Origin of the sequence: Streptomyces aurantiacus JA 4570, assembly GCF_000414115.1 — a bacterium.
GTDB classification, from domain to species: Bacteria; Actinomycetota; Actinomycetes; order Streptomycetales; family Streptomycetaceae; genus Streptomyces; species Streptomyces aurantiacus_A.
The window spans coordinates 1-57,671 of sequence record NZ_AOPZ01000337.1 but is presented as its reverse complement, the minus strand read 5'-3'; the positions used below and the strand labels follow the sequence as shown (position 1 = coordinate 57,671).

Here is a 57,671-nt window from a genome sequence, read left to right as displayed (position 1 = left end):
GGTGGCGGTGCCGACGGTGGAGCGCGGGTCGGCGCCCATCCGCTGCTGGTCGACGGTGATCACGGTTGTCAGGCCGTCGAGGACGTCGACCTCGGGGCGGGCGAGGTTCGGCATGAAGCCCTGCACGAAGCTGCTGTACGTCTCGTTGATCAGCCGCTGCGACTCCGCGGCGATCGTGTCGAACACCAGCGAGCTCTTGCCCGAGCCGGAGACACCGGTGAACACCGTGAGCCGGCGCTTGGGGATCTCGATGCTGACGTCCTTGAGGTTGTTCTCGCGCGCGCCGTGCACACGGATCAGATCGTGGCTGTCGGCGGCGTGCGGCGCAGGCGACCGCGGGTCCGTCTGTCTTGCCTTGCTCATCGTTTCTCCATCTGTCGGGCGAAGCCGCCCTGCGTCCCGGCGGGGCCGCCCTGTCTCCTGGGCGGCCCCGCCGTCGCGGCGTCCGCCGCCGTCGCCTGGCTGAGTGCTGGCTGGCTGGATTCTCCACCAGCTGGGAGCGGTACGTCCGGCTGTCCTCAAGTCGAGCCGGTGGCACCGTCGCGCCCCGGCCGGACGGCCGGGGCGGCGGTCGCGGGTGCCGGGGGGCTCACTTCACCTGCTGGATGCGGATCACGTTGCCCGCGGGGTCGCGCACGGCGCAGTCGCGGATGCCGTACGGCTGGTCGGTCGGCTCCTGGACGACCTCGACGATGTCGGCGCCCTGGAGGGTCTCGAAGGTGGCCTCGACGTCGGCGGTGGCCAGGACGATGCCGCCGTAGGTGCCCTTGGCCATCATCTCGGCGATGACCTGGCGCTCGTCGTCGGTGATGCCGGGGTCGGCGGCCGGCGGGGTCAGGACGATGGAGGTGCCGGGCTGTTCGGCGGGACCGACCGTGATCCAGCGCATCCCCGCGTACCCGACGTCCTTGCGGACCTCGAAGCCGAGGACGTCGCGGTAGAAGGCCAGGGATGCCTCCGGATCGTTGTGCGGGAGGAAGCTCGCGTGAAGGGTGATGTCCATGCCCGTCACGCTAGTCGCGGCCCCTGGACCGTGCTTCTTGATTCCTGACCGGTCGGGTCACCTGCTTCGCCACGCACGCGGGGATGCCCGCCGTCGCGCTCGCCGCCTGGCGTCGGTAGGCGCTGGGAGGCATGCCGACCAGCTCGGTGAAGCGCGTGCTGAAGGTGCCGAGCGACGAGCAGCCGACCTCGAAACAGACCTCGGTGACGCTCAGGTCACCGCGGCGCAGCAGCGTCATCGCGCGCTCGATGCGCCGCGTCATCAGATAGCTGTACGGCGACTCGCCGTACGCGGCCCGGAACTCGCGGCTGAGGTGCCCGGCCGACATGTGCGCGCCACGGGCGAGCGCCTCGACGTCCAGCGGCCGGGCGTACTCCCGGTCGATCCGGTCGCGGACGCGGCGCAGTCGCACGAGGTCGCGCAGCCGCTGCTCCGGATCGGGTCTGCTGGTCACATACGAGATCGTACGCTCCGGGTTCAAAGACAGGCTCTCAGCTCGGCGTACAGCTCCGGTCCCGTCCAGGTGCGCGGCGTGGACTCCGCCGCGTGCACGAGGGCGGCGAGGCGCGCGTTCGCGGGGGCGCGGCCACCGTGGGCGGTGGCGAGGGCGACGATCTCGCCCTGCAGTGAGTCGATCTCCGTGGGACGGCCGCGCCGCAGGTCCTCCCACATCGAGGAGCGCGCGTGGGCGTCGATCCGGAGGGACGCCCCCGCCACCCGGCGGAAGACCGCGTCGGGCAGCCCCAGCACGTACGGGGTGAGACCGGGCGAGATGGGGCCGAGGCGGGCGGGAGTGGCCCCGGCGGCGCGGTAGGCGGCGAGGGCCTCGCGCTGGCACAGGGCGAGGCAGCGCCGGTAGGCGCGCAGGCCGAGCTGGTCGCGCAGCGGCAGCCCGGAGAGGGCGTTGACCGCGTTGTTCAGGTTCATCAGCAGCTTGGCGTGCTGCACCGCGGCCATGTCGGCGCGGGCCTCGACGGCCAGGCCCGCCTCGCGGAAGGCGGCGAAGAGCGTGTCGTCGGGCTCGGCCATGAGCCTGCCCGGCATGCCCTGGTGCACGGTGCCCGGCGCGGACTGCACGACGTTGTACGGCACCATTCCGGCCAGCACGGTGTGGCCGGGGAGCGCGGCGCGCAGGGTGGACGGGTTGTGCAGCCCGTTCTGGAAGCTGACCACGACGCGGTGCGGGGCGAGATGGGCAGCGAGGTCCTTGGCGGCGGCCTCAGTGCCGATGGTCTTCACGGTGACCAGCACATAGTCGGCGTCGGCCGCGGCTTCCGGGCCGGTGGCGAGCGTCAGCCGGTCCGGCGTGAGGTGGACGGGCTGCCGGGCGGAGCTGCTGAGGGTGAGTCCCCTCTCGCGCAGCACATCCATGGCGGCGGTCCTGCCGATGAACGCCACGTCGTACCCGGCGGCGACGAGGTGGCCGCCGAGGTGGATGAGGTGGCCGCCGAGGTGACAGCCGATGCTGCCGGCGCCGAGGACGGCGAAGCGGGGCTTGGGCATGGGGACTCCTGCGATCGGGCGGGGCGGGCGGGGTCCAGCCTTGTCCAGGGGCACACCTGCTGGCCAGGCCCTGGTGACCGGTTCCTGTCTCCTGCCCACGGCGCCGGGCTCCCCGCCGAGCCCGTCGCGGGGTTTCTCCGACGCCTGCGAGATTTCGCCGGCCTCGCCTTCAGCGCTGTCCGGTGCGGCCGTCGTCGCGTGCCGCTCGGTAGCGCGTGATCAGGGCGGTGAGTTGTGAGTTGAAGCCTTCCGCGGCTTCGAGGGCGGCTTCCGGCAGGGGGTCGTCCGGTGCGTAGCCGAGGGCCGGGTGGCCTGCGAGGTGGGCGCACAGGGCGTCGAGGTGGTCCAGGTGGGCGGCGTCGCGTGCCTGCGCGGGGGTGAGGGAGCACAGCCACGCGTAGCGCGCGGCGGGGGCGTCGGGGCGGGGCGGCAGGGCGCGGCGCAGACTCTCGGCGCGCGCGGTCAGGGTGTTCCACACCGGCACGCGCAGGACTGCGACCAGGCCGCCGGGGTCGGCTTCCACGGTGGTGGTCATGTACTCACGCTCGCAGAGGGCACTGACATCGGGGCCCGGCGCGGGGCGGCGAGTCAGGTGAGTCAGCCGTCCGGGCCCGCCGGGTGGGGCAAGCGGGGGCATGGCTCCGGGCTCGCGCTCACGCCGGGCGCCGCGGGCTCACGAGCATGCGGATGTCGTCCTCCGCCCACAGCACGAACCGTTCGATCGGTGTCACCGTCTCGTGTCCTGGCGCGGGCCGGAACCGGAAGCGTTTGAGCAGGACGGCCAGGACCAGTTCGGCCTCGATCATGGCGAGCGCGGCGCCCTCGCAGCTCCGGGGGCCGAGCCCGAAGGGAATGTAGGCGAGCCTGGGACGCTTGGCGGTCTCCTCGGGGGTGAACCGCTCGGGTACGAACTTCTCCGGCTCGGGCCAGTACGCGGGATTCAGATGGACGGCCCAGAAGGGATAGAAGACCGTCGTCCCGGCCGGGATCTCGTAGTCGCCCAGGACGAGCGCCTCGGTCGTCTCGCGGGCGCCGTAAGGACCCGGCGGGTAGAGCCGCATGGACTCCTTGAGGGCCATGTCGAGGTACGTGAGTCGGCGGAGGTCGGCGTACTCGGGCGCCGGGCGCTCCCCGAGTACGCGGTCCAGCTCGGCGGCGACGCGGTCGGCCGCCTCGGGGTGGCGCCCCAGCAGGTGCAGCGTCCAGGAGACGGCCACCCCGGTGGTGTGGTGGGCGGCCAGCATGGTCACCATGACGGTGTCGCGGATCCGCGCGGGGCTCTCGCCGGCCTCGACGAGCGCCCCGATCAGATCGCTCTTGTCCGTGCGGCCGCCGGAGCGATGCGCCGCGACGACCCGGTCGACGGTCGCGCGCAGGAAGGCCAGGGCGTCCTCGGCGCGCCGCGCGCGGTCGTCCTGCGTGCCCGGGACCGGCACTTGGTAGAGCCGTCCCAGGTATTCGGTGAGTACGTCCTCGAACGCGCCGATGACTCGGTCCGGGTCCGCGAGGTCGCCGGCGCCCCCGAGGGCGTACTCGCTGATCATCCGCAGCGTCAGGGCGGTGAGGTCCTTCTGCAGCTCGACGGGTTCGCCCCCCGGCTCCGCGGGTCCGCCGTCGGCCCGCGTGGCCCAGTCGTCCGCGAGTGCCGTCGCCAGCTCGGTGAACCGCGCGAAGTGCCGTTCGTGGGAGGGGCGCCCGGCCAGCACGGAGAGGAGCACCCGCCGCCACGGCGTGTGTTCGTCGGCCGCGATCACCTGGAGGTTGCCTGCCTCGCAGAGCGGGGCCAGGAACTCGAACAGCCGCTCCGGCCGCTTGTCGATGTGCGCCGTCGCCTCCAGCAGCACGGGGTCGGCGACCGACACGGCCGTCTCGGCGCCCGGAAGCTGGAACCGCACGACGGGTCCGTACTCGGCGTGCAGCCGCAGTTGGTAGTGGTGCAGGCCGCCCGCCTCGGTGACGGCGCCCACGCCGCCGTCCGTGCGGGGCTCGGGGCCGGGGATCCGCATGTCACGTCTCCTGGAAGCCGGTTGGCGCCTCGGTCAAGAACACATCTTCGACTTCCGCGAGCCTCCCCCGGGAGCCTCGCCGCCATGCGCGGGGCGGACCGGCGGGGCGGTTGTCCGGCCCGGACGAGCGGCGTGAATGATCGAGGTCATGCTCCTCGAGTCCCTGTCCGTCGCCGCGCTCGTCGTGGTGCTCGTGTGCGCCGTCGTCCGTCCCTTCGGCCTGCCGGAGGCGGTCTTCGCGGTGCCCGCGGCGGGCCTCGTGATCGTCACCGGCGCGATCCCGCTGGAGGACGTGCGGGAGGAGGCGGCCCGGCTCGGGCCGGTGATCGGTTTCCTCGCCGCCGTCCTCGTACTCGCCAGACTCTGCGACGACGAGGGGCTCTTCCGGGCGTGCGGGACCTGGATGGCGCGCTGGGCCCGGCACCGGCCGCGGCGCCTGCTGGGGGCGGTCTTCGGCCTCGCATCAGTGGTCACCGCCGCCCTCAGTCTCGATGCCACGGTGGTCCTGCTGACGCCCGTCGTGTTCGCCACGGCCACCCGCATGGGCACCTCCGCCAAGCCCCACGCCTATGCCTGCGCGCACCTGTCGAACACGGCGTCCTTGCTGCTGCCGGTGTCGAACCTGACGAACCTGCTCGCCTTCACCGCCACCGGGCTGTCCTTTACGCGCTTCGCGCTGCTGATGCTGCTGCCGTGGCTGGCCGCCGTCGCCGTCGAGTACGTCGTGTTCCGGCGCTTCTTCGCCACCGAACTCGACGCTCCCACCGAGGACGACGGTGCCCGGGAGCCCGCGCAGTTCCCCCTGTTCCCCCTCGTGACCGTCGCCGCGACACTCGTGGGGTTCGCCGTGGCCTCCGCGGTCGGCCTCGATCCGGCGTGGGCCGCGGCGGCAGGCGCCGCCGTCATGGCCGGCCGCGCCCTCGTCCGGCGCCACACCACCCCGACCGCGATCGCCCGCTCCGCCGCCCTGCCGTTCCTGGCCTTCGTCCTGGCGCTCGGCATCGTCGTACGAGGCGTACTCGACAACGGTCTCGGTGACGCCCTCGGCCATGCCCTGCCCGACGGCGACTCGCTGCCCGCCCTCCTCGGCACCGCCGCGCTCGCCGCCGTCCTCGCGAACCTGATCAACAACCTGCCGGCCGTGCTCGCCCTCGCCCCGCTGGCCGCCCCCTCCGGGCCCGGGGCGGTGCTCGCGGTGCTCCTCGGCGTCAACATCGGCCCGAACCTCACGTACGCGGGATCCCTGGCCACCCTCCTGTGGCGGCGCATCACCCATCACCACGACCACGACGTGCAGCTCAAGGAGTTCACTCTCCTCGGCGTCCTCACCGTGCCCCTCGCGCTGTTCGTCTCGACTCTCGCGCTGTGGGTGTCGCTGGGGATCAGCGGCACCTGAGCGGGGAGGGCGGCGGCCCGCGCCCCTCGTCCTCACCGGGGGCAGGGGCTCCCCTGTTTCCTCGCGTCGTCGGCGAGGGCGATCGCCGTGTCCAGCCGGTCCCGGGTCTCCAGCAGGCCGCCGATCTGCCCGTCGATGCGGGCACGTTCGGCCCGCAGCCGTTCCAGGAGCTGGGGGGCCACTTCGTCGCTCTCGATGCACGGCAGCAGTTCCACGATGGTCCGGCTCGCAAGGCCGGCGGCGTACAACTGCTGGATGAGCCGGACCCGGTCGACGGCCGTGGCCGGGTAGTGGCGCTGGCCGCTGGGGCTGCGGTCGGCGGCGAGGAGGTTCTGTTCCTCGTAGTAGCGCAGCGCTCGTACGCTCACGCCAGTCGCAGCGGCGAGTTCACCGATTCGCATGCTCTTCCCCTCCGGAGCCAGTCCCTGGCGGCGGCCTTCCCGTCCCATCCTCGCAGCCCTGAGCTACTTGCCTCTGACGTCAACGTCAGGTTTTAGCGTGGCCGACGTACCGCCCCCATTCGTCGGCGCAACGCGAAGGACACCACTGTGACCAGTCTGTTCGACAGCTACCAGCTCGGGAACCTCACGCTCCCCAACCGCGTCGTCATGGCCCCCATGACGCGTGCCCGCGCGGCCGCCGACGGCGTCATCAATGAGAGTGCGGGAACGTACTACGCGCAGCGCGCCGGCGCCGGACTCATCGTCAGCGAGGGCGTACAGCCCAGCCTCACCGGTCAGTCCAACCCCAACACGCCCGGCCTGCACACCGATGAGCAGGTCGCCGCGTGGCAGCCGGTGACCGCCGCCGTCCACACCAACGGCGGCCGCATCTTCGCGCAGCTCATGCACGGCGGCCGCGTCGGCCACCCCGATGTCGCCGGTCACCATCCCGTCGCGCCCTCCGCGATCGCCCTCGACTCGCCCCTGTTCACCGGTCCGCGCGGCCGCCGGGCCGCCCCGGTCCCGCGTGCCCTGACCACCGCCGAAGTCCCAGGCGAGGTACGGGCCTTCGCCGACGCCGCCCGCCGGGCCGTCGACGCCGGATTCGACGGCGTCGAACTCCACGGGGCCAACGGCTACCTCATCCAGCAGTTCCTCTCCTCCAACACCAACCGGCGCACGGACGCGTACGGAGGATCCGTCACCGGCCGCATCCGCTTCGCCGTCGAGGCCGCGGAGGCGGCCGCCGACGCCATCGGAGCCGATCGCGTCGGCCTGCGCCTGTCCCCCGGCGGCCACGTCTGGGACATCGCCGAGGACGACGTCCCCCAGCACTACACGGCCCTCGTCGAGGCCCTGGCGCCCCTCGGGCTCGCCTACCTCCACGTCCTCGTCACCACCGAGGAGGACACCCTCGTCGCGCTGCGCAAGGCGTGGCCGGGCGCCTTCATCATCAACCCCGGCGGCCAGATCGGCCCGCAGGAGGGCGACCGGGCCCTGGGCGAGCACTGGCTCGCCCAGGGCGCCGACCTCATCAGCTACGGCCGCGCCTACCTCGCCAACCCCGACCTCGTCGAACGCTTCCGCACGGGATTGCCGCTGCACACCAGCGACCCCGACACGTGGTACCAGGGCGGCCTCACCGGATACACCACACACACCAGCTACCAGCACTGAGCCGTCGCCCGGCGGGGCGGTTCGGCGATCAGGACCAGGCGGGCAGGGGCAGCAGCCCGCCGGTCTCCAGGTACGTCTTGAGGTTGGCCAGCACCGCGGACCAGCCGCCCGCGGCCAGGCGCCGTTCGGCCTCGTCGCGCAGGTTCTCGTGGGTGACGGTGAGCTGGACGGTGCCGCCGTACGGCTTCAGGTCGAACGTGACCGTCGAGGGTCCCTCGGGTCGCTCGTCGTCCGGCCCCGCCCAGGTGACGACCAGGCGGTTGGGCGGTGCGGCCTCGACGACGGTGCCGACCACGTCGGCGAGGCCGCTGCCGTCGGTACGGCGGTGCTCCCAGGGGGAGCCGGGCTGCCAGTCCGAGATGTTGCTGTGTCCCCAGTAGCCGGCCGTGATGTCGGCGTCGGTCAGGGCCTCCCAGACCCTTTCCAGGGTGGCCTCGATGTAGGTGGTGTAGACGAATTCGGGCTTGGTGACGGGTGAGGCGTCCATGGCGCTTTCCGCTTTCCGTTTCACTGCGCCCAACGCCTCAAGGCGCGGGCGGTCGAATTTTCCGATCCACCGTTCCTGGATCTCATGGATCGGAACGGGGTTGAGGTAGTGGAGCTTTTCCCGGCCCCGCTTGACGGTGCTGACGAGGTTCGCGGCTTCCAGCAGCCCCAGGTGCTGGGTGGCCGCTTGGCGGGACATGCCCAGCCCGTCGCAGAGCCGGCCCAGGCTCTGGCCGTTGTCCTCCCGCAGGCGGTCCAGCAGGAGCCTGCGGGTCGCGTCGGACAGGGCCTTGAAGACCTGGTCCATGTCTTCGTTCACCCCTCCATTTAAGGCAAGCATTTACTTGCATGTCAACAGCGGGCATCCCGGCACGCAAGGTGTTCACCTGGTGACTCCCTGGGGGCGGGGCGGGCACCACCCGCGCATCTAGGACCCGGGCTGACCTAATCGATGCCTACGGTGCTGCGGACGGCGGGACACGCGCCGTCCCACAGCGAGAGAAGGATGGTCATGGCTGACAACAGCGCCCGCTCCGGCGCCACCCGCAACACCCTGGTCGGCACCATCGGCGGCCCCGCCATCTGGGCGCCGGACGGGCGGAGGCTGGCCGAGTTCTATGCCGCGGCCCTGGGTGCCGAAGTCGGGGACGGCTACCCCGACGAGGACGGCAACGAGGTCGCTTTCCCGGTTCCGGTGGGCGAGGCGACGTACTTCTTCTACACCGCCAAGTCGTACGTGGCCCCGGACTGGCCGGCGCAGGAGCTGCCCTTCCACTTGGATCTGGCCTTCGGGGACGTCGCGACGGCGGTGGACCGCCTGCTCGAACTGGGCGCGACCAAGCCGGAGTTCCAGCCCGGCGGGGAGCACTGGACCGTACTGCTCGACCCGTCGGGACAGCCGTTCTGCGTCAGTCAGGCGCGCTGAGCCACTCGGCGGGGCCGGACGGTAGAGTCGACCCCATGAAGCGATGATCCAGGCACACTCCTCGCCCTGACGCCGTCCGAGCCCGTGCTCCGGCGTCCGGGCGAGTGTGTCCGCGGCAGCAACGGGCGAATGTGCCCGGGGCAGCAACTCATCATCCGCTTCAGAACGATCGGACCCGTCAATGACCGACGACCTGTTCCTCGACCATGTCGCCGACCACCTCGCCGCCCTGCCCGCCGTGCACGCCGTCACCCTCGGCGGCTCGCGCGCCCAGGGCACCCACACTCCCGACAGCGACTGGGACTTGGCCCTCTACTACCGGGGCACGTTCGACCCGGACGACCTGCGTGCGCTCGGCTGGGGTGGCGAAGTCTCCGAGATCGGCGGCTGGGGCGGCGGCGTCTTCAACGGTGGCGGCTGGTTCTCCATCGACGGCCGGAGCGTCGACGTGCACTATCGCGACCTCGACGTGGTCGAACACGAACTCGCCGAAGCCCGGCAGGGCCGCTTCCGCTGGGAGCCGTTGATGTTCCACCTCGCGGGCATCCCCAGCTACCTGGTCGTGGGCGAACTGGCCGTCAACCAAGTGCTGCGCGGCAGCCTGCCCCGGCCCGAGTACCCCCAAGCACTGCGCGAGGCCGCTCCGCCCGTGTGGCGCGGCCGCGCGGCCATGACGATGCAGTACGCCAAGTCCTCGTACGCACCTCGCGGTCAGGCCACCGAGGCCGCGGGCGCCATCGCCACCGCCGCCCTGGAGACCGCGCACGCCGTGCTGGCCGCCCGCGGCGAATGGGTCACCAACGAGAAGCGCCTCCTGCGGCAGGCGGGGTTGCGCGATGTCGACGCCGTGATGGCGGAGCTGCGGCCGGAACCCGACGCCGTGGCACGCGCGATCACCGACGCGGAGACGTTGTTCGAGACGGCGGGCTGATCGGCGCAGGGCCCGACCGGGCCACGCCGGCTCAGCAAGCCCGTATGAAGCTCGCTGAACCGGCGCTGGCACGATGAGCGTCCATGAACGATCACGAGACGTTGCACGCCGAGGCCGCGCGGCTGGTCGAGGCGCGCTTCCCGCACGCACTGGGCGCCCTGCTCGGCGGCTCCGCGGCCCATGGGCGGGCCACCCCGACGAGCGATCTCGACGTGGCCATCCTCCTGCCGGACTCGGACACCAGCCGGCGGGAGGTGGTCCGCCACGATGGCCGCCTCGCCGAGCTGTTCCTCAACACCCTCGCGGACATACCGGAGTTCTTCGCGTGGGACAGGAACCGCCGCCGCGGCACCGTCCTCTTCCTGTACGACCAGGGCGTGTCCCTCGCCGACCCGTACGGTCATGTGGCCCGCACGCGGCGGCTGGCCCAGGAGGTGCTCGCCTCCGGGCCTCCCCCGCTCACCGTGGCGGAGCGGGAGCACGGCCGTTATGTCCTCACCTGCTTCATGGACGACCTGGTCGACACGCCGCCGGCCGACCGCTACGAGCAATTGTCACTGGCCGACCAGGTGGTGGGGAAGGCCGCCCACCTGCTCACCGCGCATCATCACGCCTGGACAGGCATCGGCAAGTGGCTGCCGCGCAGGCTGCTCGACGCCGACCCGGTACGGGGAAAGGCACTGCTGGACGGCCATCGGGCCGTGGCCGAGCGGGCCGAGCCCGCTCCGTTGGCGAGCGCGGTCGAGGAGGTGCTGGCTCTGCTCGGCGGGCCCTTGCGGGAGGGGTACTCGCACGGCTGGAGCCCGTGAGATCCGGAGCGCCATGCTCCGGTTCCTGTCTGCGGTTCAGCGGCTACGCGGCCCTCAGTCCTGAGCCAGCATCGGCAGCAGCACCGCCGCCGACCAGCTGAAGTTGGGCGAGTTCAGGGGCGCGCCGGTCAAGGGGTCGTAGTTCTCCATCACCGGGCTCCGGGCCGACAGCCCGTGTGCGGTGGTCAGGAGCCGGTCCGTCAGCGTCCTGGCCTGTGCCGTGTAGCCGTACCGCCGTAGTCCCGCCTGGGCGAAGTACGCCTGGTCGAGCCAGACCGGGCCGCGCCAGTAGCGCTGCGGGGCGAAGTGGGGCGAGCTCCGGGCGACGGTCGGGAAGGGGACGGGGGTGGCGAACTCGCCGGGGTCCGTGAGCTTGTCGCGTACGGCGGCGGCCTGCGCGGGCGATGCCGTGCCGGTCCACAGGGGGATCGCGCCCTCGATGCCCCGGCCCCGCGCGGTGAGCCGCTCGCCGCTGTCGAGCGCCGTGTCGTGGAACCAGCCGTCCTCCGCGGCGTACATCCGCTCGCGCACGGCCCGGTGCGTCGCCGCGGCCCTGCCCCGCCAGCGCCGCTCCCCCGCCGTGTCCCCCAACGCACCCGCGACGTCGGCGAGATGGCCCTGGTCGGCGGCGAGGTAGGCGTTGAGGTCGACGGACTCCTGGGTGAGCGAGTAGCCGGTCACCGTGCCGGAGGCGTCGCGGTTGGCGACGACGGAGGTGCCGAGGCCGGCGTCGAAGCGCGGCGCGTTGTCCATGCCGCTCTCCCAGGCGGCGGCGAGCCTGCGCTGCTCCGCGCTGTCGTTGGCCGGGTCGACCGTCGCTCCGTACTCCGCGAGCCCGTCGCGATCGTGATCGCGATTGCGGTACCACCAGGACTGGTACGCGGCGAGCTTCGGGTACATCTCGCGCAGGAAGGCCCGGTCGCCGCTGTGCCGGTAGACCTCCCACACCGCCCACGCGGCCAGCGGCGGTTTGCTGTTGCGTTCGTTCCAGTTGCCGCCGCCGTCGGCCGGGTTGTTGTAGAAGACGGCGTCGGGGATCATGCCGGCGTCCTGGGGGCGGGTCGCCGAGGTGGGCCGGATCTGGTGGTCGAACATGGCGCGGATCTGGGACTGCGCGAGCCGAGGGGCGAAGCGGGCCGTGCCCACGGCCTGTTTCCAGGTGTCCCAGGCCCAGACGCCGCCCGCGAACCACTTGTACGAGAGGGAGGGGCTGATCGCGTCGTGCCGGATCCGGCCCGCGGCGGAACGCCAGTTGGTGACCAGGGTTTCGAGCGACTTCACGGCAAGGCGGCGCCGGTCGGCCGGGACGCCACGGGTGACCGAGGCGACGTAGCCGCGCCAGCGCGCGTCCCCGGACGCCGCGATGGCAGCGGGGCGGGTGAGGGCGCGGCGCACGGAGGCGGCTTCGCGGGCACGCTCGGCCGCGGTGAAGGTGTAGCTCTCGGTCCAGTCCAGGGTGCGGGCCGCGCCGGGTGCGAGGGAGAGAGGAGCGGCGAGGTCGGTGCGGTAGGTGTCGCCCGTGACGGTCGTGCGGACCGGGGCGCGGTGGGTGACCTGGAAACGCTCGGTGCCGGCGGTGAGGTAGTCCCACTTCTCACGGACCCGGGCGAAGCCGACGGCGACGCCGCGGGGCGTGGCCCTCAGCGCGGGCGCGTCGCGCTCGGGTGCCGCCTCGGGGCGCAACAACGTGCCGGACCAGTCGGCGGCGAGGGTGCGCGGCGCGTGGCCGGTGTTGTGGATCCGGGCCCTCACGAGTGCGGTGCGGTCGGTGGCGAAGCGCAGTTCCAGGGTGAGGCGGAGGCCGTCGAGCCGGTACGTCTGGCGCAGCAGCCCGGGCAGCGAGGTGAGGCGCGGGGTGCCCCGGGCGGCGAGGTCGAGCGCCTTGCCCGCTTCGGTGAGCCGGATCCGGCTGAACGACTTGCTCAGCCACCACGGGTATTCCTGGGCGATGTGGAGCGGGCCGGTGAAGCCCCCGTACGTCGACGGGTCGCCCGCCGACGGCAGCGCGTAGGCGTGCCAGGCGCCGCGGTCGGCGAAGACGTTGACCGGGTTGAACTCGCCGGGCTGCGCGGACGCCGGCACGCCTTGGAGGTCGAGGACGTCGGCGTACGAGGAGGGGGTGCCGGTTGCGTACGAGGAAAGGTTGCCGTTCGCGTCCCCGTCCGGTGGCCGCGCGTCGGCGGCGGGAGCGAAGCCGACGGCCATGGTCAGGGCGAGGGCTACGGCGGTCAGGAGACGCGGGCGGGGACGCAACGTGAAGGGCTCCGGTCTGTGGGGTGCTGCGGGTCGGTGGCCGGGCCCGCGCCGTCAACGCACGCGGGCCCGGCGTCACTCAGTCTTCGGACCAAGGCTGAGACTCGGGCTCAGACTCCGGCCACGCTCTGGATCCAGGAGCGGTACGCCGTCACGTTCGTGTAAGCGGTCGTGGTCTGGCGGTCGCTGGTGGACGCGACGCCGACCTGGACGCCGCCCGCCATCATCGGGCCGCCCGAGTCGCCGCCCGCGGTGATGCCGTTGCCGCGCCGGGCGCAGATGGCGCGACCGCCGTAGGCGTCACTGCAGCCGCCGGTCACGACGACGTCGGCGACCTTCAGGAGCCGGGACTGGCAGTTGATCTCGGAACCGCACTGGGACGTCGCGCCCCAGCCGTACACCTGCACGGTCTGGCCCACCGACACGGAACCCGGCGAGCCGAGGCGCGAGTAGGTGGCCGACACGGAGCGGTCGAGCCTGACCAGGGAGAGGTCGGAGGACGCGTGGTTGTGGACGCTGACGCCGTTGGCCGTGGTGCCGCCCGTGGTCTGGTCGAGGCTGCCGATGCGGAACGAGAGCCCGCCGCCGCTGACGCAGTGCTTCGCGGTGAGGATCCAGGTCGGGGCGATGATCGTGGCGCTGCAGGTCTGCCGGCCGTTGGAGAAGAGCCGGGCCGCCCAGGGGGCGTTGCTGGCGTAGCCGCCGCCGATGATCGGCTGGGCCGAGGTGCCGTTCGCGGCAGCCGGGGCGTTCGCGCTGGGCGCCGTCTGGGCCGCTGCCGTGGGGGCGAGCCCCAGGACGGCGATGGCGGTGGCCGCGAGCGCGGGGACGAGTCTGGATCTGGATATTCGCACGGTCGTCTCCATTGTGTGGGGGTTGGAGCGTCCTGGATGAGGACTTGGCCGCCAGGCATCGCACGGGTATGCGGATCGCATGGGTGTGCGGTCGGAACGCGCGCGCGTCGGGCGGGTTGAACCCTGGCGCGTGCATGCCATATTCGGCTGGGGCGAATGTGGCAGAGGAGTAGTTGCCCACGCAAGGGGTTGGGACGTCGAACTCGGTTTCCCGGGCGGCGAGTTCGGCGGGCTCCGAATCAAGTTCGGGCTGCTCGGCCTGGCCGGTCCGGCCACCCGGCGGGGCGCGGCGTGAGGGCGGAGCACGTCATAGAGTGGCTCCCTTTGGCACCTATTGCCCCCGATATTGCCCCCGACCTCTCAGCCAGGAGCTCTTCTTGTCCGTACGTGACTTGTCCATACGTGTCTTGTCCATGCGTGCGCGTCCGACGCCGTCCGTGGTGACGACCCTGACGGCCGGGGTGGCCCTCATGGCCTGCCTCGCGGTTCCCGTCACGGCCCACGCGGCCGAGGGCGCCGGCCCCGCCACCGCCGCCCTCCCGACCGCGTCCCAGGGACCCGCCGCGACCGAGACCGTGGTGACGGAGGGGCAGGTCAAGGAAGCGGGGCCCGGCGGTGTCATCCGCTACCCCAGCGTCACCAGCTGCCTGACCGTGACCGTGCATCTGCGCTCGGGCGGCGGAGCGGTGGGCGCGCACGCGAGCCTCTTCCAAGTGCCGGGCGAACTGCGCTCCGACCAGATCCTGGGGCGGATCAAAAGCCTGGTGGGCCGGCGCTCGGTGACGTCCGTGGACGTCAGGGGCGCGGTCGGGGCCTGGCATCCGAGCTACTTCACCAAGGCGATCGAGAGCTACGGCGAGGGCGAGCAGGTCCCCGTGCCCGAGGGCCGGGACTTCGCCGGCCTGACGTCCGCCGTGGCACAGGGACTCGGAGTGCCGGGAAACACGGTGACCGTGAAGGACGTACCCGACGGGGACCAGGTCGTCGAGGTCCCGACGCCCGCGCCCCTGCCATGACGAGGTAGCCCCCGGCCCCGGACGGGGCCGGGGGCTACCACTGCCACTGCCACTGCCACTGCCGCCCGGAGGGTCAGCCCCCGTCCACCGCCTGGCGGTCCGTCAACGCCCGGGCCTTCGCGTTCTCGATGTGCCGCCGCATCTTCTTCGCGGCACCCTCCGCGTCTCCCGACGCCATCGCCTCGTACACGGCGGTGTGCTCCCGCGCCGGGGACTCGGCCTCGGAGGCGCCGAGTTCGGTGAACAGGCGGAAGCGCTGGACGTGACCGCCGAGGGAGCGGTACGCCGTCTCCAGGAACGGGTTGTCGCACTGGGCGGCGATGCGCAGGTGGAAGCGCTCGTCGGCGGCCCAGTACGGGCGCACCGATGCCGAGCGCGGCGCGGCCGCACAGCGCTTGAGCTCCTCGATGCTCTCCTTGAGCTCGTCCAGGAACTCCGGCGTGGTGCGGCGGGCCGCCTCGTGGACGACGGCCGGTTCCAGGACGAGGCGCGCGTCCATCAGCTTGATCAGCTCGCGCTCGGTGAAGAGCGGCGCGACCCGGTAGCCCTTGAGTGCCTCGCGGCGGACCAGGCCCGTGTGTTCGAGGCGGGCCAGGGCCTCGCGGAGCGGGGTCTGGCTGACGTCCAGCTCGCGGGAGAGGGCCCCGATGTTGAGGGACTGACCCGGTGACCACAGACCGTCCATGAACTGGCCGAGGAGTACCTCGTACATCTTGTCGGCCAGGGGTTGCCGGGCGGACGGGCGCGTCGTAGCCATCATGCCTCCTTCGGTGCCCGACCCTAGCGCAGCCGCTGCCCTCTCTTGATCACGTGTTCCCCCCCTCTTGATCACGGCCGAATCCTATACTATTTTGCTCATCGCTATAGTATAGCGATGGATCAAGGAGGATCCCGATGCGTGATGACAGCTCGCGCGTGGTGCTCGTGACCACGGCCTATCTCGACCCCGGCGGCGAGGTCGACCGGCTGCTGCGGGAGGCCGGTTTCCGTACGGTCTTCGCGCGGCCCTCGGACCGGCGCGCGACGGAGCGGTCCCTGGCCGCGGCCGTCGGCGACGCGGGGGCCGCGGGCATCGTGGCGGGGACCGACCCGTTCACGGCCGAGGTGATCGAGGCATCCCCCGCCCTGCGGGTGATAGCCCGCTGCGGCGCCGGATACGACAACGTCGACGTCGCGGCCGCCACCCGGCGCGGCGTCGCCGTCACCCACACCCCCGGCGCCAACCGGCAGTCGGTCGCCGAGCACGTGCTCGGGCTGATGGTGAGCTGCGCCCGGGGCATTCCGCAGAGCGTCGCCGACGTACGCGCGGGTGGCTGGTCGCAGCCCAGCGGGCGGGAGTTGGCGGGGGCGACCCTCGGAGTCGTCGGGCTCGGCTCGATCGGACGGACCGTCGCCCGCCTCGGACTCGCCCTCGGCATGCGCGTGGTCGGGCACGATCCGCACCTGGACACAGAGTTCCTCGACGAGACCGGAGTCACCGCGCTGCCGCTGGAGGGGGTGCTCGGCGAGGCCGACTTCGTGACGCTGCACCTCGCCCTCGACGCGTCGACCCGGCACCTGATCGACGCGGCCGCGCTGCGCCGGATGCGGCCCGGCGCGTATCTGATCAACACCGCGCGGGGCGGCATCGTCGACGAGGAGGCCCTCGCGGACGTGATCGCCGCGGGCGAACTCGCGGGCGCCGCCCTGGATGTGACGGAGCGTGAGCCGCTGCCGGCCGACTCCCGGCTGCGGGCGTTCGCCAACGTGCTGGTGACCGGGCACATCGCCGGTGCGACGGCGGAGGCCAGGTCGCGCTCCAGTCTGGCGGCGGCCCGCCAGGTCGTCGACGTCCTGTCCGGGCGGGCACCCGGGCATCTCGTCGATCCGGGGTGGGCGGCCGCGCGCGTGGAGGTGCGGTGATGGGGGCCGGGACCGACCGTGGCGGGCACGGCGTGCCCGCACCGTCCGCCGCACCGGTGAGCGCCCCGCGGGCCGCGCCGGTGGGCGCGCTGCGGGTCCCGGGCGGGCCGCTCCTCGCGGCCAACCTCAAGTGGCTCTTCACGGAGCTGGACTTCGAGCGGCGCTTCGACGCCGCGGCCGAGGCGGGCTTCGCCGGTGTCGAGTACGCGGATCCCTATCCGTACGCCCCGGCGCGGCTGCGGACGCTGCTGCGGGCCGCGGGGCTGCGGCAGGTGCTCATCAACTCGCCCGCCGGGCAGCCGGGTTCGCCGGAGCGCGCGGGGCTCGCCTGCCATCCGGGGCGAGCCGCGGACTTCCGCGCCGGGATCGAGCGCGGCCTCGAATACGCGACCGAGCTGGGCGCCGGGCTCCTGCACGTGCTGGCCGGGATCACGCCCCCGGACGTGAGCGCCGAGCGCGCCTTCGCGACGTACGTCACCAACATCGCCTGGGCCGTCGACCGCGCGCACGGCACCGGCGTACGCATCGTCGTCGAGGCACAGAACGAGCGGGACGCGCCCGGGTACTTCCTGCGCACCCAGGCCCGGGCGACGGCCGTCGTGGAGGCGGTCGGCCGCGACCGCGCCGGGCTGCTCCTGGACCTGTACCACGCCCAGGTCACCGAGGGCGATCTCGTCCGGACCCTGCGCTCCTGCCTGCCGTACGCCCTGCACCTGCAGATCGCCGATCCGCCCGACCGCACCGAGCCGGGCACCGGCGAGATCCGCTGGCCGCGTGTCCTCGGCGCCCTGCGCGATGCCGGGTACGAGGGCTGGATCGGGTGCGAGTACCGGCCGGCGCGCGGCACGGTGGCCGGGCTCGGCTGGGTCGCGGAGGTGACGGCATGAACACCGCCCCGCCGCGCCCCCGCGTCGCGCTGATCAGCGCCACCCCGGCGGCGATCGGCCCCGCCGTCGCCGGGCTCGCCGACGCCTTCCCGGACGCCGAGCCGTGGAATCTGCTGGACGACGCCCTGCTCACCGACGCCGACGCGCGAGGCGGGCTCACCCCGGGCCTCGCCGAGCGGATGCGGCGGCTCATCGCGTACGCCGTCGAGGGCGGCGCGCGGGGCGTGTTGCTCACGTGCTCGCTGTACGGGCCGGTGGTGGAGGGTGCCGACGCGGACGTCGGCGTCCCGGTCCTGGCGGCCGATTCCGCCGCCTTCGCCGCGGCACTGGCGGGCGGTCACCGGCGGGTTCTCGTGCTCGCCTCCTTCGAGGCGGCGTTGAGCGATTCGCTGGAGCGCTTCCGCGCCGCCGCACGGGCCGCGGGCTCCTCGGTGGAGGCCGTCGGCCGGGTGATCGCCCCGGGGGACGTCCCTCCGGATCCCGGCGACGCGGACGGCGTGCTCCTCGCCCAGTACTCGCTCGCGCCCCACGCCGACGCGCTGTCCGCGGCCCTGGGGCTGCCCGTCCACGCGGGACCGCTCGCGGCGGCTCGCGTGCTGCGCGCCGCCGTGGGAGACGCCCGGGGACCGGCGTCGCAAGGTGCCGCGGCCGAAGGAGGCGCACCGTGCTCGGAGTGATCGCCGACGATGTGACCGGGGCGACCGATGTGGCCCTGGCCCTGCGGAAGAGCGGACTGCGGACCGTCCTTTACTTCGGTGTGCCCGGCGAGGACGTGGAACCGCCGGGCGCGCACGAGGCGGTGGTCGTCGCGCTCAAGAGCCGGATGGCCACCCCCGCCGACGCGGTGGCGCAGTCCCTGGAGGCGCTGCGGCGGCTGCGCGGACACGGGGTGCGGCAGGTCTACTTCAAGTTCTGCTCGACCTTCGACTCCACCGCCGACGGGAACATCGGCCCGGTCCTGGACGCGCTCGCCGACGCCCTGGACGCGCCTGCCGTGCTCCTGACGCCCAGCTCACCGCAGCACGGCCGGACCCAGTACGCGGGTCATCTCTTCGTCGACGGCGTGCCGTTGGCCGAGTCGCCCATGCGGCACCATCCGGTGACGCCGATGACGGACTCGTCGCTGCCCCGGCTGCTGCGGGCGCAGACGGAGCGGCCGGTCGGGCTCGTGGAGTGGGACACCGTGCGCGCGGGCGCCGACGCGGTCCGCGCGGCCCTCGCCGACGCCACGGCCCGCGGAGTCCGCTATCTGCTGGCCGACGCGCTCGACGAGGACGACCTGCGCACCCTCGGCCGCGCCACCGCCGACGCGCCGCTGACCGCGGGTGCGGCCGGCCTTGCCGGAGGGCTCGCCCGCGCCGTTCCGGGCGGCGCCCCGGACGCGTACGACGATGACGATCCGCTGGACGCCTGGCCCGCCGCCGTCCTGTGCGGGAGCTGCTCGGCGCGCACGCTGGAGCAGTTGGACGCCCTGCGCGCCCTGGGCCGTCCGCTGCACCGGCTCGACCCCGTCGACGAGCCGGACCCGGCGGCGCTGGCCGGGCGCGCCCTCGACTGGTACGACGCGCTGCCGCCCGAGGCACCGCACGGGGCACCCGTGATCCACTCCTCCGTTCCGCCCGACGAACTGCGGGCCGTTCAGCGGGCGTTGGGTTCCGAGCGTGCCGCTGCCGTGCTGGAGGAAGCCACCGGCCGCATCGCCGCGGGACTCGTGGCACGCGGCGCCCGGCGCGTGATCGCCGCGGGCGGCGAGACGTCGGGCGCCGTGGTGGCCGCGCTCGGGGTCACCGGCGGCTGGATCGGCCGGGCCGCCGCGCCCGGCGTGCCCTCGATCCCCCCGCGTCGCCCTCCTGCTCAAGTCCGGGAACTTCGGCGGCGCCGACTTCCTCGCGACCGCCTCCGCCCCTCCCCCGGACCGCTCCCCCTCCCCGCACGGACGAACCCAAGGAGCCCGCTCATGACCGCGACCCACTCGGCAGAAGAACGCGCGAGCGCTGCCGCCTCCCACCCGGCCGCCCGCGCAGCCGTCGTCACCAGCGCCCGGGCCCTGGCCGCCCGTGCCCTCGTGCACGGCCGTACCGGCAACGTCTCGCTGCGCACCGGCGATGGCAGCGTCCTCATCACCCCCACCGGCGCCGATCTCGCGACGGTGCTCCCCCAGGACCTGTCCGTCATCGACGCCGACGGGGCGCACCTCGACGGGCCGCCGCCGTCGAAGGAGGCGTTCCTGCACGCGGCCGTGTTGCGCGCACGCCCCGACGCCCGGGCCGTCGTGCACACGCACTCGACGCACGCGGCCGCCGTGTCGTGTCTCGACGGCCTCGACGCGGACGACGCGCTGCCCGCGCTCACCGCCTACTACGCGATGCGCGTCGGACGGCTCCCGCTGCTGCCGTACTTCGCGCCCGGAGACGCCCAACTGGCCGATGTCGCCGAGGAGAAGGCCCGTACGCACGCGGCGCTGCTGCTGCGGCACCACGGGCCGGTCGTGGCGGCGCCCGGCCTCGACGCGGCGCTGGACGCCGTCGAGGAGCTGGAGCAGACAGCGCGGATCTTCCTGCTGCTGCGCGGCACGGACCACACCCCTCTGACCGAGGACCGGCGCGCGGCCCTCGCGCCCCAACTCCCCGGCGCTGTCGCTCTGTTCAGCGCGCTCGCCATCAAGAAGGCGTTGGACGACGTGGTTCTGGAGGCGTTCACCAGCACCACCGGCATCGGCGTCGAGGGCGTCTACGAACCCACGAACGTCCTCCTTGAGCAGATCGCGGGCGGCGCGCGGCCCGACGTCATGGTCGGGGTGACGGGCGGCCTGGAGAAGCTGGCCGCATCCGGCGTGCTCGACGCCTCCTCGCTGCGGCCGCTCGCGCGCGTCGGGATCGGCGTGGCCGTGCCGCCGGGCGCCCCCGCAGTGGACCTCTCCAGTACCCGCGCGCTGGTGCGGGCGCTGACGTCCGCGCGCTCGGTGGCGTACTCGCGTACGGGGGCGAGCGGTGTCGCGTTCGCGGCGCTCCTGGAGCGGCTCGGCATCGCGGAGGAGGTCAACTCCCGGGCCACGGTGGTCGAGAAGGGGTTCACCGCGCTCGCGGTGACGGACGGCCGGGCGGACCTGGCCGTGCAGCAGCTGAGCGAGCTGCGCTTCGTGCCCGAGGCCCGGGTGGTCGGGCCGTTCCCCGAAGAGGTCCAGCACTACACGGACCTGTCGGTCGCCCTGGGCGCGCACGCCGCGCGCGACCCCGAGGCCACCGCGCTCCTGCGGCACCTCACCGCCGCTCCCGCGCGCGAGGCGTACCGCGTGGCCGGTCTGGAAGACCCACGCCGATGAGCGCGATCCTCGCCCTGGTGGCGTTCATCGGGGTCATCATCGTGTGGAACGTGGCGTTCAAGCGGAACATCGGCGAGGCCATGATCCTGGGGTTCCTGGCGAGCGCGGCCTTCGGCGGCACGGACGCGCCGCGCGTGGCCTGGGAGAGCCTCGTCGAGGGCATGAAGTCGGAGATCACGTTCGCGGCGCTCGCGTTCGTCTTCGTGAGCGAACTGCTCACCCGTACGGGGCTCGTGCACCGGATGATCGACATCCTCAGCTCGCTCCTCGGCCGCCGCAAGGGCGGCTCCGCGTACGCGGCGACGGTCGCCTCCGGCCTGTTCGGCGCCGTCGCGCACAACGGCGCGGCGATCGTCGCCACCGTGGGTTCGCTGGCCATTCCGTGGATGAAGCGGTCGCGGGCCAGCGGCGAGACGGCCGCGCTCGTCCTGTCCGGAAACGCCGGGGTCGGCGCGACCTTCCCGTTCAGCGGGGCGTTCTTCGTGCTGCTCGCCGCGCCGACGGTGGTGCCCGTGCTCTCGTCGCACGACGTCGTCGGCACGCTGTTCGTCACCGGCGCGTGGATGGTGGCGATGCGGCTCGTCGTCGCGTACGGGATCGTGCGGTGGCGGGGCGTGGGCACGATGGCGGCCGACGACATCCGGCCCCTGCGGCAGTCGTTCGGCGCGGGCTGGACGTCGCTGCTCGTCCTCGCCGCCGTCGCCGTACCGGTCCTGCTGACGACGGGCCCGGGCAGCGACTGGGCGACCGACCGGCTCGACGGCCTCGACGCCACGGACGCCGTACCCCTGCTGGTGTGGCTCCCGGTGGTGATGCTGATCGCCGGGCTCCTGGTGGAACGGCGGGCGCTGCCGCACGGCGGGGGCGACTGGTGGCGGACGCTCGGCGAGATCGGGCCGAAGCTGGGTCTGGTGGGCGTGACGATGGTGTCCGCGTTCGCGGCCTCCGAGGTCCTGGCCCGGCTCGGCCTCGGCGAACAGCTGGCGCCGTACCTGAAGGACCTGCAGGGCGTGCCGCCCCTGGTGGCGGCCCTGGTCGTGGGCCTGATCCTCGTCATCGTGGCCGGCCCCCTCAACACCACCTCGACGCTCGCGGCGGTCGGGCCCGTCGCGTTCGCCGCGCTCACCGCCTCGGGCATCCCCGCGCACGTGGCCTTCGCGGCGGTCATCGTGTGGGCCTCCTCGGAGGGGTGCTCGCCCCCGGGCGCCGCCCCGCTGTACGTGGCCGCCGGCATCGCCGACATCAACCCGGCCCGCATCTTCCTGCCCGTAGCCCTCTATTACCTGCTGCCGACCTATCTGTTCGGCGTCCTGATCGCGGTGGGGGTGCTGTGGATCCCCGGCTGAGCGGGGCGGCCGTCCCCCCTGGAAGTGGAAGTTTCGCCCGGAGACAGAACTCGAGACAGAACTCGAGACAGAACCCGAGACAGAACCCGAGACAGAACCCGTCCGGAAACGGAGAACCGCCATGCACAACGTCGTGCCCACTTTCCTGCGTACGTTCCTGCTGGGCGCGACCCGCGTCCTTCTCGTCGCCTTCCTCCTCGGGGGCCTGACCGTCGTGGCCGGGCAGATCGTGGCCCTCGCGGCGGGCGACCGGCATCTGATGGAGCTGTTCGGCACGGATGTCACCGGGGTGGTGTGCATCGTCGCGGGCTGCGCGGGGATCTGTTCGTTCCTGCTTCTTTACGTACGGGACCGTTGAGTCCCCGCGGTGCGGCGGCGGGGCGGTGTTCGCCGCGCCGTGGTGTCCGTCCTCCCGCCGCGGGGCAGAGATCACTGCGGCACGAGGGCGACCCGTCGGGAGGACACAGTGGTCACGGACCGGCACGCGCACACGATGACGTACACCGACGCCGACGGCGCCCGGCACTACGAGAACGCGCTCGACCATCTGCTGTTCTTCCGCGAGGAGGTCGCGGCGGAGGCCCGAGCGGTGCTCGACGCCTCGCCCCGCTCCGCCATGGGGCACGTCTTCGGGGCCTACCTCGGCCTGTTGGGCACGGAGGAGCGGGACGCAGCCGAGGCGGCCACGGCGTTCGAGGCGTACCGCGCGGACGTGCACGCGGCCGAGCTGACCCCGCGTGAGCGCATGCACGTCGAGGCCGCGTCGCGCTGGCTCGACGGCGACATGCACGCGGCGGGCCGCGTCCTCGCCGAGCTCGTCGTGGCCCACCCCAAAGACGCTCTCGCCCTCGCCGTCGGCCATCAGATCGACTTCTTCACCGGCAACGCCGTGCTGCTGCGCGACCGCATCGGCGGCGCCCTGTCCGCCTGGGACACGGACGATCCGCACTACGGCCTGCTCCAGGGCATGTACGCGTTCGGCCTGGAAGAGGCCGGTCACTACACGCCGGCCGAGCACGCGGGCCTGGCCTCCGTCGAACGCAACGCGCGCGACGTCTGGGGCATCCACGCCGTCGTCCACGCCTACGAGATGCAGGGGCGGTACGAGGACGGCATCCGCTTTCTCGACGCCCGCGCGGACGACTGGTCGACGGACAACTACCTGCACGTGCACAACTGGTGGCACTACGCCCTGTACGTCATGGAGACCGGCCGCACGGACAAGGTCCTCGCGGTCTACGACACCGCCGTGCGCCACGACGGCTCGGCCGACGCCGCCATGGAACTCCTGGACGCCGCTTCCCTGCTCTGGCGGCTCCACCTCGCGGGCACCGACACCGGCGATCGCTGGGCCGACCTCGCCGACGCCTGGGCCCGGCGGAGCGACGGTGCCTACTACGCCTTCAACGACGTCCACGCCGTCATGGCCCACGTCGGGGCCGGCCGCGTGTCCGACGCCGAACGGCTCATCCGCGACAGGGAGGCATGGCTGCGGGACGCCGGTTCCGGCCGCCCGGGGCTCTCCAACGTACCGATGACCGCCGAGATCGGGCTCCCGGTGTGCCGGGCCCTGGTGGCCTACGGGCAGCGGCGCCACGCCGACGCGGTCGACCTGCTGCTTCCGCTGCGGCACCGTCTCCACACCTTCGGCGGCAGCCACGCCCAGCGGGACGCCGTACAGAAGACCCTGGTCGAGTCGGCACTGCACGCCGGCCGCCACGACCTCGCCCGCACGCTCCTGAGCGAACGCGTCAATCTGCGCCCCCGGTGCCCCTACGACCAGGACGCCTGGGCCCGGCTCGCGAAAGCCACCCGGGCCGTTCGCACCTCGCCGTCGCCCGGCTGACGTACGCGCCGCGTGTGAAACCGCCGCTCGGGGGCACTCGGGACGGCGGAGGTGGACAAGACATGGTTCCTTTGCTGATTGTTCTGCTGCTCGCGCTCGTGCTCTTCGGCGCGGGTTTCGCCGTCAAGTTCCTGTGGCTGGTCGCAGCCGTCCTCATCGTGGCGTGGCTGCTCGGCTTCGTCGTCCGCCCGGCCGGACACGGCGGGCGCAGGGGTCGTTGGTACCGCTGGTGATGCACCCCGGGTGACGCACCCGAGCGAATCGAAGCGTTTCACCGGCCGACGTGGCCGAGATCGAAGGAGTACAGATCCATGACCCAGCGGACGCACCACTCGAAGAGCCCGGCCATTCCCGAGGGCCTGCGCAAGCAGGCCGAGGAGACCAAGCAGGGACTCGGCCGGACGGTCGACGCGCTGGCGGCCGCGACGACCGACGTGAAGGCCAAGGCCGCCCACACCACGGACCAGGCCAAGGCGATGGCGAGTCAGGCCGGGGACATACTCCAGGAGCAGACGCCCGAACTGCTGAGGCAGAAGGCGGGTCAGGGCGCCGAGGCGGCGCGCAACAACCGCATGCTGCTGCTGGTCACCGCCGCCGGCGCGACCGCGCTGTGGCTGGTGCTCCGGCGCAAGGAGAAGTGAGCCTTGCGTGCGGCGAAGATCGCGTACAAGCCGGTCGGCCTGGCGCTGGGAGCCGTCAGCGGCATGCTGGCCGGCGCGCTGTTCCGGCAGGCGTGGAAGGGGCTCGGGCACGAGGAGGACGCACCCGACGCCACGGACGAGGACCGCACCTGGGGTGAAGTGCTGCTGGCCGCCACGCTCCAGGGTGCGATCTTCGCCGCGGTGAAGGCGGCGGTCGACCGCGGCGGGGCGGCCGCGACCCGCAGGATGACGGGCACGTGGCCCGGCTGACGGGAGAGTCGGCCCCACGCGACGGGTGGTGAGCCCGCCTCGACGTGCGGTCGGTTCGACACGGTGGGGAGGACGGCACGGCCGTCCTCCCCATCGCGCTGCCTGCTGCGGGGCGGAGCGTGCGTTACGGCATCCGGCCGAAGGTCCTGTTTGTCCCGGCGGACACAGGGGACGCGATCAACATGGTGCAAATCGGATACACGATGATGACCGAGCAGGCCGGGCCCCGGGAGCTCGTCGAGCATGTGGTCGGCGCCGAGGCGGCCGGGTTCGACTTCTCGGTGACCAGCGACCACTACTTTCCCTGGCTGCGCTCGCAGGGCCACTCCCCGTACGCCTGGAGCGTCCTGGGCGCCGCGGCGCAGGCCACCTCGCGCATCCCGCTGATGACGTACGTGACCTGTCCGACCTTCCGCTACCACCCGGCGGTGGTGGCCCAGAAGGCCGCGACGCTCCAGCTCCTCGCCGAGGGCAGGTTCCGGCTCGGCCTCGGGTCGGGCGAGAACCTCAACGAACACGTGGTGGGCCGCGGCTGGCCCGCCGTGGACGTACGCCACGAGATGTTCGAGGAGGCCGTAAGCATCATCCGGGCGCTCTTCGACGGCGGGCACGTCACGCACCACGGCAAGCACTACGACGTGGACTCGGCGCACCTGTGGGACCTGCCCGACGACCCGCCGCCCATCGGCATCGCGGTGTCCGGCGAACAGTCCTGCGCGCTCGCCGGACGCCTGGGCGACCTGGTGATCGCCACCGAGCCCAAGCAGGAACTGATCAGCGCGTTCGACCGCCACGGCGGCTCCGGGAAACCGCGGGTCGGACAGCTGCCCATCTGCTACGACACCGACCGCGACGCGGCCGTCGCGCGGGCGCACGACCAGTTCCGCTGGTTCGCCGGCGGCTGGAAGGTGAACGCCGAACTGCCCCATCCGGACTCCTTCGCCGGCGCCACCCAGTTCGTGACGCGCGAGGACGTCGCCGAGTCGATCCCCTGCGGGGACGACCCCGACGCCTTCGTCGCCGCCGTCCGGCCCTACGTCGAGGCCGGCTTCACGGAGGTCGCCCTGGTGCAGGTCGGGGGCGACACCCAGCACGCGTACCTGGAGTGGTCGGAGAAGACGCTGCTGCCCGCGCTGCGGGACGCCTTCGGCTGATCGGGTTCCGGACGGGGTGCGTTTCCCGCGTTCTCGGGTACCCGGGCTCTGTGCCGCGCGGGATCGCCGGTGCGGCACGACGCGATCAAACACGATCGAGCACGAAGAACAGATCAGGTCCGCGTCCGCGGACCAAGAGGAGGCACGCTGATGAGCACGGTCACGGAGACGGTGGACGTCGAGGTTCCCGCTCGCACTGCCTACAACCAGTGGACGCAGTTCGAGGAGTTCCCGCACTTCATGGAGGGTGTGGAGGAAGTCGTCCAGCTCGACGACCGGCGCAACCACTGGACCACGAAGATCGCCGGTGTCCGCAGGGAGTTCGACACCGAGATCGTGGACCAGCTCCCGGACGAGCGCATCGCCTGGCGCACCATCAGCGGCGACATCCGCCAGATGGGCATGGTCCGCTTCCAGCCGCTGGACGAGTCCCGCACGCGGGTGGAGCTGGTGATGGATGTCGAAGCCGGCGGGATGGCCGAGAAGGCCGCCGACTCCATGGGCATCATCGACCGCCGGGTGAAGGGCGACATGCAGCGGTTCAAGGACTACATCGAGCGCCGCGCGCGGGAGTCGGGGGCCTGGCGCGGCCGGATCAAGCCCGAGGACGTCTGAGGGCGCCCGAACTCGAGGGCCGCGCGGAGGCATGCTCCGCGCGGCCCTCAGCCGCTGCCCCCGGCCTCCGCGGTGCGGGGGCCGCCGACCGCGTAGGTGTCCTTGACCTTCACCTCGGTCACCCCTCGGCCTTCTGGGAAAACGGCCCGCCAGTCGCCGATGACGTGCAGTTCGTCGGTGCCCATCGCGCGGACGACCGTGAGGCCCTCGTCGTGTGCCTTGTACGCCTTCATCCAGAGGTTGGAGAACGCCTGGGAGCGGATGAGGTGCATCCCGCACGGGCCCGGCTCCGAAATCCGCTGCCCTGCCGCACAACCCGCTCGATAGCCTTCGCGGCATGTCTGAGCAGCCATTCGTCCCCGATAGCTTTGTCGTTCCACGGGCCCTCGCCGCCGACGGGTTCCGCCTGGAGCCCCTCGGCCCGGAGCACAACGACGCCGACCACGCCGCCTGGATGTCGAGCATCGACCACATCCGCGCGACCCCCGACTTCCGCGAGCGCAGCTGGCCGCCCGCCGCTGGAATGACCCTGGCCGAGAACCTGGGTGACCTGAAGAGCCACGCAAGCGACTTCGAGGCGCGGACCGGCTACACGTACGCGGTCCTCGACGACGCCGGAGAGGTCTTCGGCTGTGTCTACATCTACCCGTCGCGCGCGGACGCGGGCGTGACGGACGTCCGCTCGTGGGTGCGTGCGGACCGTGCCGAACTGGACGGTCCACTCCGTACGGCCGTGGCGGCCTGGCTGGCATCCGACTGGCCGTTCGGGAAGGTTCGGTACCGGTCCGGCGCTTAGCCGGACGAGGGTCGGCGGGGCGGGCGGTGACGGGGTGGACGTACTATCTGCGGCCATGGCCCTAGGCATGCGGGACACGAGGGGTGGCGCGGGGCGGGCCGTCCGCCGATGTGCCGTGCTCGCCTGTGCCCTGGCCTCGGTCCTGGCCGTCCTGTGCGTGTGCTTCGGGTCCCTGGCGCACCACGAGGACGGGGGTGCCCGCGGGCCGGCGCTGTCCATGACGGGCCTCACGAGCTCCGCCGACGCACAGCCAACAGCCCCGGCACCAGCACCAGCACCAGCAGCGGCACCAACAGCGGCAGCGGCACCAGCTCTCAGCCACGACTGCCCGCCCAGTGAACGCTGCGCCGCCGCCACGCACCACGCGGCGCTCACGCTTCCGGCTCCCGAGCCCCCGGCCCCCGTCACCGACGAGTACGCCGGACAGCCCCGGCACTCCCCCACCGCCCAGCCGGCGCCCCGGGGCCCCACGCGTCGGCATGCCCCCGACCTCCACGTCCTTCAGGTGCAGCGGACCTGAGGGTGCCCCGCGCGCGTACGAGAACCGGCGCGCGTTCCGCCTTCCCTCACCCCGCGACCACCGCTGTGCCCGAGCGCAGCGGGGACAAGGACATCCACAACCATGAGCACTTCGAAGTCCTCCAGACCCTCCAGACCCTCCAGGCCGTCCAAGCCGTCCAAGTCCTCCAACAGCCCCTCCAAGAAGGGCAGGAGCGCCGCGACCGCCGCCGAGCGCAAGGCCCGTATCGCGGAGATGCGCCGCGCCGAGCAGGCGCGGGAGCGCCGCAATCGCGTCTTCACCATCACGGCGAGCGTCGCCGTGGTCGCGGGGCTTGTCGGGTTCGGCTCGTACGCACTGGTGTCGTACGACGACAAGCAGGAGAAGCAGGACGCCGCGGCCTCGGCTCCGGTCCGGGGTGAGAAGACCTGGGACGCCAAGAAGCTAGGCCGCAATCACGTGGACAAGACGGTCGACTACCCGATGACCCCCGCGGTCGGCGGCGATCACGCGCAGGCGTGGGTGAACTGCCAGGGCAACGTGTACGACAAGCCGGTCGGCAAGGAGAACGCCGTGCACTCCCTCGAACACGGCGCCGTCTGGATCACGTACAACGACAAGGCGTCGGCCGGTGACATAGAGCGGCTGAGCGGCAAGGTCAGCGGAACGCCCTACACGCTGATGAGCCCGGTCAAGGAACAGCGTGGCTCCATCACGCTCACCGCGGGGACGCCAGCTCGACGTCACCAAGGCGTCCGACCCCCGGGTGGAACAGTTCCTGGACAAGTACGTCCAGGGCGCACAGACACCCGAGCCCGGGGCGGCCTGCACCGGGGGCGTCGGGGCTGCCTGACCGGGGCCACGGCCGGCGCGGCGGGCCGGTCACCGGCCCGCCGCATGTGCCACCAGCGTCACGCAGGAGCGCGTTCCGGCGCCGACGCCCTCCGCTCCTGGCGGAACGCGCTGGGAGACATCCCGTAGGCGAGCCGGAAGGCGCGGGCGAAGTCCGCCTGGTGGCGGAAGCCCCACCGGGCGGCCGTCTCGCCGATGCTGCGGTGGCCGAGCCTGCGGTCGGCGAGATCGGCGCGCCCGCGTTCCAGGCGGAGCCGGCGGATCGTGGCGCTCACGGTCTCCGGATGCTTCTGGAAGAGCTGGTGCAGCAGGCGTACGGAGATGTGGTGGTGCGCCGCGATGGTCGTCGGGCCCAGCTCGGGGTCGGAGAGGTTGTGCTCGATGAACGCCTGGATCCGGGCGAGCAGCGCCTGGCGGCGGGTCTCGGCCGGGACGACGGGCGGGCCGGTCAGCTGTCCGGCGAGGAAGGTGGCGGCCAGCGCGGCCCCGACGCCGTCCAGGCGCCGGAGCTCTTCCGCGTCGCACCGCTCGGCGTTCTCCCTGAGCCCGCCGAGGAATCCGGCGAGCAGAGCGCCCACTCCGCTCCGGGACGACAACCGGGTGCCCAGCAGCCCGTCGGTCCGGTTCGCCGGGAGCGGCAGGGTGGTCCTGGGGAGCCGGAGCAGGGTGACCCGTGACAGCCGGTGGTGATCCTCGAACTCGCAGACCAGCGGATGGGACGTGTCGAACAGGGTCATGTCTCCGGCGTTGAGCAGAGCGCTGTTGCGGCCCTGCTCAAGGCCGATGGGGCTGCCGTGCACGAGGAGGAGGAAATAGCATTCCGGATCGCCGAGCCGGATGTGCGCGGGCGTTCGTCTGGCCGATCCCGGTGAGAAGGAGAACGAGGAGACCCCGGTCTGCGGCAGGTGAAGCGACGTCGCCGTCCCACGGAAGTTGTCGGTGTACGCACTGGTGATCGACAGTGGCATGACCGCCTCGCCGACCATCGCGCTGAACCACGCGAAGCCGTCCCGCTCGCTCACGCTGCTGGTGGAGACGGAGACGGACAACTCCGGCTCCACGTCCGTATCCGCCATCGCACACCCCCGGGGCCGCCGGCCCCGGCCGGGCGCCGGGTCCGCATGCTCATGGTCGGCCGACCCGAGGGCGACGGCGAGCAGCTTGCCGGTCAGCTTCGCGGTGCGTTCCGCGCCAGGTGTGCGCGCGCCGGTCGACCCGCGCCGCCGCTGGCTCACGCATGCGCTGGATGCGAAGGATGTGTGCGCTCCCTGCTGAAGACCGGGCAGTCCGCGCCGGGCCACAGTGAAGCCCAGTGAAGCCGCACCGTCCGGGTGCCTTCAGGGGAAGAGGGGAAGCACACATGCGCAAGAGGTTCGCCGCCCTGCTCACGGCCGGCACAGCCGCCCTCGCGCTCGCCGCACCGACTACGGCGAGCGCGGTGAACGCGGAGGAGACCCGGGTCACCAAGGTCCCCGGGGTGGAAGGGCTCTACGAGTTCCGCGGAGGGGACCATCTCGCTGCGGCGTGGCAGCAGTGCAACGGGGGCACATGCTTCTTCCAGCACTCCTACGGCAACGAGGAGGATCCCACCGCCCGCATGTGGGTCGTGCCCAGTTGCGGCCGGCACCTCGTGCCGCGCGCGTTCGAGGACAGGGCCAGCTCGGTATGGAACCGGACGCCCACGACCATCTGGATGTACAAGGACCGCAACTACAACAGCGGCAGCTACATGGGCTCATGGGGCGGGTGGGGTCAGGGCAATCTCGCCGCCCACCAGAACGACCGGTTGAGCGCCGTCGACGCTCGCTGCTGACTCGGGGCCACCACCACACGGGGGGGGCCGGGCCCATTGTGTCGCGTCGGCACGCGGCGCAATGGGCCCTCCTCTACCGAGGGGCCAGCGCCCGGGCGTGGGCCGCGCGGGCGATCTTCGGGCCCAGCCAGCGCTTGAGGCGGCGCAGGGCCTTGAGGCGGCCGACGGCCTTGTCGAGGCCGTAGTAGAGGTGGGGCGGGACGTGCGGCAGCAGGGGTGAGTGGCGCTGGCCGAGGAGGGCGAACATGCGGTGCGGGGGGAGGTGGATGTAGCGGGGCAGGTGCTCGTACCACTGGGCGCTGTAGCGGGCCGCGCTCTGGATCGACAGGAGGGCGGACTTGCGCTCCTGTTCGTACGCGGCGAGGGCGCCCGGCAGGGACGCGTGCCCGCGCAGCGCTCCGGCGAGCGCCATGGCGTCCTCCAGGGCGAGCGTCGTACCGGCCCCGATCGAGTAGTGCGTGGTGTGGGCGGCGTCGCCGAGCAGGACGACGTTGTCGCGGTACCAGCGCTGGTTGGTGAGGGTGCGGAAGGTCAGCCACTGGGGCCTGCCGTCGCCGGCGGAGCGGCCGATGAGGCGGTGGCCGTCGAGCAGGTCGGCGAAGAGCTGCTCCAGCAGGTCGAGCCCCTCCGCCTCGTCGGCACGGTCGAGCCCGAGGCCGGCCCAGGTCTCGGGCGCGCACTCGATCACGCAGGTGCTGCCCTCGGCGCCGTAGCCGTACGCGTAGCACCAGATCCAGCCGTGGTCGGTCTCCACGAAGGAGAAGGTGAAGGCGTCGAAGACCTTCGTGGTGCCGAGCCAGGCGTAGTGGTTGCGCCCGGCCGTGACGTCGGTGCCGAAGTGGTCGGCGTCGCGGGTGCGCAGGCCGCTGTGCAGTCCGTCGCCCGCCACCACCAGATCGGCGTCGCCGGGCAGCGCGCCCGGGGCCATCTCGTGGGCGAACTCCAGCCGTACGCCGAGGTCCCTGGCCCGGGCCGCGAGGATCTTCAGGAGCCGGTGGCGGCCGATGCCGAATCCCTCGTCGCCGTGGTGGCGCGTCGTCAGGTTCCGGGCGCCGTCGCGCACATGGGCGACGCCGTCGCTCCAGCGGACCGAATGCTCCTCGACGGCGCGCGCCGACTCGGGGTCGTGCGCGCGCAGCTTGTCCAGCAGCCCGCGCCAGTACGTGACGCCCCAGCCGTACGTCGAGCCCTCGGGATTGCGTTCGTACACAGTGATCTCGGTGGACGGGTCCTGCCGCTTCAGCAGGATGGAGAGATACAGGCCGGCGGGCCCGCCTCCGACACAGACGACCTTCACGCGCACCCCTACACGGTTCCGCTGGCTTCTACCCGTTGCGTGTGTGACTCGTGCGTCGCACGCGTCGCACCCGTGGCCCTGCATGGCCGAATCGCAACGGACCGTAACACCGTAAGTGCGCTATTTTCCTACATGTCGGAATTAGGGCTTTCGATCATCACTCCAGTGCCAGCGAAGGGTCACTCCCGCGCCGGTCCCGCCCCCTCAGCGGCGGGCACTCCACTGCTCCCGGGTGATCGCGTACTCGACCGCCCGAAGATCGGTGCCCGGCGGGAACCAACTGGGGTCCGCGTGGAATTCACGGACGCAGTGCAGCCCGAGAGCGGCCATCGTCGCCCGGGAGGCGACGTTGGCCGCCGACGCCTGGGCGAAGATCCGGGTCAGCCCGAGGTCTTCGAGCCCGTGCCGTATCAGCTCACGCGAACCCTCACCGGCGAAGCCCTTGCGCCAGTGGCGCCGCAGCAACCGGAACCCCAGCTCGGCCTGCCCCTCCACCGACTCCTGGCCCTCCACTGACTCCTGGCCCTCCACTGGCTCCTGGCCGTCAGATGGCTCCTGGCCGTCGGAGTCCGGCGCCCGCAGAATCCAGTAGCCGACGAACTCACCCTCGACGAAGCCCGCCCAGTACCCGAGGCCCGCGACCCGGTTTGCTTCCGCGAGGGTCTCGCGGTGCTTCTTCTCCACCTGTTCACGGGTACGGACGCCGCCCAGGTAACGCATCACCTCGGGGTCGGCATCGAGCTCGACCTGATACTGAAGGTGCTCATCGGACAGCGGGACCAGCTGGGTCCGCTCGGTACGCAAGATCGCCTGGGGCATGACACGAAGCGTCTCAAACAGCCGACTCGGCGATCAACGCGGGACCCCACGCAAGCTTAGGCTCGCGAAGTGCTGGCCCTGTCACCGTGGTTGGTTTTATGACGTTCCCCATAACTACTTCATGAAGTCGGCGCCGGATCAGCGAGTTCACGGCGCGGCCCCAGAGAGCGCGATCAACCCGGCATTGACAGACTCGGACGGCCTGATCAATCATCACCTCTGACAGTCGCCATCGGTCGACGATGCGGCTGTCACTTTGCGTTCACAGAGCGGCGATGACTCCCCGGCTGTGTGGACGTATTCATGCACTACTCGGAGGTATTCACGCTCTACAGCAGGTCACACGGCATGCCGAGCCCTCACGTCGACGAATCAGCCACTTCCGTGCAGGGTGCATACGCCCTGGTGCGCGCGCCTTGGATCCTTGCGGCCCCGCTCGATACGCCCCCGCTCGAGTTACCAGCTCATCGATTGCATTTCGGAACTTCTCCGGGACTCGGCCGACCCCGCTGAGCGAAATCCCGCGACCCATTCCAGTCACCACTGTGAATTAGCCCCGAGAGTGGAAGAGTCAGCTTTGTCCGCGAACCAAGGTGCCCATCGTTCTCCCTCCGAGCGGCGACCGAGCGCGACGCGGAAGCAGACCGCCATCCCGCGCGCGGACCGCACCGCCCCCCTGGAGGCGTCCCACGGCCAGCAGCGACTGTGGTTCCTGTCGCACATGCGGGGAGCGAGCGACGCGTACCACCTGCACCTGGCCGTGGAGCTGCGCGGCACTCTCGACCACACGGCGTTGCGCCGGGCGCTCGACGCCCTGGTCGCCCGCCACGAGGCGCTGCGGACGCGCCTTGTCGCCGTGGCGGGCGCGGCGTTCCAGGAGATCGATCCGGCCGACGTCGGCTTCGCCCTCACCCTGGAGGATCTGACGGCCAGCCCCGACGCCGAAGGCCGGCTCGCGCTGCTGCGGCGCGAGGAGGCCACCGCGCCGTTCGACCTGGCGCGCGGCCCGTTGGTGCGCGGCCGCCTGGTGAGGCTCGGCGCCGACCGGCACGTCTTCCTGCTGACGATGCATCACATCGTGTCGGACGGATGGTCGATGGGGGTTCTCACGCGGGAGCTCGGTGCCCTGTACGCGGCCTTCCGCGACGGTGCGCCCGACCCGCTCCTCCCGCTGCCCGCGCAGTACGCCGACTACGCGGCCTGGCAGCACCGGTGGCTGTCCGAAGGGGCCGCGGACGAGCAGCGCGCGTACTGGCAGGAGGCCCTGGCGGGCGCCCCGGCGGTCCTCGAACTGCCGACGGACCGGCCCCGCCCGGCCGAGCAGGACTATCGCGGCGGGCGGATACCGCTCTGCCTCGACGAGGAGCTGACCGCCGCGCTGCGGGACCTAGGCAGGCGCAACGACTGCTCCTTGTTCATGACCGTCCTCGCCGGGTGGGCGCTGGTTCTCGCGCGGCTGGCGGAGCAGTCGGACGTGGTGATCGGCACGCCCGCGGAACATCGCCGCCGAGCCGAACTCGAGCGTCTGATCGGGTGCTTCGTCAACACCCTTGCGCTGCGGATCGACTTCTCCGAGGGCCCGACGGTGGCCGAGCTGCTCCAGCGTGTGCGCGGGGTGACACAGTCCGCGCTGCTGCACCAGGACCTGCCCTTCGAGCAGGTCGTCGACCTGCTCAAGCCCGCCCGGGGCCTCGCGCACACGCCGCTGTTCCAGGTGTTGTTCACCTGGCAGGGCAGCGAGGAGGGCGAGGTGGCGCTGCCGGGGGTCGAGGCGACGCCGCTGGAACCGGCGCACTCCGTCGCCAAGTTCGACCTGGCCCTGTCCCTTGCGGAGGAGGAGGGCCGCATCACCGGCAGCCTGGACTACGCCACGGCCCTCTTCGACGCCGGTACGGCCGAGCGGTACGGCCGGCGGCTGCGTCATGTACTGGAGCAGATGGTCCAGGCGGACGACCGCCCGGTGGCAGAGCTGACGCTGCTCGACGAGCGGGAGCGCCGGCAGGTGCTCGTGGAGTTCAACGCCCCGGAGCGCCCCGCCCCGGCCACCCCCCTCACCGCCTCGGACGCCACGTCCCCTGCCGGTCTCGTCGAGCGCTTCGAGGCCCAGGTGCGGGAGCGGCCCGGCCAGACCGCCGTCGTCCACGAGGGCGAACAGCTCGACTACGCCGCCCTGGACCGGCGCGCCAACCGCCTCGCGCACGCCCTGCTCTCCCGCGGTGTGGGCGCCGAGCAGGTGGTGGGTCTGCACACCCACCTGTCCGTGGATCTGGTCGTGGGCATCCTCGGCGTCCTCAAGGCGGGCGCGGCCTACCTCCCGCTCGATCCCGCACTGCCCGCGGAGCGGCTGACGGGCATGGCGGCGGACGCCGGCGCCGTGCTGGTGCTGAGCAACGACACCGCGCCCCCGGACGACGGCTGGCTGCCGCTGACCGGCGTCGAGGCCGAGGGTCTGCGCGAGGACCCGCCCGCCGTCGGTTTCCGTCCGAACGGCCTGGCGTACGTGATCTACACCTCGGGCTCGACCGGCCGCCCCAAGGGCGTGGCCGCCACCCACCGCGGCATCCTGAACCTCCTCGACTTCTGGCTGTCGCAGTTCGAGGCGACACCCGGGCAGGCGTCGGCGATGTGGCCGAGCTTCGCCTTCGACGCCTCGCTCCAGGAGCTGATGCTGCCTCTGACCAGCGGCGGCATTCTGCGATTGGTGCCGGGGGACGTGCGTGACGACCCCGAGGCGCTGATCGCCTGGCTGCGCGAGCACCGCATCGTGGAGGTGCTGCTGCCGCCCGCGTACGTCAAATGGATCTGCGAGGCCCCCGAGGAGCGCCTGGCCGGGCTGTCGTTGAGGTACATCATCACGGGTCTCGAACCGCTGCCGGAGGACGGCCTGCACCGCCTTGAGCAGGCGCTGCCGGGCCTGCGGATCCTCAACGGCTACGGCCCCACCGAGACGGCGCTGTACTGCACCGCGTACCTCGACCCGCGTCCGCTGGCGCGCCAGGCGCCGATCGGCCCGCCGGTGGCCGACACGCGGGCCTACGTGCTCGACGAGCGGCTCCAGCCGGTACCCGTCGGTGTGGCGGGCGAGCTGTATCTCGCGGGTGCCGGGCTGGCGCGCGGCTATCTGGGCCGCCCTGGCCTGACCGCCGAGCGGTTTGTCGCCGACCCCTTCGTCCCCGGCGGCCGGATGTACCGCAGCGGTGACGTGGCCCGCTGGCTGCCGAGCGGCGATCTGCTGTACGTCGGCCGCCGCGACCACCAGGTCAAGCTGCGCGGGTTCCGCATCGAGCTGGGCGAGATCGAGGCGACGCTGCTCGACCAGCCCGGTGTGACGGAGGCCGCGGTCGTCGCCGACCACGACGGCGCCGGTGAACCACAGCTGGTCGCCGCCGTGGCCGTGGGCGACGCGGCGCCGAGGCCGGTGGCCGAGTGGCGTGCCGCCCTCGCGCGGCGGCTTCCGGCCCATATGATCCCGGCCCTGTTCGTCGAACTGCCGCAGCTGCCGCAGACGTCCAACGGCAAGCTCGACCGCGCGGCGCTCCTCGAGCGGGCCCGCGCGGACCGTCCCGTCCAGGTCAACCTGACCAGCCCGCGCGACCACATCGAGCTGACCCTCTACCAGATATGGCAGCGGCTGCTCGTCCGGTCCGAGATCGGCATCCGCGACAGCTTCTTCGACATCGGCGGCACCTCGATCTCCGCCATCAAGCTGGCCCACGCCGTCCGTGAGGCGTTCGGTGAGACCCTGCCGATCCGTGACATCGTGCGCCACCCGACCATCGAGGAGCTGGGCGGACGGCTGCGCCGCGGCGACTCGGGAGCCCCGCCGAGCAACCTGCTCGAGCTGCGCGCGGGCGACGGCCGCGCCCAGGTGGTGTGCGTGCACCCGGCGGGTGGCACCGCCTTCTGCTACCTGGCGCTGGCCAAGGCGCTGCCGGAGTCCGTGGGCGTCCACGGGATCCAGTCCCCCGGCGTCAACCCCGGCGAGTCGTTCCTGCCCACGGTCGAGGCCATGGCCGCCGCGTATCTGGAACTCATCGAGCCGCTGCCCGACGCCCCGCTGATCCTCACCGGCCTCTCCTACGGCGGCCTGGTCGCCCACGAGATGGGCCGCCGCCTGGCGCTGGCCGGGCGCACCGACGTGAGTGTGGTGCTGCTCGACACGCCGGGCACGGACGACGCCGAACGGCGTGCGAGCGTCGCGCCGGCGGACATGGCCGAGTTCCGCGACAAGCTCGTGAAGTTCAACGGCATGTACCCCGGCATCGACGACCGGCAGATCGAGCAGTACTTCCACCTCTACAACCACAACCGGAGCACCACGCGCGACCACGTGCCCCGGCCGTCGCCCGCCCGGACGGTGTTCATGCAGGCCCTCAAGGACGTGCCGGACGAACTCCTGCAAGAGGTACGGGACTTCTGGCGCCGCCGCGCCGACGGCGACTTCCTGGTGGAGCCCGTCGACTGCGACCACTGGGAGATGCTGGAAGCCGCGGCGGTGCCGCGGGTCGCCGCGACGATCGAGTCCGAGCTGGACCGCCTCGCCCGGTGCGGCCCGCTCCCGGGATCCCACCCGCTCACCGACTCCTGCCCCCCGCAGAACTCCGCGCCGCAGGCGGAGATCGTACCGACGCCGGAGTCGTGATGAACGCCGCACCACAGCCGCCGGTCCCGCCCCGGCACCCGGACCACCCCGACCACAGCCCCCTCGCCGGGACCGGCCTCGCCCGAGCCGTACTGGCCCGGGCCCGCCGCCACCCCGCCGCCATCGCCGTCGTCGACGGCGAGCACACCCTCACGTACGCCGACCTCGACACCGCGAGCGCGGCCGTCGCAGGGGCCCTGCGCCGTCACGGCGTACGCCCCGGCCAGGCGGTCGCGGTCGGTCTGCCGCGCTCCTGGCAGCTCGTCTGCGCCATGCTCGGCGTCCTGCGCCTCGGCGCGGTGGTGGTGCCGCTCGACGCCCAGAGTCCGCCCGAGCGCCGGGACCACATCCTCACGGACTCGGCCAGTGTCGCCGTGGTGCACGGGGCGGCGGCACCCGGCGGCCTGCCCGAGGGAGTTCGGCCGCTCGCCGTGGCCGCGCTGCTCTCCGCGGACGGCGGCGAGGGCGCCCAGGAACCCGCCGCGCCGAACGGCCAGGACGTCTCCTTCGTCTTCTACACCTCGGGCAGCACCGGCCGCCCCAAGGGCGTCGAGGTGCGGGACGCCGGAATCCTGCGCCTGGCGCGCCCCGGCTACCTCCGGCTGAGCGAAGGCGCCCGCTTCGCCTGCCTGTCCAACCCCGCGTTCGACGCGATCAGCTTCGAGGTGTGGGTGCCGCTCCTGACCGGCGGCCGCTGTGTGATCCTCGACGACGAGACGGCGCAGACCCCCGACGTCCTGGCCGCCGAGCTGGAACGCCTGCGCGTCGACGTCCTGTTCATCACGGTGGCGCTGTTCAACGCCATCGTCGACAAGGTGCCGCACTGCTTCTCCGGCATCGGCCAGGTCCTGGTGGGCGGCGAGCAGCTCAACGCCCGTCTGATCCGCCGGTGGTACCGGGCCAACCCCGACAGCCCCACCCGTCTCCACAACGTCTACGGCCCCACCGAGGCCACCACCTTCGCCCTCTGCCACCCCATCGCCCGCGACTTCGACGGCGACGTGATCCCGATCGGACGCCCGCTGCCGGGCACCGGTGCGCTGCCGGTCGTCGACGGGAACCGCCTGGCCGCACCCGGCGAAGTGGCCGAACTGTACTTGTCGGGCGAGGCGTTGGCGGCCGGTTACCGCAACCTGCGCGCCGAGACCGAGCGCCGCTTCGTCACCCTCCCCTGGCACGACGGCGGGCAGGGCCGCCACTACCGCACCGGCGACCTGGTGCGCGTCGACGCCGAAGGCCGCGTGGAGTACGTCGAGCGCGCCGACCGCCAGGTCAAGGTCCGCGGCTTCCGTGTCGAACCGGGCGAGCTGGAACGGCAGATCGCGGCCCACCCCGCGGTGCGCCAGGCTTACGTCTGCACGCGCCGCGACGACAACGGTGTCAACGAACTCCTGGCCTATCTGGTGCCCGGCGCCGAGCTGTCGTACGAGGACTTCGACCGGCACCTGACCACCGCTCTGCCCGCGTACATGCGGCCCCATCGCACCTACCGGGTGGCGGAGCTGCCGCTCAACGCCAACGGCAAGGTCGACAAGTCGGCTCTCCTTGGCCGCGACGACGCCCCCTGGACCCGCACCGGCACCGAAGGCCCGCAGGCCGGGTCCGTCACCGCGTGGCAGCGCCAGGTGCTCGATCTGGCGGGCCGGATCCTGGGCGTCACCGACCTCCGTCTCGGCGACCGATGGGTGGCGAACGGCGGCGACTCGCTCAAGGCGCTGCGGCTGCGCTTCGAGATCCGGCGGCGCTGGCACCGCGAGCTCCCCCAAGCCCTGATCCTGCGGGGGGACTTCGCCGAGCTGGCCGCCGCGATCGAGGCGGGCGCCGCCCAGGACGATGTGCCCTACCCGCCGGTGGCCGCCCCCACCGGCGCGCGCTCCGCGCCGGCCACGTCCGAGCAGCAGCGGCTGTGGCTGCTCCAGCAGCGGCACCCGGACTCGCGCGCGTACAACGTCCCGTTGGTCTTCCGTCTGGACGGTGAGGTCGACACCACCGCGCTGCGGCACGCCTTGTGCCGCCTCGTGGTGCGGTACCCGGCGCTGCGCACCGCCTTCGAGGCCACGCCTGAGGGACTGCGGCAGAGGGTCGGCGACGCGTACGACCCGTGGGTCACGCCCGCGGAAGCCGCACTGCGCGACGAGGACGGCCGCCGCGCGTTCACCGGGGAGTTCTTCGCCGCCCCCTTCGACCTGGCCTCGCCCCGGCTCTTCCGGGCGTGCTGGCTGCCGCGCCCCGGCGGCGGCGAACTCCTGCTGCTTCTGCACCACATCGCCGTCGACGGCTGGTCACTGAACGTGCTGTTCGGTGAGCTGTCGGCGGAGTACGCGGCCGCGGTGGACCGCGCACGCCGGGGAGAGGCCGCGGCGGGCAGCGGCCGGGAGGAGGAATCCGCGTCCCCCTCGGTTCCGACTCCGCTCGACTACGCGGCCTGGCAGGCCGCGTGGCTCAGCAGCGACACGTATCGGAATCAACGGGCTCAACTGCACGAGCACTACGGCTCGTTGCCGGAGGACACCGCTCCGCTGGAGCCCGTACGCCCCGCGACCCAGGCTGACGGCCGGTTGCTGCGCACCTCGCTCGACGCGGGCCGCCGTGCCGCGCTCGACCGGCTCTGCGCCGACCTCGGCCTCACCCGTTTCCAGCTCCTGCTGGGCGTCTACGCCTGGAGCCTGTACGGCGTGACCGGGCGCACCCGGCCGCGGATCGCCGGGCCGGTCGCGGGCCGGCCGGTGCAGGAATTCGAGGCCAGCGTGGGCATGTTCGCGAACACGGTGCTGCTGCCGCTGGAGATGTCGCCGCAGGAAGGGCTGCGTACCCAACTGCGGCAGCACGCCGCGGCCGCGCAGGCGGTGCTCGACCGGCAGGACGTGGCCCTCGCCGATGTCCTGGCCGACCGGGGGTCGGGGGCCGGTCCGGCACCGTTCGACTTCCTCTTCGTCCTGGAGAACACCGACTTCGGCGCGCTCGCGCTGCCCCGCTGCGAGGCCCGGCCCGAGTGGCCGGCGCCGGCCGAGGCGAAGTGTCCGCTGACCCTGTCGGTGGTGGAGCACGGCGCGGGCGTCGACTGCCTGTGGGAGTACGACGCGCGATATGTCGGCGCCGGCGAGGCGGCAGCGCTGGACGACCTGTTCCGCCGTGGTCTCGACCTGCTGGCCGACGGCGCCGATCCCACCCTGGCCGAGCTGGTGGCGCCCTACCGCCGCTCGCTGCCCGAGCCCGGCCGCGCCGCCATCGCGCCGCTGGACTTCACCACCGTCGCCGAGGGCTTCGCCCGTCAGGTCCGCCGCACCCCGGGCGCCCCGGCGCTGGCGGTCGAGGACCGGGCGCTGACCTACGCCGAACTCGACGCGTACGCCGCCGCGTTGGCGGCCGAGCTGCGCCGCGACCATCCGCTGCCGCCGGACGACAGCCACTCCGGCCACGTCGCCCTGTACTTCCAGCCCTCGGCCGAGCACGTGGTGGCGCTGCTCGCGCTGGCCAGGCTGAACCTGACCATCGTGCCCCTCGACCCGTCCTACCCGCCCGCCCTGCTGCGGCAGATCCTGGACCAGGTCGAGCCGTTGTGCGTCCTGGTCACGCCGGACGACGCGGACGCGCTCGACGCGTTCGCCCCGGACGCGAAGACGCTGCCGCGCCATTCCGTCACGCTCGCCGCCGACCCGCCCACGGCTCCGGAGGACGACACCCCGGTGCCGCCGCACGATGTACGGCGGCCGCTGTACACCCTGTTCACGTCCGGCTCGACCGGCACCCCCAAAGGCGTGCGGGTACCCGACCGCACGCTGTGCAATCTGCTCCAGTGGCAGCGCGAGTCCGGTGGTCTCGCGGCGCCCGCAGCCACCCAGCAGTTCTCCATGCTGTCCTTCGACGTCTCCTTCCAGGAGATCTTCGGCACGCTGTGCGGGGGCGGTCTGCTGCATCTCGTGCGCCCGGGACTGCGGCAGGACGCTCCGGCGCTCCTCGACCGGCTCGAAACGGCCGGCATCGAGCGCCTCTTCCTTCCGTACGTGGCCCTGCAGGTCCTCGCCGAGCACGGCGTCCGCCTCGGCCGCCACCCTTCGCGGCTGCGTGAAGTGGTCACGGCGGGCGAGCAGTTGCTGTGCACGGACGCCATCCGGCGCTGGTTCGCCGGGATGCCGGGGGCGCGCCTGTTCAACCACTACGGGCCGACCGAGACGCATGTGGTCAGCGCCCTCTGCCTGGAGGGCGACCCGGTGGCCTGGCCGGAGCGTCCAGCCATCGGCCGACCGGTCGCGGGCGCCTGGCTGCGGGTCGTCGACGACGCCGACGAGGCCGTGCCACCGGGGTGCCCCGGCCGGCTGCTCATCGGCGGGCCGATGGCGGCGCCCTGCTACCTGGGCGACACGGCGCTCAACGAGGAACGCTTCGTCGATCTGCCCGGCCTCGGCACCTTCTACCGCAGCGGCGACGTGGCCCGCTTCGACCAGGACGGCCTGCTGCACTACCTGGGCCGCGACGACCAGCAGATCAAGCTGAGCGGCCACCGCCTGGAGCTAGGCCAGGTCGAGTCGGCGCTGCTGCGGCATCCTGACGTCGTCAACGCGGTGGCCGCACAGGACGGTGGACGGCTGGTCGCCTGCGTACAGCTCCGTGACGGGGTCGCAGGACCGGCGGCGGGTTCAGCCGTGGCGCCGGCGCACGCCCTCGCGGCGCGGCTCGCCCCGGAGGACCTGGCGGAGGACCTGGCCCGTCATCTGGCGCCGCTGCTGCCGCCGTACGTACGGATCGACCGCTTCCGGTGCCTGGAGAGGCTGCCGCTCACGCCGAGCGGGAAGCTGGACCGCCGGGCGGCGCTCACCGCGGCCGGCGAGGAGCTGCTGCCGTCGCGCAGGACCGCCGGGCCGGCCCTGACCGACCGCGAGACCCGGCTCAGCGAACTCTTCGAGCAGGTGGTCGGACGTCCCATCGACCCCGAGCAGCGTTTCTTCGACGCCGGTGCGTCCAGCCTGGACCTGATGCGCTTCCATCTGCGCTGCGCCGCCGAGCCCGATCTGCTGTTCACCATCCCCGACTTGTTCGAGCACGTGACCGTGCGGCGGCTCGCCGCGTTCCTGGACGCCGGACGGCAGCCGGACACGCCCGAAGCGGACACCCGGCTCCCCCTCGCCCCCGCCGACGGGCCCATCGCCGTCATCGGCATGGCCGTGCGCCTGCCCGGCGCCGACGACCTCGCCGCGTTCTGGGAGCTGATACGCACCGGCGCCCGGGGCATCGAGTACTTCGACGCGCCCGACGGCCTCGTCGGCGCCCGCAGCCAGATGTCGGGGCTCCTGTCCTTCGACCCGGAGCACTTCGGCATCAGCCGCCAGGAAGCCCGTCTGATGGACCCGCAGCAGCGGCATCTGCTGATGAGCTCGGTGCAGGCGCTGGCCCACGCCGGCATCGCCGATCCGTCCGCCCAACGCGTCGGCCTCGTCGCCGGATGCGGCGAGAACACCTACTTCCAGTCCCTGCTCGGTGAGGCCGACCGGGCGGAGCTGCCCGACAGCTTCCAGATGGCGCTCCACCACGACAAGGACTTCCTCACCACGAAGGTGGCCTACCACCTCGACCTGTCGGGCCCGGCCTTCACCGTGCAGGCGGCGTGCGCGAGTTCGCTGGTGTCCGTGCACGTCGCGGCCGGTCTGCTGCGCCAGGGCGACGCCGACGTGATGCTGGCGGGCGGTGTGCTCGTCGACACGCTGCTGACCGACGGTTACGCCTACCGTCCGCAGCACATCTTCTCCAAGGACGGTCACTGCCGCCCCTTCAGCAACGACGCCGACGGCACCATCGGCGCGAGCGGCGTCGGCGTGGTCGTCCTCAAGCCCCTGTCGCGTGCGCGGCGGGACGGCGACACCGTGTACGCGGTGATCACTGGCTCGGCCCTCAACAACGACGGCTCCGGGAAGCTCAGTTACAGCGCGCCCTCGCTGGCCGGGCAGCGCGAGGTGATCCGTGCCGCGCTGCGCCGCAGCGGGCGCACCGGTGCCGATCTCGGGTACGTCGAGGCGCACGGGACCGGTACGCGGCTCGGGGACCCGGTCGAGGTCGGGGCGCTGCGGCAGGCGTTCGGCGTTGACGGGTCCGACTCCGGTACTGGCGGCTCCGGCCCCGGCGGCGCGGGCCTCGGCCCGGGCGGCTCCGGGCGGTGCGCGCTGTCGTCGGTGAAGAGCCAGATCGGCCACCTGGGCGCCGCCGCGGGCGTGGTCGGTCTCGTCCGGGCCGCCCTCGCGGTGCACCACGGCGTGATCCCGCCCAACGTCGACTTCCGCCGGTTCAACCCTCAACTCGGCGCCGATGTATCGCCGTTCTACGTCCCGGCCGAGGCGCACCCCTGGCCCGGCGCGGGCCCCCGCGTGGCTGCCGTCAGCAGCTTCGGGATCGGCGGCACGAACGCCCATCTGGTGCTCGAAGCAGCCGAGACGTACGCGGCGGACGAGCCGGAGGACTCTCCGGAACCCGGCCGTCAACTCCCCTTCGCCCCCTGCCTGTTGCTGTCCAGCAGCAGCGCCGCGGGACTGCGCGCGGACGCCGCCCGCATCGCCGACCACCTGGCCGCCCGGCCCGAGTCGTACGGCCGCGTCCTGCGCCATCTGCAGGCCGGACGGCCTGCGCGCCGCTGGCGGGCGGCGGCGGTCCACGCGGACGTCGAGGCCGCTGTGACGTGGCTGCGTACCGTGTCGGGCACCGAGGTGGCGCCCCACGACGACACCTGCGCCGCCGAGGACCACACGCCCGCCGAGCTGGCCGACGCCTGGCTGCGCGGGCTGGCGATTCACTGGCCGCCGGGACCGGCTCCCGCACCCTGGGACTTCCCGCCGCCGGCGTTCGACCTCACCGAGCACGACTTCCGGCGCGCCGCGCCCACGAGGCCACAGGGGCTGCCGGAGGCCGACTGGCCGCAACGGCTCCCCGAGGCCGACTGGCTGCACCAGCCGCACTGGGTACGGCTGAGCCGCGCCCGCACCTCTCCCGGGCCGCACACGCCCGGACTGCTGGTGGCCATGACCGCCACGCCGTTGTCGCCCGAGGCGCTGCGCGTCCTCGAAGCGAGGTACGAGCGGGTGGTGCGGGTCGGCGCCGCCGCGGCCTTCGCCCGGCTCGCCGAGGACGTCTACGAGGTGGATCCTGCCGACCCGGACTCGCTGCGGCAGCTCCTGGGCGCGCTGGCCGACGCGGGCCGGGCGGGCATCGACTGGCTGCACGCGCTGCCGCTCGCGGTCGCCGGTCCGGTCGGTGAGCGCTCCCTCGACCACGCGCGCTGGGCCTGTCTGGACACTCCGGCCGCCCTGATGCGGGCGGCCGACGTCCTGCCCCCATCGGTACGACTGCGACCGTGGTGGCTGTCGTACGGCGCCCAACCGGTCGAAGGCGAGGTGCGGCGGCCGGAGTTGGGGCTGCTCGCGGGCGCGGCCGAGGTGGTGCCGCAGGAGTGCGCCGTCGACGGCCACTGGCTGGACCTGCCCACCGGGGAGCCGGTCGACTGGGCCGCCGCCCTCGTGGGCCTGCTGGCCGAGGCCGACGCCTCGGCGGCACTCCCCCGGCGCCTCGCGCTGCGGCAGGGCTTCTGGTGGCGGCAGGCGCTGCTTCCGGTTCCCGCGCCCGAGGTGATGGAACCCGGCGTACCGCTGCCCGGCGGGGTGGCGGACGAGCCCGGCACCCATGTGATCCTCGGCGGCACCGGCGGCATCGGCTGCGCCCTCGCGGCCTGGCTGCTCGCGCAGTCCGACTGCCGGGTCGTCCTGCTGGCCCGCCGCCCACGGCTGCCGGCGGACCTCGCGCAGTGGACGGACCGCGTCGAGCTGATCGAGGCCGACCTGTCCGCGGAGCCGCCCGAGGAGATCCTGTCCCGGATCGAGCGGCACACGGGGCGGGTCGACGGCGTCGTGCACGCCGCGGGCGAGGCGGGCGGCGCTCTGATCACCCGCCGGGACGGTGCCGCGATGCGGCGGGCGATGGCGGCCAAGGTGCGCGGCGCGCTGCTCACGGAGCTGCTGATCGAACGGTTCCGGCCGGACTTCGCGGCGTACTGCTCGTCGATGTCGGCGCTGTTCGGCGGCATCGGCCAGTTCGACTACGCCGCCGCGGGCGGGCTGCTCGACGCCTTCGCCCGGCACCGGGCGGGGGCGGCCGAGACCACGGCGCGCATCGGCATCGGCTGGGACATCTGGAGCGAGGTCGGCATGGCCCGCGACGCCCTCCGGTCGGACGCGCGCCACCAGGCCCATCTGGCGGTCGGCCTGGCGGAGAAGGAAGGACAGCGGCTGTTCGCGCGGGCGCTGCGGCTCCAGTTGCCCCACCTCCTGGTCTCCACCACGGACATCGAGCGGGCGCGCGCGTTCTACACGGCACCGGCAGGCCCGGCGCAGGGCCCGAGCGGCACCTCGCAGGACGAACACGGCGCCACCCCGACGGCCGCGGTCGCCTCCCGGCTCACCGGCGTCCTGTGCGGCCTGCTGGGCCTCGACGAACTCGACCCGGAGGCGTCGCTGTACGACCACGGCGCCGACTCCCTGACCCTCCTCGACCTGATCGCCACGGTGGAGGAGCACTTCGGTGTCGCCCTGGACCTGTCCCGGCTGAGCCACCAGGTGAGCGTGCGCGAGGTCGTGGCGCACATCAGGGACGCCTCGCCAGGGGTCACCCCCTCCGAGGGGCCGCTCACCCTGGAGGTCTGGCAGGAGGGCACGGGCCGGGACCTGGTGTGTCTGGTCCACCCGGTCGGCGGCGACATCCAGGCGTACCGCGCCCTGGTGACCGCCCTCGACCCGCGTCTGACGGTCTGCCTGATCGCCGACCCCGCGCTGCGGCGGGCCGACCTGCCCGCCTGGTCGATCACGGAGCGGGCCCGGCACTACCACGCGGCGCTGGAGGCCCGCTTCCCGGGCGCCGAGTGGCGATGGCGTCTCGCGGGCTGGTCGTTCGGCGCCTGGGTGGCGCACGCCATGGCCGCCGAGGCCGAGGCGTCCGGCCGCCCCGCCGACGGCCTGTATCTGCTCGACCCGCCGTCTCCGGACGCCTCGCGGCACTTCCAGGCGTACGACGAGACGCAGTTCGAGGCGGTGTTCGCGCACGAGTTGAGCCAGGGCGGCGGCGGGGCACCGGCGAGCGCGGAGGCGCAGGCGTACGCCGAGCGCCTCGCCCGCTGCTGCCGGGCCAACGTGGCGGGCATGGCACAGCACGAGCTGCCCGGGCTCAGCGGCACTCCCACGCGGGTGTGGCTCCCGGGCGTCCCGGTCGCCGGTCGCCGGGCTGCCGCCACTGGGCCCGCCGGACGCCCAACACCGCCTGTGGCAGGCACAGTTGCCGGATCTCCAGTCCTGTGACGTGCTCGACACCACGCACTACGGCATCGTCCGGCAGCCACAGGTGCGGGCGGTGGCCGACGCCGTCAACGCCGAGTCCCTTCCCGTTCCCCCGCCCCTACGCACGACGAGCCGAGGCCCCGCATGACCCCCTATCAGTCGCTGCCGCCGCGCGCCTTCTGGCGCACCGCGGTGGCCGAACCCGACCTGCGGGCCATCGGCGGCCTGTGGACCCCCAAGTTCGCCGTCGGGCAGGACGACGTGATCCTGACCGCCGGATCGTGCTTCGCCCGCCACATCGGCCGGGCCCTGCTGGAGCGCGGCATGAACTGGCGCGACGCCGAACCGGCCCCGCCGGGCCTGACCGAGGCCGAGCGGCGGGCCCGGCACTACGGCGTGTTCTCGTTCCGCACCGGCAACGTCTACACGGCGGCGGCCCTGCGGCAGTGGCTGTCCTGGGCGTCGGGTGAGAGCAGTCCGCCCGAGGAGGTGTGGAGCGAGGACGGCCGCTGGTTCGACCCGTTCCGTCCGTCCGTCGAACCCGACGGCCACGCGTCTGCCGAGGGCGTGGCACAGGCGCGCGAGGTGACGCTGGCGGCGGTCCGCGGTGCCGTCGCCGAGGCGAGCTGCCTCGTGTTCACCCTCGGCCTGACCGAAGCCTGGCAAGGCCGCGCGCACGGGGCGGTCTACCCGGCGTGCCCCGGGACGGTGCGCGGCACGTACGACGCCGAGCGGCACGCGTTCCACAACTTCACCTTCGCCGAGGTGTACCGCGACCTGTCGGCCGCCATCGAGCTCGCGCGGTCCGCCAACCCGGGCCTGCGGGTGCTGCTGACCGTCTCGCCGGTGCCGCTCACCGCGACGGCCACCGGCGACCATGTGCTCACCGCCACCACGTACTCGAAGTCGGTCCTGCGGGCGGTGGCCGGGCAGTTGGCGCAGGAGCTGGACCACGTCGACTATTTCCCGGCGTACGAGATCGTCACCGGCTTCCCCTTCAAGGCGGAGTTCTTCGAGCCGAACCTGCGCACGGTCTCGCCGGAGGGCGTCGACTTCGTCATGGGCCAGTTCTTCGACGCCCTCGCCGGTCGCCCGGCCGCGTCGCACCCGGACACCGCCCGCCCCGCAGAGCCCACCGCTGGAGAGGACTTCTGGTGCGATGACGCCGTACTCGACTACTACAGCCCCCGCTGACCCCGCTGCCGGATCGGCCGCGGCACGGTTCCTGCTGCTCGGCGACTCGCACGCGGGTCCGATCGGCCGGGCGGCGAAGGCGGCCGGAATCCCGTTCTCCGGGGGCCCGGTCGGTGCCGGGCGCGAGTTCAACGCCGAGTTCTTCGACGTACGCGAGAACGACGTCGTGTTCCGCAAGCCGGAGACGGACGCCCTCTACCGCGGGTTCCTCGGCGAACTGGGCATCGACGGCCTGGCCGGGCTCGCCGCACCCCTGGTGTGCACGTTCGGCTTCAGCTCGCACTTCGTCGCCACGACGGCGAACTGGGACATCTACCGGGTGCCCGGCGGCGGCTTCGCGCCCGGTTTCCTCGACAGCCGCCTGTTCGACGGTCTCGTCCGGGCGACGGTCCGCGACGCCCTGGCGTTCTACGGGCACGCCCGGGCGCTGGGCCTGCGGGTGGTCTCGGCGATGCCGCCGCAGCGGGTGCCGGGCATGTCCGACCCCGTGGTGTTCATGGCGGCGCAGGACGTGACGCGCCGCGCCCTGCTCGAACTCGGCGTGGACGTCGTGGACCTGCGCGCCCGGGTCACCGACGGGGAGGGTTTCCAGCGCCCCGAGTTCAGCGAGGCCACCGACACGATCCACGGCAACCTGGCCTTCGGCCGCCTGATCCTGGCCGAGCTCCTGGCCCTGGGGCTGTGATCCCCGAAGAGCACTGAACACCGCACATTTCCAAGGCTTCTCCCCACTACCCGCCGCTTACCGTCATGATTGCCAGGAGGATGGAATGGAACAGTTCGCGCTGGACGCGATCGAGCAGGTGACCACGAGGCCGCCGGAGGTCTACGACACCATCGCCGTGGAGCCGCTGACCCCGGTCATCGGCGCCGAGGTGTCCGGCCTCGACCTTTCCAAGGAGCTCACCGACGACCAGGTGGCCGAGGTCAAGCGCGCCTTCCTCCGCCACCACGTGCTGGTCTTCCGCGACCAGACGCTGACCGGCGAGGACCACAAGCGGGTCGCCGGCTGCTTCGGCGAGCTGCACCCGGTGACACTGCCCGTCGAGGGTTCCGACCCGTACATCCTGGACATCAGCGCCGACAGCAACTCGCGGGCGGTCGCCGGACACGGCTGGCACGCCGACGGCACCGCCGACCTGAGGCCGTCGCTCGGCTCGATGCTGTACATCACCCGCACCCCGGAGCCCGGCTGCGGCGGCGACACCATGTTCGCCAACATGCATCTGGCCTACGAGATGCTCTCGCCCGCGATGAAGGAACTCCTGGACCCGATGACCGCGGTCCACGACGGCCTGCTCGCCTGGGAGGGCAAGACCCCGCCGCCGGAGTACGACGTGCCCGTGCACGCGCACCCGGTGATCGCCCGCCACCCCGACACGGGCCGCAAGCTCCTCTACATCAACGGCGTCTACGTCTCGCACATCGAGCAGTTGTCGAAGGGCGAGAGCCGGGCGATCATCGACATGCTGGTCAAGCACATCACCAACACGGCCCTGCTGCACTGCCGCGTCCGCTGGACGCCCAACACCCTGGTGTTCTGGGACAACCGCTGCGTCCAGCACCACGCGATCTGGGACTACTTCCCGCACTCGCGCTACGGCCAGCGCGTCGCCATCGCGGGTCACCGGCCCACGGCCTGAGCCGCCGCGGCCGGCCTCGGCCGGAGCGCGCCTCCGGCCGAGGCCGGCCCCTAGGGGCCGTCCAGGGTCGGCTCCTGGCCCGCGGCCCGGCCCACGCTCTCGGCAAGCCCTTGTCCGAGCCGTCCGCACGCCGCGCGGTACCGCTCGGCGCGGACCTCCGCGTCGCCCCTGGTCTCCTGGGCGTCCTTGTCCTGTCCGTCCTCGCCCCGCTGTGCGTGGGCGAGCGCGCAGGCATGGGCGTACGCGAACGGATACGCCTCGGCGAATGCCTGCTCGTCGGCCTTGGCGAACGCGGCCGCCAGAGCCCGGGCGTTCGCCAGGGCGTTGGCGTCCGCGTAGGAGCGGGCGTTCGCGTCGGTGTTGAGCTTGGCGTACATGGCGGCGAATTCGGCGGCCTTCTCCTCGCCGTAGTCGTTGTCCATGGCGTAGGCGCGCGCGTTGACGGAGGCCGTGGTGTAGGCGTCGGCGTACGCGTACGCGTGCCGGTAGAGCTCGCCGAGCGCGGGGCCGAGGGCCTCGACCCACTCCCCCTCCTCGACGCGCTCCCCCGCCAGCTCCTTCTCGTGCAGGTGCCGTACCGCTTCCTGCGCGGCGCCGTCCGAGCCGCGCGGCGCGCTCGTCTCCGCCAGCATCGGGGAGACCGTACGCGCAAGCCAGTCGTGGACCACGTCGAAGGGCACCTGCCCGCCGAGCCGCTCCAGCCCGTCGTACATCCGCCGCGCCCAGGCATTGGCCGCGTCTCCGCCCTGCCCGCAGTACAGCGCGGCGGCGACCTGGGCGAGCCACGACGGCGTCAGCGAGCCGGAACCCCCCGCCGGACCGTCCGCGAGCCGGGCGACGAACTCGTCCCACGATTCAGCGACGACGCCCGTACGCCCCATCCGGCCCATCAATCTGCCCCCATCTGCTCTGTTCCGCTACGGCGACGGCCACTTTACGCACCATGGCGCAGCGGCCGAACAGCGAGGATCGGACCCGGGCCGGGCCGAGTCAGCCGATGGGCTCGGGCATCGGCCGGACCTCGTAGGCGAGGCGGATGGTGTCATCGGTGGCGGGGTCGGACAGTTCCACGCGCCACCCCTCGGCGAACTGGTCGACGCCTTCCGTCATGGGGATGGTCCCGGAGATGAGGACCGTGCCCGGGACCAGGGCCTCCCGTGACCGCAGCACGTCGACCCAGTAGCCCGGGGTGAGCAGTTCGGCGAGCGTCCCGCTCTGGATCTCCGTCTCCGTGCCCTCGTGGGTGCTCGTCGAGGCGCGCCTCCACGTCGGCGAGCCGCCAGGCACGGCGGGCCAGCACGTCGGGACCCGCGTTCTTGCTCCAGGCCACGCCGTGCACCTCCAGGTCCCGGTCGGTGTGGTCGCAGGCGGCGGTGAGCAGCAGTTCCCCGTCGGCGGCCACGACCAGCGCCCACTCCGCCTCACCGGAGGTGCGGCCGTGCTGCGCGGCGACGCGGTCGGTCTGCTGGGCGAGGTACGGGGACACGGGGTACAGGGCCGGGGTCACGGACGGGGCGGCCCGGACGGGACCGTACGCCACCGACTCGACTCGGAACCGGGCCTGTTGGTCGCCGACCTGGACACCGACGAGGTCGCGCACGTCCGCGCGAAGACGTCGGTGCTGGCCAACCGGCGGCCGGAGCTGTGGCAGTCCCCGTCCTCGTACACCCAGTCCTCGTACGAAAGCCGCTAGCCCGCGAGCAGCACCTTCAGCGTCGACTCCAGGTGATGGTCGATCGCCTCGCAGGCCGCCTCGGCGTCGCCCGCGGAGAGGGCGTCCAGGATCGCCCGGTGTTCCTCGATCACCGCGGACTGCCGCCCCTCCGCGTTGAACAGCGCCACGACGCCCGCCCGGACCTGGCGGCTGCGCAGGCCGTCGTAGTGCCGGTCGAGCAGGGCGTTGCCGACGGCGGAGACCAGCGTCTTGTGGAAGAGGTGGTCCACGGCGATGAACTCCTTGGCCTGGTCGGGGCCGCCGAGGCCGCGCTGCTGGTCGAGCAGCTCCCTCAGTTCCCGCACCGGGGTCCGGTCCGCCGCGACGACCTGCTGCGCCGCGTACCGCTCGACGATGCCGCGCAGCTCCATCAGCTCGGCGATCTCGCGGCCCATGAGCGGCGCCACCCGCGCCCCGCGCTTGGGCACCAGCTCGACCAGCTCCTCGGCCGCGAGCAGCAGCAGGGCCTCCCGGATCGGCGTGCGCGAGACCCCGATCCGGTTGGCGATGTCCTGCTCGGACAGATACTCGCCCTGCATCGCCGGATCCGTCAGCACCGTGTCCTTGAGATACGCGTACGCCTTCTCCCGACCGGACACCACGGCAACCCCCTGAGACCCGCGTACACCTTGCATCGATACCCGCATACACCTTGTATACGGAAGCTACCACGGGCGTGCGCCCCGCACGCGGCAGCTTTCCGCGTTGCGCCGCGGCGAACGGCGCGACAAGGTCGATGGAGGCATACGTCGATGGACGCGCAGAGGGAGGCCACAGGCATGCCCATCGCAACCGTGAACCCGGCGACCGGCGAGACGGAGCGGACCTTCGAGGCGCTCGGCCCGCAGGAGATCGAAGCGCGGCTCGCTCGCGCCACCGCGGCCTTCGACCGCTACCGCACCACACCCTTCGCCGAGCGCGCCGCCCGGCTGCGCCGCGCGGCCGACCTCCTCGACGAGGACGCGGCCGACGTCGCCCGCACCATCACGACCGAGATGGGCAAGCCGTTGGCGGCCGCCCGCGCGGAGGCCGGCAAGTGCGCCAAGACGATGCGCTGGTACGCCGACCACGCGGAGGGGCTGCTCGCCGACGAGCATCCCGACGAGGGCGACGTGCGCGACTCCGGTGCGAGCCGTGCCTTCGTCCGCTACCGCCCGGTCGGCGTCGTCCTCGCCGTCATGCCGTGGAACTTCCCGCTCTGGCAGGTGGTGCGGTTCGCCGCGCCCGCGCTGATGGCGGGCAATGTCGGGCTGCTCAAGCACGCGTCGAACGTGCCGCAGACCGCCCTGTACCTGGAGGATCTCTTCCGCCGCGCGGGTTTCGACGAGGGCTGCTTCCAGACGCTGCTCGTGGGCTCCGGCGCCATCGAGGGCATCCTGCGGGACCCCCGGGTCGCCGCCGCCACGCTCACCGGCAGCGAGGGCGCGGGCCGGTCGGTGGCCGCGATCGCGGGTGACGAGATCAAGAAGACCGTCCTGGAGCTGGGCGGCAGCGACCCGTTCGTGGTGATGCCGTCCGCGGACGTGGAGGCGGCGGCGCGTACCGCCGTCACGGCGCGGGTGCAGAACGCGGGCCAGTCCTGCATCGCCGCCAAGCGGTTCATCGTGCACGGCGAGGTGTACGACGCCTTCCTGGCGCGGTTCGCCGCGGGCATGCGGGAGCTGACCGTCGGCGATCCGATGGACGAGGGCACCGATGTGGGCCCGCTCTCCAGCGAGCAGGGCCGCGAGGACCTGGAGGAACTCGTCGACGACGCCGTGCGCCAGGGCGCGACCACGGTGTGCGGCGGGCAGCGGCCCAAGGGTCTTGAGCGGGGCTTCTTCTACGAGCCGACCGTCCTGACCGGCATCACCCGCGCGATGCGCATCCACCGTGAGGAGACCTTCGGCCCGGTGGCCACGGTCTACCGGGTGGCGGATCTGGACGAGGCGATCGCCGTCGCCAACGACACGTCGTTCGGGCTGAGTTCCAATGTGTGGACCACGGACGCGGCCGAGCAGGAGCGTTTCGTACGTGATCTGCAGGCGGGCGGCGTCTACTTCAACGGGATGACGGCTTCACATCCGGCGTTTCCCTTCGGTGGGGTCAAGCGCTCCGGATACGGCCGTGAGCTGTCCGGCCACGGCATCAAGGAGTTCTGCGCCGTGACCACCGTGTGGCACGGGGCGTGAACGTCCCCGGGTGCGGAAGGTGGCACGCATGGAGCCCGTCGAGGCGCTGAACCGCATCGCCTTCCTGCTGGAGCGCGCCCAGGAGCCCACGTACCGGGTGCGGGCCTTCCGTACCGCCGCGGCCGCCGTCGCCGCGCTGTCCCCGGACGAGCTGGCCGAGCGGGTGCGGACGGGCACGCTTGAGGCGATCAAGGGCATCGGCCCCAAGACGGGCCAGGTGGTGCGCGAGGCGCTCGACGGTGAAGTGCCCGGCTATCTGGCCCACTTGGAGGAGGAGTCCAAGGGCCCGCTGGCATCCGGCGGCGCGCGGCTGCGCTCCCTGCTGCGCGGGGACTGCCATCTGCACTCCGACTGGTCCGACGGCGGCAGCCCCATCGAGGAGATGGGCCGGGCCGCCGCCGCGCTCGGCCACGAGTGGGCCGTGCTCACCGATCACTCGCCCCGGCTGACGATCGCCCGTGGCCTCTCGCCGGACCGGCTGCGCGAGCAGTTGCGCGTGGTGGCCGAACTCAACGCGACCTGGGCGCCGTTCCGGCTGCTCACCGGCATCGAGTGCGACATCCTGCTGGACGGGGGCCTGGACCAGGAGCCCGAACTGCTCGCGCAACTCGATGTCGTGGTGGTCTCGGTCCACTCCAAGCTGCGCATGGACGCGGACACGATGACGCGCCGCATGGTGGCGGCCGTACGCAACCCGCACGCGGACATCCTCGGCCACTGCACCGGACGTCTCGTCACCGGGCGGGGGCGGCCCGAGTCCACCTTCGACGCCGACGCGGTCTTCGCCGCCTGCGCCGAGTCCGGCACCGCCGTGGAGATCAACAGCAGACCCGAGCGCAAGGACCCGCCACGCCGCCTGCTGCGCCGCGCCGTCGACGCGGGCGTCCTCTTCTCGATCGACACCGACGCCCACGCGCCCGGCCAGCTCGACTGGCAGATCATCGGCTGCGCCCGCGCCGAGGAGTGCGGGGTGCCCGCGGAGCGGGTCGTCACCACGTGGAGCGCGGACGAACTGCTCGCGTGGACGGGGCGGTCGGGGGCGAAGGCCCGGGCGGCGCCTCGTACGTGAGCGGGCGGGCCCGGAACCGTGCCGGTTCCGGGCCCGCCCTGTGCCTGTCCGGCGGTCGGCAGGGCCGGGGAGGGACCGACTGCCGTGCCGCGCGGGTCAGTACACGCTGACGCCGTACGCGGACAGGGCCTCGCGCACCGGCTGGTGGATGGCGGAGCCGTTGGTGCCCGTGCAGCCGGAGCTGCCGGAGTGGATGCCGAGGGCGACCGTGCCCGCGAAGTGGGCGCCGCCGCTGTCGCCGCCGGCGGAGCAGGCGGTGGTGCGGACCATGCCGTGGACGGGGCCGTCGCTGTAGTTGACCGTGACGTTGACGGCGGTCACGGAGCCGCTCGTCACCTTGGTGGTGGAGCCGCTCTTCTTGATGGCCTGGCCCACGACCGCGTTGGCCGCGGAGGAGATCTCCTGGTAACTGCCGTTGTAGAGGTTGACGTTACCGGCGGGAGACGAGCCGTTGGTGTAGCGGACGATGCCGTAGTCGTTGGTCGGGAAGCTGCTTCCCTCGCGCACGCCGACGGCCGCGCCGCCGGACGTGGCGGACCAGTTGGCGCTGATGTTGGTGCAGTGCCCGGCCGTGACGAAGTACTTGGTGGTGCCCTTGGAGACGTTGAAGGCGACCGAGCAGCGTGAGCCGCCGCCGTAGATGGCGTCGCCGCCCGCGACCTCGCGCTTGAAGGTGCCGGGCACGCGGCTGACGCGTACGGCGCCGTCGAGCGAGTCGGCTACGGCGCGCAGCCGGGCGAGTTCACGGGCCGAGACCGACTGGTCGGCCTGGACGGCTATCTGGTTGGTCCGGGGGTCGACGCCCCACGACGTGCCGGTTATCTGCGCGCGGGACTCCAACGTGCCCATCGCGGCGTCGAGTTGGGCCGCGTCGCGCTGCACCCGCTCGGGGGTGGCCCCGGTGGCGCGGACGCGTTCGGCGGCGGCGTCGCTGGTGACGGTGACGACCAGCTTTCCGGTCTTCCGGTCGAGGTAGGTGCCCGCGCTGTCGTCGCCCAGTTGCCGCTCGACCTGAGCGTTGAGGGCGTTGACGCGGGACGGCGAGGAGGAGGGCGAAGAGGCGGGTTCGCTCTGCGCGCCGGCGGGCGTGACGCCCAGGGCGAGTGATCCGGTGACGAGGAGGGCCGACAGGCCCAGACGCGCACAGGTCGTGCGTCTCATGTGGGGGGCTCCTTTGACGGTGACGCGTGACGTACCGCAGTACGCGTGGGACGTACCGAGCAAGGAAAATGGCATGGGCGCGTCAACCGCGCAAGAGTCTGGACCTGCCCCGCCCGGATCGTCCCGATCATCCCGACGACGAAGGCGCCCCCCGGTTCCCCGGGGGACGCCTTTGTTCACCGGCCCGTGTGCAACGGGCCGCGTTCAACCGACCGCGTTCAACAGCCCCTGCTCAACAGCCCGTGTTCACCGTGGTGCGCCGGATCCCACCGTCGCCAGGTAGCGCGGTGCCCGCCATGCCTTGAGCCGGTGCTCCACCGCGGCCCCCAGCGACAGCAGCTTGCCGTCCTGGCGGTCACCGGCCATCAGGAGCAGGCCGACCGGCAGTTCGTCCACGGACCCGGCGGGCACCGACAGGGACGGATACCCGGCGACGGCCGCGGGGGTGGAGGACGGGATGACGTCGTTGTCGCCGCGCGCGCAGTCGGTCGTCCAGGCGGGCGGGTTCGTGGGCGCGGCGATGGCGTCCAGCCGGTGGGCCGCCATGGTCTCGTCGAGGGAACGCCGGGAGAGGTCCTTCAACTCGGCGCGCATCGCCCGGTACTTGGGATCGGTGGTGGGCGGCGCGGCCAGGGCCTGCTCGAACAGCTCCTGGCCGGCGAAGCATGCCTGTTCCTCGGGGTGGGCGCGGTTGAACTCGATCAGCTCGGCGAGGTTCCGGGGCCCCTCGCGCGTACCGAGGTAGGCGTCGACGTCCCGGTGGAACTCGCTGAGCAGCGCCGGGAATTCGAGTTCGGCGAGGCGCGCCTGGTACGGGGGCGTCACCTCGACGACCACGGCTCCGGCCTTGCGCAGCTTCTTCGCCGTACGGGTCATCACCGCGTCCACGTCGGGTCCGAGTGAGGGCAGGCGCCACAGGCCGATCCGCTTGCCGCGAAGGCCGGTGCCGCGGTCCGCCGCCCCCGGGGCGGGCCCGGGCCCGCGGCCCTCGCTGAGCACCGAAAACGTGAGCGCGGTGTCGATGACGTTGCGCGCCATGGGTCCGGCCGTGTCCTGCTCGGCGGAGATCGGCACCACGCCCGACTGGCTGACCAGGCCAAGGCTGGGCTTGTGGCCGACGACGCCGTTCATCCCGGCGGGGCACACGATGGAGCCGTCCGTCTCGGTGCCGATCGCCACCTGCGACAGCGACGCGGCGAGCGCGGCGGCCGAGCCGGAGGACGATCCGCACGGATTCCGGTCGAGGACGTAGGGGTTGTGCGTCTGCCCGCCCACCGCCGACCATCCCGATGTCGGCTTCGTCGCGCGGAAGTTGGCCCACTCGGACAGGTTGGTCTTGCCGAGGATCACCGCCCCCGCCTCACGCAGCCGGGTCACCAGTGTGGCGTCGGCGTCCGGCGGGCTCCCGGCGAGCGCGAGCGACCCGGCCGTCGTCGGCATGTCATGGGTGTCCACATTGTCCTTGAGCAGGACGGGGATGCCGTCCAGCGGTCCGAGGGTGGCTCCGCGCCGGTGCCTGGCGTCGCTGGCGGCCGCTTGCCGCAGCGCCGTCGGGCTGGTGCGAAGGACCGAGTGGATCTTGGGGTCCACGTTCTTGATCCGCCGGAGGTAGGCCCGGGTGAGCTCAGACGACGTCAGCGAACCGTCCGCCATGTGCGCCTGCAACTCCGGGATCGTCACGGTGTCGAGGTCGACCCCTGGCGCGAGAGGTGACCCGGTCGGCGGCGACGCGTTGTCGGCGGCGCGCGCACCCGTATTCGGTAAGCCCGTCAGAAGTGCCCCCGCGACGAGGGCGGCGGTGATTGCGGCGATGCTCCTTTTCCCCATGCGGCTCAGCGGACTACATGGGCACCGTCCGGCGCAAGGGCGCCGATCCGGCAGGCCGTCCCGCCCGCGACCGGCCGGCGCGGGC

Annotated in this window: 46 protein-coding genes and 3 pseudogenes (1 of these 49 running past the window's edge); 29 read left to right on the top strand and 20 right to left on the bottom strand. The window is 72.7% G+C overall.

Going from position 1 to position 57,671, the window contains the following annotated elements:
* The 6 genes from STRAU_RS28735 to STRAU_RS28710 all read right to left on the bottom strand — a co-directional run.
* Window positions 1-363: the start of an ATP-binding cassette domain-containing protein gene (locus STRAU_RS28735; protein WP_037662532.1), read on the bottom strand. It extends 2,031 nt beyond the left edge of the window; 363 of the gene's 2,394 nt are visible here — the first part of the coding sequence; it begins with the start codon at window positions 361-363; the stop codon falls past the left edge of the window.
* Window positions 364-589: 226 nt separating this feature from the next.
* Complete coding sequence (locus STRAU_RS28730) at window positions 590-1,003, bottom strand: VOC family protein (protein WP_037662573.1); 414 nt, start codon at window positions 1,001-1,003, stop codon at window positions 590-592.
* Window positions 1,004-1,013: 10 nt separating this feature from the next.
* Entirely contained in the window at window positions 1,014-1,457 is a 444-nt protein-coding gene (locus STRAU_RS28725; protein ID WP_037662571.1) for a helix-turn-helix transcriptional regulator, read from the bottom strand.
* Window positions 1,458-1,480: 23 nt separating this feature from the next.
* Window positions 1,481-2,506: a 2-dehydropantoate 2-reductase gene (locus STRAU_RS28720; protein ID WP_016643924.1), complete on the bottom strand. Its 1,026-nt coding sequence runs from the start codon at window positions 2,504-2,506 to the stop codon at window positions 1,481-1,483.
* A 169-nt stretch (window positions 2,507-2,675) separates the two neighbouring features.
* Window positions 2,676-3,041: a hypothetical protein gene (locus STRAU_RS28715; protein WP_016643923.1), complete on the bottom strand. Its 366-nt coding sequence runs from the start codon at window positions 3,039-3,041 to the stop codon at window positions 2,676-2,678.
* Between the two features lie 118 nt (window positions 3,042-3,159).
* A complete protein-coding gene (locus STRAU_RS28710; RefSeq protein WP_016643922.1) occupies window positions 3,160-4,512 on the bottom strand; it encodes a cytochrome P450 in 1,353 nt (450 codons plus the stop codon).
* 148 nt (window positions 4,513-4,660) lie between these two features.
* On the opposite strand from STRAU_RS28710, the gene STRAU_RS28705 reads away from it, so the two are divergent.
* Complete coding sequence (locus tag STRAU_RS28705) at window positions 4,661-5,908, top strand: SLC13 family permease (protein WP_037662565.1); 1,248 nt, start codon at window positions 4,661-4,663, stop codon at window positions 5,906-5,908.
* A 32-nt stretch (window positions 5,909-5,940) separates the two neighbouring features.
* On the opposite strand, the gene STRAU_RS28700 is transcribed toward STRAU_RS28705, so the two are convergent.
* Complete coding sequence (locus STRAU_RS28700; protein WP_016643920.1) at window positions 5,941-6,309, bottom strand: MerR family transcriptional regulator; 369 nt, start codon at window positions 6,307-6,309, stop codon at window positions 5,941-5,943.
* A 147-nt stretch (window positions 6,310-6,456) separates the two neighbouring features.
* Here STRAU_RS28700 and STRAU_RS28695 point away from each other — a divergent pair, with 147 nt between their 5' ends.
* Complete coding sequence (locus STRAU_RS28695) at window positions 6,457-7,527, top strand: alkene reductase (RefSeq protein ID WP_016643919.1); 1,071 nt, start codon at window positions 6,457-6,459, stop codon at window positions 7,525-7,527.
* Window positions 7,528-7,555: 28 nt separating this feature from the next.
* Here the strand turns inward: STRAU_RS28695 and STRAU_RS28690 are convergent, their stop codons facing one another.
* Window positions 7,556-8,320, bottom strand: coding sequence for an ArsR/SmtB family transcription factor (locus STRAU_RS28690; RefSeq protein WP_037662563.1), 765 nt, complete (start codon window positions 8,318-8,320; stop codon window positions 7,556-7,558).
* A 198-nt stretch (window positions 8,321-8,518) separates the two neighbouring features.
* Here STRAU_RS28690 and STRAU_RS28685 point away from each other — a divergent pair, with 198 nt between their 5' ends.
* The 3 genes from STRAU_RS28685 to STRAU_RS28675 all read left to right on the top strand — a co-directional run bounded on the left by STRAU_RS28685 (window position 8,519) and on the right by STRAU_RS28675 (window position 10,678).
* Complete coding sequence (locus tag STRAU_RS28685; RefSeq protein WP_016643917.1) at window positions 8,519-8,938, top strand: VOC family protein; 420 nt, start codon at window positions 8,519-8,521, stop codon at window positions 8,936-8,938.
* A gap of 181 nt (window positions 8,939-9,119) precedes the next feature.
* A complete protein-coding gene (locus STRAU_RS28680; RefSeq protein WP_016643916.1) occupies window positions 9,120-9,869 on the top strand; it encodes a nucleotidyltransferase domain-containing protein in 750 nt (249 codons plus the stop codon).
* Between the two features lie 83 nt (window positions 9,870-9,952).
* Complete coding sequence (locus STRAU_RS28675) at window positions 9,953-10,678, top strand: nucleotidyltransferase domain-containing protein (RefSeq protein ID WP_016643915.1); 726 nt, start codon at window positions 9,953-9,955, stop codon at window positions 10,676-10,678.
* Window positions 10,679-10,732: 54 nt separating this feature from the next.
* Here the strand turns inward: STRAU_RS28675 and STRAU_RS28670 are convergent, their stop codons facing one another.
* Together STRAU_RS28670 and STRAU_RS28665 are read right to left on the bottom strand one after the other, a co-directional pair.
* On the bottom strand, window positions 10,733-12,931 hold the full coding sequence (locus STRAU_RS28670; RefSeq protein WP_037662530.1) for an MGH1-like glycoside hydrolase domain-containing protein: 2,199 nt from the start codon (window positions 12,929-12,931) through the stop codon (window positions 10,733-10,735).
* A gap of 110 nt (window positions 12,932-13,041) precedes the next feature.
* Window positions 13,042-13,797, bottom strand: a complete 756-nt coding sequence (locus tag STRAU_RS28665; protein WP_016643913.1) for a S1 family peptidase — start codon at window positions 13,795-13,797, stop codon at window positions 13,042-13,044.
* A 401-nt stretch (window positions 13,798-14,198) separates the two neighbouring features.
* Here STRAU_RS28665 and STRAU_RS28660 point away from each other — a divergent pair, with 401 nt between their 5' ends.
* Entirely contained in the window at window positions 14,199-14,801 is a 603-nt protein-coding gene (locus STRAU_RS28660) for a hypothetical protein (RefSeq protein ID WP_158692143.1), read from the top strand.
* 73 nt (window positions 14,802-14,874) lie between these two features.
* Here STRAU_RS28660 and STRAU_RS28655 read toward each other — a convergent pair whose 3' ends face one another.
* Complete coding sequence (locus tag STRAU_RS28655) at window positions 14,875-15,561, bottom strand: GntR family transcriptional regulator (RefSeq protein ID WP_016643911.1); 687 nt, start codon at window positions 15,559-15,561, stop codon at window positions 14,875-14,877.
* A 134-nt stretch (window positions 15,562-15,695) separates the two neighbouring features.
* Between STRAU_RS28655 and STRAU_RS28650 the strand changes: the two genes are divergently transcribed.
* The 12 genes from STRAU_RS28650 (at window position 15,696) to STRAU_RS28595 (ending at window position 26,784) form a co-directional block, all read left to right on the top strand.
* On the top strand, window positions 15,696-16,703 hold the full coding sequence (locus tag STRAU_RS28650; protein WP_037662527.1) for a phosphoglycerate dehydrogenase: 1,008 nt from the start codon (window positions 15,696-15,698) through the stop codon (window positions 16,701-16,703).
* A complete protein-coding gene (locus STRAU_RS28645) occupies window positions 16,703-17,590 on the top strand; it encodes a hydroxypyruvate isomerase family protein (RefSeq protein WP_016643909.1) in 888 nt (295 codons plus the stop codon). Before STRAU_RS28650 ends, STRAU_RS28645 begins: the two co-directional genes overlap by 1 nt.
* Window positions 17,587-18,267, top strand: a complete 681-nt coding sequence (locus tag STRAU_RS28640) for a hypothetical protein (RefSeq protein WP_016643908.1) — start codon at window positions 17,587-17,589, stop codon at window positions 18,265-18,267. The genes STRAU_RS28645 and STRAU_RS28640 overlap by 4 nt, the downstream gene beginning before the upstream one ends.
* The gene (otnK, locus tag STRAU_RS43985) at window positions 18,255-20,912 is read left to right on the top strand and encodes a 3-oxo-tetronate kinase (protein ID WP_016643907.1); all 2,658 of its coding nucleotides are present in this window, start codon (window positions 18,255-18,257) and stop codon (window positions 20,910-20,912) included. Before STRAU_RS28640 ends, otnK begins: the two co-directional genes overlap by 13 nt.
* Window positions 20,909-22,258 carry a TRAP transporter large permease subunit gene (locus STRAU_RS28630; protein WP_016643906.1) on the top strand — a complete coding sequence of 450 codons (1,350 nt, stop codon included), beginning with the start codon at window positions 20,909-20,911 and terminating at the stop codon, window positions 22,256-22,258. The genes otnK and STRAU_RS28630 overlap by 4 nt, the downstream gene beginning before the upstream one ends.
* Before the next feature lie 121 nt (window positions 22,259-22,379).
* The gene (locus STRAU_RS28625; RefSeq protein ID WP_016643905.1) at window positions 22,380-22,616 is read left to right on the top strand and encodes a hypothetical protein; all 237 of its coding nucleotides are present in this window, start codon (window positions 22,380-22,382) and stop codon (window positions 22,614-22,616) included.
* Window positions 22,617-22,751: 135 nt separating this feature from the next.
* Window positions 22,752-24,104, top strand: a complete 1,353-nt coding sequence (locus STRAU_RS28620; RefSeq protein WP_106968082.1) for a tetratricopeptide repeat protein — start codon at window positions 22,752-22,754, stop codon at window positions 24,102-24,104.
* Between the two features lie 62 nt (window positions 24,105-24,166).
* Window positions 24,167-24,337: a hypothetical protein gene (locus STRAU_RS28615; protein ID WP_016643903.1), complete on the top strand. Its 171-nt coding sequence runs from the start codon at window positions 24,167-24,169 to the stop codon at window positions 24,335-24,337.
* Window positions 24,338-24,415: 78 nt separating this feature from the next.
* Window positions 24,416-24,745 carry a DUF3618 domain-containing protein gene (locus tag STRAU_RS28610; RefSeq protein WP_016643902.1) on the top strand — a complete coding sequence of 110 codons (330 nt, stop codon included), beginning with the start codon at window positions 24,416-24,418 and terminating at the stop codon, window positions 24,743-24,745.
* A gap of 3 nt (window positions 24,746-24,748) precedes the next feature.
* The gene (locus STRAU_RS28605) at window positions 24,749-25,015 is read left to right on the top strand and encodes a DUF4235 domain-containing protein (protein WP_016643901.1); all 267 of its coding nucleotides are present in this window, start codon (window positions 24,749-24,751) and stop codon (window positions 25,013-25,015) included.
* Between the two features lie 182 nt (window positions 25,016-25,197).
* Window positions 25,198-26,169: an LLM class F420-dependent oxidoreductase gene (locus STRAU_RS28600; RefSeq protein ID WP_037662551.1), complete on the top strand. Its 972-nt coding sequence runs from the start codon at window positions 25,198-25,200 to the stop codon at window positions 26,167-26,169.
* Window positions 26,170-26,319: 150 nt separating this feature from the next.
* Window positions 26,320-26,784, top strand: a complete 465-nt coding sequence (locus STRAU_RS28595; protein ID WP_016643898.1) for an SRPBCC family protein — start codon at window positions 26,320-26,322, stop codon at window positions 26,782-26,784.
* Window positions 26,785-26,831: 47 nt separating this feature from the next.
* Here STRAU_RS28595 and STRAU_RS28590 read toward each other — a convergent pair.
* A pseudogene (locus STRAU_RS28590) lies at window positions 26,832-27,065 on the bottom strand (hypothetical protein); the annotation flags it as partial.
* 56 nt (window positions 27,066-27,121) lie between these two features.
* Between STRAU_RS28590 and STRAU_RS28585 the strand changes: the two are divergent.
* Window positions 27,122-27,580, top strand: a complete 459-nt coding sequence (locus STRAU_RS28585; protein ID WP_037662524.1) for a hypothetical protein — start codon at window positions 27,122-27,124, stop codon at window positions 27,578-27,580.
* Between the two features lie 754 nt (window positions 27,581-28,334).
* A pseudogene (locus STRAU_RS40690) lies at window positions 28,335-28,932 on the top strand (DUF3105 domain-containing protein).
* A gap of 58 nt (window positions 28,933-28,990) precedes the next feature.
* Here the strand turns inward: STRAU_RS40690 and STRAU_RS28575 are convergent.
* Window positions 28,991-30,166, bottom strand: coding sequence for an AraC-like ligand-binding domain-containing protein (locus tag STRAU_RS28575; protein WP_016643892.1), 1,176 nt, complete (start codon window positions 30,164-30,166; stop codon window positions 28,991-28,993).
* 125 nt (window positions 30,167-30,291) lie between these two features.
* Between STRAU_RS28575 and STRAU_RS28570 the strand changes: the two genes are divergently transcribed.
* Complete coding sequence (locus STRAU_RS28570) at window positions 30,292-30,744, top strand: peptidase inhibitor family I36 protein (protein WP_016643891.1); 453 nt, start codon at window positions 30,292-30,294, stop codon at window positions 30,742-30,744.
* A gap of 73 nt (window positions 30,745-30,817) precedes the next feature.
* Here the strand turns inward: STRAU_RS28570 and STRAU_RS28565 are convergent, their stop codons facing one another.
* The gene (locus STRAU_RS28565) at window positions 30,818-32,047 is read right to left on the bottom strand and encodes an FAD-dependent monooxygenase (protein WP_037662522.1); all 1,230 of its coding nucleotides are present in this window, start codon (window positions 32,045-32,047) and stop codon (window positions 30,818-30,820) included.
* Between the two features lie 198 nt (window positions 32,048-32,245).
* Window positions 32,246-32,860 (bottom strand): GNAT family N-acetyltransferase, encoded by a 615-nt coding sequence (locus tag STRAU_RS28560; protein WP_016643889.1) that lies wholly within the window; start codon window positions 32,858-32,860, stop codon window positions 32,246-32,248.
* Window positions 32,861-33,437: 577 nt separating this feature from the next.
* Between STRAU_RS28560 and STRAU_RS28555 the strand changes: the two genes are divergently transcribed.
* From STRAU_RS28555 to STRAU_RS28535, 5 genes are all read left to right on the top strand, one after another.
* Window positions 33,438-37,502: a non-ribosomal peptide synthetase gene (locus tag STRAU_RS28555; RefSeq protein WP_259300006.1), complete on the top strand. Its 4,065-nt coding sequence runs from the start codon at window positions 33,438-33,440 to the stop codon at window positions 37,500-37,502.
* Entirely contained in the window at window positions 37,502-46,828 is a 9,327-nt protein-coding gene (locus STRAU_RS28550) for a non-ribosomal peptide synthetase (protein ID WP_106968079.1), read from the top strand. Before STRAU_RS28555 ends, STRAU_RS28550 begins: the two co-directional genes overlap by 1 nt.
* A gap of 123 nt (window positions 46,829-46,951) precedes the next feature.
* Window positions 46,952-48,001: a GSCFA domain-containing protein gene (locus STRAU_RS28545; RefSeq protein ID WP_016643885.1), complete on the top strand. Its 1,050-nt coding sequence runs from the start codon at window positions 46,952-46,954 to the stop codon at window positions 47,999-48,001.
* Window positions 47,967-48,686 carry a hypothetical protein gene (locus STRAU_RS28540; RefSeq protein WP_016643884.1) on the top strand — a complete coding sequence of 240 codons (720 nt, stop codon included), beginning with the start codon at window positions 47,967-47,969 and terminating at the stop codon, window positions 48,684-48,686. Before STRAU_RS28545 ends, STRAU_RS28540 begins: the two co-directional genes overlap by 35 nt.
* Window positions 48,687-48,771: 85 nt before the next feature.
* On the top strand, window positions 48,772-49,644 hold the full coding sequence (locus tag STRAU_RS28535) for a TauD/TfdA dioxygenase family protein (RefSeq protein WP_016643883.1): 873 nt from the start codon (window positions 48,772-48,774) through the stop codon (window positions 49,642-49,644).
* A gap of 50 nt (window positions 49,645-49,694) precedes the next feature.
* On the opposite strand, the gene STRAU_RS28530 is transcribed toward STRAU_RS28535, so the two are convergent.
* The gene (locus STRAU_RS28530; protein ID WP_106968078.1) at window positions 49,695-50,525 is read right to left on the bottom strand and encodes a SpcZ; all 831 of its coding nucleotides are present in this window, start codon (window positions 50,523-50,525) and stop codon (window positions 49,695-49,697) included.
* A 109-nt stretch (window positions 50,526-50,634) separates the two neighbouring features.
* Window positions 50,635-51,160, bottom strand: a pseudogene (locus STRAU_RS28525) (DUF2848 family protein); the annotation flags it as partial.
* Window positions 51,161-51,208: 48 nt separating this feature from the next.
* Between STRAU_RS28525 and STRAU_RS44770 the strand changes: the two are divergent.
* Window positions 51,209-51,337: a hypothetical protein gene (locus tag STRAU_RS44770; RefSeq protein ID WP_350893962.1), complete on the top strand. Its 129-nt coding sequence runs from the start codon at window positions 51,209-51,211 to the stop codon at window positions 51,335-51,337.
* Here the strand turns inward: STRAU_RS44770 and STRAU_RS28520 are convergent.
* Window positions 51,334-51,960, bottom strand: a complete 627-nt coding sequence (locus STRAU_RS28520) for a GntR family transcriptional regulator (RefSeq protein WP_016643878.1) — start codon at window positions 51,958-51,960, stop codon at window positions 51,334-51,336. The two genes, STRAU_RS44770 and STRAU_RS28520, sit on opposite strands and share 4 nt — an antisense overlap.
* A 177-nt stretch (window positions 51,961-52,137) precedes the next feature.
* Between STRAU_RS28520 and STRAU_RS28515 the strand changes: the two genes are divergently transcribed.
* Together STRAU_RS28515 and STRAU_RS28510 are read left to right on the top strand one after the other, a co-directional pair.
* Window positions 52,138-53,529 (top strand): NADP-dependent succinic semialdehyde dehydrogenase, encoded by a 1,392-nt coding sequence (locus tag STRAU_RS28515; protein WP_037662544.1) that lies wholly within the window; start codon window positions 52,138-52,140, stop codon window positions 53,527-53,529.
* 28 nt (window positions 53,530-53,557) lie between these two features.
* Window positions 53,558-54,598: a PHP domain-containing protein gene (locus tag STRAU_RS28510; protein WP_016643877.1), complete on the top strand. Its 1,041-nt coding sequence runs from the start codon at window positions 53,558-53,560 to the stop codon at window positions 54,596-54,598.
* 96 nt (window positions 54,599-54,694) lie between these two features.
* On the opposite strand, the gene STRAU_RS28505 is transcribed toward STRAU_RS28510, so the two are convergent.
* Window positions 54,695-55,759, bottom strand: coding sequence for a S1 family peptidase (locus tag STRAU_RS28505; RefSeq protein ID WP_016643876.1), 1,065 nt, complete (start codon window positions 55,757-55,759; stop codon window positions 54,695-54,697).
* A gap of 246 nt (window positions 55,760-56,005) precedes the next feature.
* Window positions 56,006-57,586: an amidase gene (locus STRAU_RS28500; protein ID WP_037662519.1), complete on the bottom strand. Its 1,581-nt coding sequence runs from the start codon at window positions 57,584-57,586 to the stop codon at window positions 56,006-56,008.
* Window positions 57,587-57,671: the final 85 nt, after the last annotated feature.

Coding starts and splice junctions, on each gene's coding strand:
- STRAU_RS28730 (WP_037662573.1), bottom strand. CDS start 1,003: ATGGACATCACCCTTCACGCGAGCTTCCTCCCGCACAACGATCCGGAG.
- STRAU_RS28720 (WP_016643924.1), bottom strand. CDS start 2,506: ATGCCCAAGCCCCGCTTCGCCGTCCTCGGCGCCGGCAGCATCGGCTGT.
- STRAU_RS28715 (WP_016643923.1), bottom strand. CDS start 3,041: ATGACCACCACCGTGGAAGCCGACCCCGGCGGCCTGGTCGCAGTCCTG.
- STRAU_RS28710 (WP_016643922.1), bottom strand. CDS start 4,512: ATGCGGATCCCCGGCCCCGAGCCCCGCACGGACGGCGGCGTGGGCGCC.
- STRAU_RS28705 (WP_037662565.1), top strand. CDS start 4,661: ATGCTCCTCGAGTCCCTGTCCGTCGCCGCGCTCGTCGTGGTGCTCGTG.
- STRAU_RS28700 (WP_016643920.1), bottom strand. CDS start 6,309: ATGCGAATCGGTGAACTCGCCGCTGCGACTGGCGTGAGCGTACGAGCG.
- STRAU_RS28690 (WP_037662563.1), bottom strand. CDS start 8,320: ATGGACCAGGTCTTCAAGGCCCTGTCCGACGCGACCCGCAGGCTCCTG.
- STRAU_RS28685 (WP_016643917.1), top strand. CDS start 8,519: ATGGTCATGGCTGACAACAGCGCCCGCTCCGGCGCCACCCGCAACACC.
- STRAU_RS28680 (WP_016643916.1), top strand. CDS start 9,120: ATGACCGACGACCTGTTCCTCGACCATGTCGCCGACCACCTCGCCGCC.
- STRAU_RS28675 (WP_016643915.1), top strand. CDS start 9,953: ATGAACGATCACGAGACGTTGCACGCCGAGGCCGCGCGGCTGGTCGAG.
- STRAU_RS28665 (WP_016643913.1), bottom strand. CDS start 13,797: ATGGAGACGACCGTGCGAATATCCAGATCCAGACTCGTCCCCGCGCTC.
- STRAU_RS28660 (WP_158692143.1), top strand. CDS start 14,199: ATGCGTGCGCGTCCGACGCCGTCCGTGGTGACGACCCTGACGGCCGGG.
- STRAU_RS28655 (WP_016643911.1), bottom strand. CDS start 15,561: ATGATGGCTACGACGCGCCCGTCCGCCCGGCAACCCCTGGCCGACAAG.
- STRAU_RS28650 (WP_037662527.1), top strand. CDS start 15,696: ATGCGTGATGACAGCTCGCGCGTGGTGCTCGTGACCACGGCCTATCTC.
- STRAU_RS28645 (WP_016643909.1), top strand. CDS start 16,703: ATGGGGGCCGGGACCGACCGTGGCGGGCACGGCGTGCCCGCACCGTCC.
- STRAU_RS28640 (WP_016643908.1), top strand. CDS start 17,587: ATGAACACCGCCCCGCCGCGCCCCCGCGTCGCGCTGATCAGCGCCACC.
- STRAU_RS28630 (WP_016643906.1), top strand. CDS start 20,909: ATGAGCGCGATCCTCGCCCTGGTGGCGTTCATCGGGGTCATCATCGTG.
- STRAU_RS28625 (WP_016643905.1), top strand. CDS start 22,380: ATGCACAACGTCGTGCCCACTTTCCTGCGTACGTTCCTGCTGGGCGCG.
- STRAU_RS28620 (WP_106968082.1), top strand. CDS start 22,752: ATGACGTACACCGACGCCGACGGCGCCCGGCACTACGAGAACGCGCTC.
- STRAU_RS28615 (WP_016643903.1), top strand. CDS start 24,167: ATGGTTCCTTTGCTGATTGTTCTGCTGCTCGCGCTCGTGCTCTTCGGC.
- STRAU_RS28610 (WP_016643902.1), top strand. CDS start 24,416: ATGACCCAGCGGACGCACCACTCGAAGAGCCCGGCCATTCCCGAGGGC.
- STRAU_RS28600 (WP_037662551.1), top strand. CDS start 25,198: ATGGTGCAAATCGGATACACGATGATGACCGAGCAGGCCGGGCCCCGG.
- STRAU_RS28595 (WP_016643898.1), top strand. CDS start 26,320: ATGAGCACGGTCACGGAGACGGTGGACGTCGAGGTTCCCGCTCGCACT.
- STRAU_RS28585 (WP_037662524.1), top strand. CDS start 27,122: ATGTCTGAGCAGCCATTCGTCCCCGATAGCTTTGTCGTTCCACGGGCC.
- STRAU_RS28570 (WP_016643891.1), top strand. CDS start 30,292: ATGCGCAAGAGGTTCGCCGCCCTGCTCACGGCCGGCACAGCCGCCCTC.
- STRAU_RS28560 (WP_016643889.1), bottom strand. CDS start 32,860: ATGCCCCAGGCGATCTTGCGTACCGAGCGGACCCAGCTGGTCCCGCTG.
- STRAU_RS28550 (WP_106968079.1), top strand. CDS start 37,502: ATGAACGCCGCACCACAGCCGCCGGTCCCGCCCCGGCACCCGGACCAC.
- STRAU_RS28545 (WP_016643885.1), top strand. CDS start 46,952: ATGACCCCCTATCAGTCGCTGCCGCCGCGCGCCTTCTGGCGCACCGCG.
- STRAU_RS28540 (WP_016643884.1), top strand. CDS start 47,967: ATGACGCCGTACTCGACTACTACAGCCCCCGCTGACCCCGCTGCCGGA.
- STRAU_RS28535 (WP_016643883.1), top strand. CDS start 48,772: ATGGAACAGTTCGCGCTGGACGCGATCGAGCAGGTGACCACGAGGCCG.
- STRAU_RS28530 (WP_106968078.1), bottom strand. CDS start 50,525: ATGGGGCGTACGGGCGTCGTCGCTGAATCGTGGGACGAGTTCGTCGCC.
- STRAU_RS28515 (WP_037662544.1), top strand. CDS start 52,138: ATGCCCATCGCAACCGTGAACCCGGCGACCGGCGAGACGGAGCGGACC.
- STRAU_RS28510 (WP_016643877.1), top strand. CDS start 53,558: ATGGAGCCCGTCGAGGCGCTGAACCGCATCGCCTTCCTGCTGGAGCGC.
- STRAU_RS28505 (WP_016643876.1), bottom strand. CDS start 55,759: ATGAGACGCACGACCTGTGCGCGTCTGGGCCTGTCGGCCCTCCTCGTC.
- STRAU_RS28500 (WP_037662519.1), bottom strand. CDS start 57,586: ATGGGGAAAAGGAGCATCGCCGCAATCACCGCCGCCCTCGTCGCGGGG.